This is a genomic window from Aquimarina macrocephali, assembly GCF_051627225.1.
Lineage (GTDB): Bacteria > Bacteroidota > Bacteroidia > Flavobacteriales > Flavobacteriaceae > Aquimarina > Aquimarina macrocephali.
The window spans coordinates 460,915-518,585 of the sequence record NZ_CP151795.1 but is presented as its reverse complement, the minus strand read 5'-3'; the positions used below and the strand labels follow the sequence as shown (position 1 = coordinate 518,585).

Genomic DNA, 57,671 nt, shown 5'->3' with positions numbered 1-57,671 from the left:
CTATATTCTCAAATGTAGTATATGTCTTATCCTTAGTGTTAAATTTCAGCAACTTACCAAGTCTGTTAACTAGCCATATTTCATCAAAGTTACCAAGCACCATAGATTTAACAGCATGAATTTCGTCTTTGTAGTTTTTGTTTTTTTGCGAATAATTAATAAATGTAGAATGACTGATATCAGAATGATGTTCATCGCATTGAAATAATCCACCATTATAAAGCCCTAACCAAATTATACCATTTCTATCTTCTAATATACTTTCTGTGTTAGCACCTTTTAGTCCTTTAGAATTATTATCAAAAACAGCTAAAAGCTTTAAGTTAGAAGAGTAGATATTAATTGAAAGGTTTGATCCTACCCAAATACGTCCTTTAGAATCAGAAAATACGGTTCTTATATCTGTCGCTTCCTGTTTATTAGAATTATAAACACTTATCTTTTGAAAAGTATTTTTACTTGTATTGTGATACCATAGACCATTCTTATAGGTTCCAAACCAGATATTTGATAGGTTATCTTCTGTTATGGATTGAATGTATAACCCTCTATTTAGAGAAATATCATTAAAGTATCGCTTTTCTTTTGTAGTTCCATCAGTAGTATAGGTCACCTTTGTTAACCCAGATCCATCTGTCCCGATCCATAAAACATCTTTAGAACTTTTTAAAATGCTTAAAACTCTAAGAGGTGTATTATTATCAGAACCTTCGTGGTATTTAATGTTGTTATTTCTGTTAGGAAGAATATTAAGTTTACCATAGTTTGTAGTAATCCATATATTTTTGTGGTTATCTTCATTGATGTTAAGAACAGTATTGCTACTTAAAGAAAATTCATTAGAATATTGCCGTGTAAACAAATCAACTTCTCCGGTATTTATATTTATTTTGTATAATCCACCTCCGTCTGTTCCTCCCCACATATATCCATCCTTACTGCAAAATAACGATAAGAACATTTCTTTATTAATATTAAACCTCTCTTCTTCAAAAAAAGAATCCTGAATAAACTGTTTACTAATAGGGTCATAGACAAATAACCCATACGTTTCGGTTCCTACCCAAAGCTTATTATTGATATCTGCTGCAAGGATGACATTGCCGGGATAGTTTGTAAATGGCCCTATTAATTCGGTGGTCTGTTCTGATTTTAGAGAATAACTATAAATTGTACCATTTTTAGTACTAACATATACTTCTGAAGAATTTAATACATCAATATCCATGATGTTTCTGATCTCGGATCCCTTGTTTGAAATTGTAGCGATAAAGTTCATTTTAGAGTCGATATATTGGTAAATATTACCAAGTTTAGATGCCATCCAAATACTTTTCTTATTTGCTACAATTGAGCTTACGACATCATTTTCGGGCAGCAAAAGAGTCATATCTTCAAATTGATTAGCAATCGCTACATATTTTGATATTAATCCAAATTGAGAGGTTATCCATATATTTTTGTTGTGATCAACAAGCATATTGTTTATAAAATCATTATGCTGAATATTGGGGAAAATTATCTTGTTTTTAATTAGTTTATAATCATAGCCATTATAAACTAATATCCCATCGGTACATAACATCCAAATATTGCCAAATGAATCCTGTACAGTTTTAGATGGGATAACAGATTTGTTGTCATTTACAGGGGAGAGATGTCTAAAACTTGTATGATTTTGACCATGCAAGAAAGAGAAACACCACATAAAAATACTTAACAAAAAATAGATCCTTAATCTAAACATAAAATTCTCAATTTTTAGCAAAATATCGTTTAGTATACTACTACAATTATTTAATACTATGGTTCCTATAATTGTACTAATATGAAAATTGTGTATATGAAGTGCTATCAATACAATCACATTTTTATACTGTAATACTATTTTTTTAACAAGTGAAGTTGGTTATCATTTAAAATAATGTTAAAGGTATTAATAAAAATTACTAAGAAGAACTTTTAGGGACTAGAAGAACACCCTGTAAAGTAGTCTAATTCGTCAAAAAGGAGGATAAAATAGGCATTGATATAATTCAGACCTAAATAGTACTCCTAAATGCTTAAAATATCATCTTCAATAAGAAAAGTATCCGTCATATTTGAATTCTCATAGTTTAACATATAAATAACTTAAATGAATTCTAGACGAAATTTTGTTAAAAAAACAGCACTTGCCAGTGCAGGTGTATCACTACTTTCTAATTTGTCTTTTGGAGCGATGACTAACCTAACTGATAAGAAGCTTAGACTAGCTTTTATTGGAGTTGGGTTAAGAGGAATGAATCATTTTAAGAATGCTCTTAATAGAAAAGATGTAGATATAACTGCTATCTGTGATATAGATCCTGAGCGAATAAAAATAGCTTTAAAGAAAATAGATGAAGCTAATTTTTCAAAACCAAAAGTTTTTGGAAACAGTGATCACGACTATAGAAATTTACTAGAATTAAATGACGTCGATGCAGTAATAATATCTACCCCATGGTTGTGGCACACTAAAATGGCTGTAGACGCTATGAAAGCTGGAAAATATACTGGTTTAGAGGTTTCTGCTGCCAATACTATTGAAGAATGTTGGGATTTGGTAAATACACATGAAGCAACAGGGTCTCATCTAATGATCTTAGAAAATGTAAACTATCGTAGAGATGTTCTTGCCGTTCTGAATATGGTAAAACAAAATGTCTTTGGAGAATTGGTTCACTTTAGATGTGGCTATCAACATGATCTTCGTTTTGTGAAATTAAATGATGGTAAATCTGCTTATGGTAAAGGTGTTGAATTTGGAGAAAAAGGAATATCAGAATCCAAATGGAGAACCCAACATTCTGTACTAAGAAATGGTGATGTGTATCCAACTCATGGTGCCGGTCCAATTGCTACAATGTGTGATGTTAATAGAGGTAATCGTTTTACTTCATTAAGTTCTAATGCAACAAAAGCTATTGGCTTACATAATTACATAGTAAAGCACGGAGGAAAAGAGCATCCAAATACGAAAGTAAAATTTAAGCAAGGAGATGTTATCACTACTACAATCGAAACCGCTAAAGGAGAAACGATCATTGTAACACATGATTGTAATTTACCAAGACCTTATTCATTAGGGTTTAGAGTGCAAGGAGCCAATGGGTTATGGGAGGTTGATGGTAATCGAATGTATATCGAAGGACAATCAAAACCACATCAATGGGATGAGGCAGATCAATGGCTCAAAAAATATGATCACCCTTTATGGCAAAAGCATGGTGAATTAGCTAACGGTACAGGACACGGAGGAATGGATTTCTTTGTTCTAAACGCGTTTGTAGAATCTGCAAAAGAAAATATTGCTCCACCACTTGATGTTTATGACGCAGCCGCTTGGAGTGCAATTACACCGCTGTCAGAATTATCTATTGAAAACAATGGAGAACCACAAGACTTTCCTGATTTTACAAGAGGTATGTGGGTAAAACGTAAACCTTATAATTGGATAAAAAGTAAGTATTAAATCACTAAATCATAATATATGGAAAAATTAAAAATTATTCTATTAGTCGTCATATGTACTCTCACAAGTAGCATATTAGCTCAAGAAAAAACAATAACAGGAACAATTTATGACACATCGGGTAGACCTATCGTTGGAGCCTCTGTCCTAATCAAAAACACCACAAAAGGAACGTCATCGGATTTTGATGGAAATTATACCATAGAAGCTAACGAAAAAGATGTTCTTGAAATATCTTATGTAGGATTTATTTCACAAGAAATAGTGGTAAATGAGCAAACAAAAATAAATGCTACCCTACAAGAAGATGTTAGTCAATTAGAAGAAATTATTGTTGTGGCCTATGGCACACAAAAGAGAGGAACAATTACCTCATCGATAGTGAATATCAAATCTGAAGAACTAAAAGATATTACAACTCCTGATGTGACAACTATGTTACAAGGAAAAGTTGCAGGGGTACGTTTGGGAGCTTCTAGTGGTAGTCCGGGATCCGTACCAAATATATTAATACGAGGTTCTTCATCTTTAGGAGGTAGAGTAACCCCATTATGGGTGATTGATGGTGTAATACAACATAGTATACCTATAGTTAATCCAAATGATGTTCAATCTGTATCGGTACTAAAAGATGCTTCTGCGACGTCACTTTATGGATCTCGTGGAGCAAATGGTGTAGTCATCGTTACTACAAAACGAGGAACTTCAGGTAAGTCAGAAATTAGTGTAAGCTCAAAAGTGGCTATAAATACATTTAATACCGGGAAATTTGAGGTTATGGACTCACGACAATTATATGAGTATCATACACAATTCGCAAATTCTCAACCCTGGTTTGCACCAGAATTATTAGATCGAAATTATGATTGGATCGAAAACGGAACTCAAGATGGTTTTGTTAAGGATGTAAACGTATCATTTACCTCCGGAACCGAAAAACTAAGACTATACATCAATGGAGGTTACTATAATGAAACAGGAACCTTACGGGGTAATGAATTAGATAGGTATACGTATCGAATGAATTTGGATTATGACATTACAAAACGTTTAAAACTAAGCCCTAAATTATCGCTTAGTTTTGACAACAGAGATAAAATTGCAGAGGCTCCCTTGTATGAATTGTATTTAAACTTGCCCTGGGATAATCCTTTTGATGCAGAAGGTAAACCAATTAATGCACAAGAAGATTCTAATTGGTTAGGTAGAGACCAAAGAAATTATTTATATGATCAGCAATGGAACTACTCTTCAGATAATACATTTAACCTAAGTTCAAACTTTGATTTTGAATATCAAGTTGTACCCAACTTGGTTTTTAAGTCAGTAAATAATTTTACATACTACCGCTATAAATCAAAAATATACACAGACCCCAGATCAATTTCAGGATTGGCCACAGGTGGTAGTATAAATGATAGAATAGACGAGAGGTTTACCAAATTAACAACTCAGATATTACAATACTCAAATATATTCGGAGAACATTCTGTAACTGCTTTAGGAGGATATGAGTACAACAACTACGTGTATGAAAATGTAGACGTTACCGGTAATGGTATTGTTGCAGGAACAGAAGTTTTAAATGTTGCGAGTGAAACCGGAGAGATAAGTGGATTCAAGAATGATTATGCATTACAATCATTTTTTCTCTCTGCAAATTATGGGTTTAGCAATCGATATTATGCAAAAGCTTCTATACGTAGAGATGGAGCTTCAAATTTTGGATTAGATGACCAATACGGTAATTTCTTCTCACTAGGAGTAGGATGGAACATACATAATGAAGCGTTTTTTAATAGTAAGGCTATTAATGAGCTTAAATTACGCGCGAGTTATGGATCTGTAGGAAACAGACCATCATCTTTATACCCATACCAAGGAACATATAGATTAAATACACAATATATTGGGACTCCGGGAGCAGTATTAGATCAATTAGGAAACCCGGATTTAAGTTGGGAAAAATCGTATGAAGCGAATATTGCTATTGACACAAGATTGTTTGATAGGGTAAGCGCAACGTTTGAATATTACAACAAAGACACGTCTGATCTGTTGTACTTCGTGAATTTACCTGATGTTACTGGATATAGCGGGTTTTGGGAGAATGTAGGAGGACTTACCAATACAGGATATGAAGCTGCAATTTCGGTCGATGTTATACAAAGTGAAAATTTTGAATGGAATTTAGGGTTTAATATAGGGTTTAATAAAAATGAAATTACAGAGTTGTTTGATGGACAAACAGAAATCCCTAGAGGATCAAAAATATTTAAAATCGGAGAAGACTCTAGTTCATGGTATATAAGAAAATGGTTAGGTGTTGATCCAGACAATGGAAATCCGCTATGGGAAGTCGTTGACCCTGATACTGGAGCACGAACAGAAACCAGTAATTGGAATGATGCTACTCTACAAGTTGTTGATTCATCCTCACCAGATTTTATAGGAGGATTTGATTCTAGACTAAGCTATAAAAATATATCACTTTCTGCCAATTTTAATTTCTCTAAAGGAGGAAAACTATATAATGGTGCCAGAGAATTGTTTGACTCAGACGGATTCTATACTACTTTCAACCAGCAAGTATTAGCCGATGACTGGAACAGATGGGAAAAGCCAGGAGATATAGCAACGCATCCCTTAGTTGTTGAAGGCGGTAACAATAACTCTAATAAGCGTTCATCTCGTTATTTAGAAGATGCCAGCTATTTAAGAATGACAAATGTTACACTATCATATAATTTGCCACAGAATATCTTAAGTAAAATAGGAATAAGCAACTTTAATGTATATGTAGCCGGAGACAATTTGTTAACATTTACAAAGTACAGTGGTGTTGATCCGGCAGTTACAGGTAATCCAAATGACCCCAATAATATTGGTTTATCAGGAAGCCCTGGATTAACGTATCCGATACCAAAACGCTATGTATTAGGTGTTAACGTGTCATTTTAAAAAACATTTAAAAATAATAGTATGAAAAAATTAATAATACTACTGCCAGTTATTGCATTTATACTGCATTCCTGTGAATTAGAAAAGAACCCTTATGAGCAGATTTCAGTAGATGAATTATTTTCAGATCCAGAATCGATTGAAACAGCTACAATTGGTAATTATGCCTTGTTAAAAGGTGATAAAGGTTTTGATGGTTGGGTAGATGATCTACATAGAATATCAGAATATGCAGGAGATAATGTAAGCCTTAGTGGAGGTACAACTGATCATTTATTCTTTTTATATAATTATCAATCTATAAAAACCAATTCTAGAGTAGAACGATTTTGGCGTAATTCTTATAAAATAGCAGTAGGATGTAACGTAATTATTGAAAAAATTATAGAAGGAGAATCCCCTGAAACGGATCAATTATTAGGAGAGAATTATTACCTAAGAGCACTTACATATTTCCAAATGGGAAATGTATTTGGAAGACCTTATAATCAAGGTGCTTCGAATTTATCTGTACCATTAAAATTAACATCAAATATTACAGATAGACCAGACAGACATACAGTAGAGCAAGTGTATGCTCAAGTCATAAAGGATTTAGAAAAAGCAGAATCTTTAATGACAGTAAACAAAGGAGCATCTTTTGCTTCAAAAGAAGCCGCACAAGCATTATTATCCAGAGTATATTTATATAAAGAAGATAATATAAGAGCAGAAGAATATGCTGATAAGGTTATTGCATCTGGAAATTATGCTTTACTCTCAACAGATCAGTTTTCTAAAATGAATACATTAATACCTGATCAAAATCAGGAGGCTATTTTTGCTGTAACATTAAGTTCTGCTACAGATCTTTTAGGAGGCTCAGATGACTGGTTTACCATAGGATCTTTTTATGCCAATGTCCAAGGTAAAGGTTGGGGAGAGATGTATGCTTCGAGAACATATTTGGACTTAATCGATAAAAACCCTAACGATGCAAGAAAATCATTTATAGAGCCACAGCCAGAAAAAGATGGTGATCAAAACGAAGTTCCTGCTGTGTATTGGGTAAACGATGAGTATAAATATGAATTTAGAAATACAACCGAAAGCGGAGGAATAACCACGTTTGAAGATAATGGAAACACATACACTGTAGAGTCTGAAATTGTAGATGGTAAAACCATATATTATTTTAATGGTACCGGTGGTAGGCAGGATGTTATTAAAGGGGTTGATCTTAAAAAACGTAATGGTCACCCAAAATTCTATATTCTAAAAGCATCATTGCAAGAAAATGACATACACCTTTGGTCTCCAATGGTATCTCGTCTATCAGAAATGTATTTAAACAAAGCAGAATCCTTAGCAAAAAGAGGTATGGATCAGTTAGCCTTGGATAATATAAACATTATTAGAGAGAGAGCAGATATCGCTACATATACATTAGCTAATATCCCAGCAGGAAAAACCATATTAGATGTTGTTTTAGAAGAACGTAGGTTAGAATTAGCTTATGAAGGGCATAGAAGGTATGATGTCTATAGAAATGGTCGTACAATGAATAGAAAATATCCAGGGACGCATTTAAATGGAACAAATGCTTTTCTGGAAATACCATCTACACACCCAAGAATTGTAGAATTTATCCCAGAACAACAGATCATTTTACAGCCATCACTAATTCAAAATGATTAATATTTAATAGCATAGACTTCTTATGAGGTCTATGCTGTTTTACTAGTTAAAATACCCTTATATCATAAACATGCGGATTTATATATATAAAACTTGGATTGTATTTTTTGTGTTTACCTTCTTGTGTTCTTGTAAGAATCCGATAGATAAACTATCATCAGAGAAATTATTTACAAAAATACCAACAGAAATTACAGGAGTAACTTTCGAGAATAAAATATTAGAATCCGAACAACTACATTATTATAAATATTTATATATCTATATCGGTGGTGGAGTAGCCGCTGCCGATTTCAATAATGATGGATTAGAAGACCTTTTCTTTACCTCTAATATCTATCATAATAAACTTTTTTTAAACAAAGGGAATTTTCAATTTGAAGATATTACTATAAAATCCGGGATAAAAAAAAGAGCTGGTTTTGATACGGGAGTATCTGTAGTTGATATCAATAATGATGGCTTTTTAGATATCTACATCAATAGAGCAGGTTGGTACGAAGGAGACCAGAAACTTGCCAATATGCTATACATAAACAATGGAGATCTCACTTTTACAGAACAAGCAAAACGTCATGGTTTAGCAGATACTAATCGGTCGATCGCATCTACATTTTTTGATTATGATAAGGACGGAGATTTAGATGTTTATATTGCTAATGCTCCAGCCGAGTTTGATTTATCAGGTAAGATAGTAGAGGTGAAGAAAATTCAGAATAGCAAAAAAACACAAGCTTTTAGAAGTAGTGATAAGTTATATAATAATGACGGAAAAGGAAACTTTACAGATGTTTCGGTACAAGCAGGAATTTTACCAGATATAGGTTTTGGACTTAATGCACAGGTAGGAGATCTTAATAATGATGGTTGGCAGGATATTTATGTGTCTAATGATTTTATAGGACCTGATTTTGCGTACATAAATAATAAAAACGGAACCTTCTCTGATAAAAAGAACTCACTTTTTAAGCACATTTCATACTATAGTATGGGAAGTGATATTGGAGATATTAATAACGATGGGTTTAATGATTTAATGGTTTTAGATATGAGCCCAGAAGATCATGTTCGATCCAAAACAACCATGTCTATGATGTCTATTGATCGATTTAATGAAATGGTTAAAAATGATCATCATCATCAGTATATGCATAATGTAATGCAGTTAAATAACAGAAATGGCACCTTTAGTGAGGTTGCACATATGTCTGGTCTTGCTCAAACAGACTGGAGTTGGTCTGTTCTTTTTGCAGATTTTGATTTGGATGGGTTAAATGATATTTATGTCACCAATGGTATTTATAGAGATGTTGTTGATCGTGATATGAATATTGAAATTAACAATACTATCAACGATAAAAGAAATACCCTAAAAGAGAAAGACTTTTACGAATTCACCCAAAAATTACCCCAACAAAAACTAACTAATTACTTATTTAAAAATCAAGGAAATCTAAAATTTGATAATATAACTGCAGATTGGTCAGATGAAAAGCCGACATTTTCAAACGGTGCCGTATATGTTGATTTAGACAATGATGGAGATTTGGATATTGTTACTAATAATTTAGATGAAAATGCAACGATACTAAGAAATAACGCTAGAAGAATTAATAATAATAATTTTTTGCAATTTACTTTTAAAGGATTGAAAGAGAATGTGTTCGGAGTTGGGACAACTGTAAAAATATACCAGAATGATGGAGAAATATTAACTCGACAACTCATAAACTCCAGAGGATATCTTTCTTCCATGTCAAATACATTACATTTTGGGTTAGGAAAAGATGCTGTAGTTCCCAAAATTGAGATCATTTGGTCTGACGGGAATAGGCAACATCTTACTAATATAAAAACAAACCAATTATTAAGTATTGATTATACGAATAGTGTTAAAACAGTAAAACCAAGTAGTAATACAGCGTCTAATACGATTTTTGCAGAAACTTTATTAGATGTTATACATACCGAAATTCCTTTCAATGATTTTGATAAGCAATTATTGTTACCACATAAACTATCACAAACAGGACCTGCAATAGCAAAAACAGACCTTAATAATGATGGGTTAGAAGATCTTTTTATAGGAGGGGCTCATAATCAAACTGCACAGTTATTAATTGCTTCACAAGATGGAAATTTCAAAAAGATACCTGTACAGGATTTTATAAAAGATAGCTTATATGAAGATGTAAGTGCATGTTTTTTTGATGCAGATAATGATGGGGATAAAGATTTATATGTAGCAAGTGGAAGCTATGAGTTTGATCCAGATTCACCGCTATTACAAGATAGATTGTATATTAATGAAGGGGGGTATAATTTTAATCGATCAGAATCGAAATTACCTGCTATTACTACTGCAGGTTCTATTGTAAAAGCTTCAGATTTTGACCAGGATGGAGATATGGATCTATTTATAGGGAGTCGTGTAATTCCAGGAAAATACCCGTATGCACCAACAAGCTACTTGTTAATTAATGAGGGTGGAAATTTTATAGATAAAACAGATGATTTGGCACCAGAACTAAAAAAGATTGGTATGGTGACTAGTGCAGAATGGAATGACATAGATAATGACAATGATTTGGATCTTATCATGACAGGAGAATGGATGGGTATTGAAGTTTTTATTAATGATAACGGAGCGCTTTCTAAAAAAGAAATGTATAACAATCTATCATCAACCAAGGGTTGGTGGAATAAGATTTTGGTAGTCGATATCGATAATGATGGAGACAAGGATATAATAGCAGGAAATTTAGGATTAAACTTCAAACATGATGCATCAAAAGAAAAACCGTTTCATGTGTATACACATGATTTTGATAATAATGGTACAGAAGATATTATGTTGGCCAAGTATTATAAATCTAAGCAAGTTCCTGTGAGAGGAAAACATTGTACAGCAGAACAAATACCATACTTAAAAGAAAGGGTAAAAACGTATAGTGATTTTGCTAATAGTGATATTCAGGAAATAATAGGAGAAACTTTTCAATCGGCTATTCATTATCAAGTTACAGAATTCAGGTCTGGTGTTTTTATGAATAACAGCACTGGTTTTGAATTTACCCCATTTCCGTTAGAAGCTCAAATGAGCCCGATTAATAGTATTCTTTATGAAGATTTTGATGGCGATCAGATTAAAGACTTGCTCATGGCAGGAAATAATTATCATACAGAGGTAGAAACAACTCGTGCAGATGCAGGGATAGGCGTTTATCTAAAAGGAATTTCAAAAGGAGAATTTAAGCCTGTAAAAAATACTGAAACTGGATTTTATGCAGATAAAGACGTGAGAAATATGTTGCTGATAACCACTCGAAAAAAGAAAGCTGTTATTGTAATAAATAATAATAGTAAGCATCAATTATATGAAATTAACTAAATAAAGATGGTGAATATAAAACAATGAAGAATTATAAAAAATCAATTGATAAAATCGTACTCTTATTGGTGAGTACTTGCATACTGGCTTGTAGTTCAGATAAAAAACCTCTTGACGCCAGAAGTAATGATAAGTTAGACCTATCCATAACTATCCCTCCAGGAGGTAATAGTTGGGCAATAAATAGTACAGAACAAGATGCCGTTTTAATTCATGATTCAGGTATTCATAATTGGACATCATTAGATGATGTTATTCGCATTTATTTTCATACCAAGTTAACCGGTGAATTACACCTGGGTTTAAATATTAAATCAGAAACAGGGCCATCAACTATTCGAGTAACAGTAGGAGATAAAACAAAAGAAGTAGTTATTGATAATGCGTCCTATAAAAATGTTGAAATAGGGATGTTTGATATACCTAAATCAGGGTACAACTTTATTGAAATTCAAGGACTTCAAAAAGCAGGTGAATACATAGGTGATATCAACAAAATTCTTATTGGCGGGCCAGCTACTGCTAGTGGTGTTTCTTTTGTGCCAGAAGACTTTAGTTTTCATTTTGGAAGAAGAGGCCCTTCTGTTCATTTAACTTATAAAATGCCTGAGAATAAAGAAATAATGTACTTCTATAATGAGATTACAGTACCTAAGGGAGAAGATGTGGTTGGATCTTATTTTATGGCGAATGGTTTTGGTGAAGGATATTTCGGAATACAAGTTAATTCGGATACCGAAAGAAGAATATTATTTTCTGTATGGAGCCCCTACGTTACCGATGATCCAAGTACAATTCCTGATGACTATAAAGTAATCCTTTTAAGTAAAGGAGAAGGAGTAACAGGTGGAAATTTTGGAGGAGAAGGTTCTGGAGGACAGAGTTATAAGGTGTTTGATTGGAAATCAGAAAACACATATAAATTTTTATTAAAAGGAGAGCCTTCGGTTAACAACAGTACAGATTACACAGCATATTTCTATGCGCCAGAAGAAAATGAGTGGAAATTAATCGCAAGTTTTAGAAGACCGCATACAAATACATATCTAAAAAGATTTCATTCATTTCTAGAAAATTTCAGCACACATACAGGTTTTGTTTCAAGAAAAGGTAGATATACTAATCAATGGGTATATGACACACAAGGTCAATGGCACGAATTAGTTAATGCTAAATTTACTGCAGATGCTACGGCCAGAAACGAGGCTAGACTTGATTATGCAGGTGGTGTAGAAGGAAATTCATTTTACATGAAAAACTGCGGATTCTTTGATGAAAATACAACTATGAATACCGAGTTTTCCCGAACAGCAAATGGTGTAAAACCAAATATAGATTTTTCGCTTTTGCCAAATTCAGGGTCTCTACAAAAAGTAAATACAATGCATAAAAAAAATGAATAATAAGAATACAGATTATAAAAGCTTAGAAGTTTTGTTAGATGGTTACAAATATGAAAGAAAATAGTACAAAGCATATAGCATCACTTTATCCAGAACGAAAATTTTAATATAGTTTGTTTAATTAGTTAGTTTAAAAAGCCTTTGATGATTAAATATTATTCAGAGGCTTTATTTTGCTATAGCAGATAAAATATACGGAATATAATAGCATGATTTTGAACAAAGTTAACAGAAAAAGTAAATTGATTTCATTTGCTCCAGGGAGAACATGTCTTTTTGGAGACCATCAAGATTATTTAGGTCTGCCGGTTATAGCATGTGCTATAAACAGGCATATTAAATTAACAGCTTTAAAAAATGAAGAAAAAACCTTTAATATCAATAAACCAGATATTGGTAAAAAAAGAAGTATTGGTATTTATGATGAAATTGGGAGTGTAGAAAAAGGAGATCATTTACGATCAGCACTTAAAGTATTAAGAAGATATGGTTGTATTCCTAATATTGGATATGATATTACCATTTCTGGAAATCTACCAATAAATGCTGGTACTTCTAGCTCTTCTGCAGTAGTAGTGTCATGGGTTCAGTTTTTGTTAGAAGCTTTTGGAGCAGATGATAAAATCACTCCAGAGTTGATTTCACAAATAGCATATGAAGCCGAAGTTTTAGAACACGGAAACCCCGGAGGAAAAATGGATCAATATAGCATTGGCCTGGGAAATATTATGTATTTGGAAACTGGAAAAAATAATTCATATGAATTATTTAATAGTTCAATACCGGGATTAATTATAGGAGAATCTGGTATCCCAAAAGAAACAATAGGTGTTTTAAATGAATTAAAAGAAAACGCTTGGCAAGCTATACATACATTGGCAATGTGCCATGAAGATTTTAATATAGAAACTGTCGAAAAGAAAGATGTAAAAAAATTATCTCACCATCTTCCGGATAGATTAGAACCTTTTTTTTATGCCGCTGTATCAAACCATGATATTACCAAAAGAGCCCTTTCAGAATTTAAAAAAGAGCATTTGGATGTAGAAAAAATAGGTGTATTGATGAATAAACATCACGCTATTCTAAGGGACTTCTTAAAAATAACATTACCCAAAATTGATTGTATGATTGAAGGCGCTTTAAAAGTTGGTGCCTATGGAGCAAAGATTGTAGGCTCGGGTAAAGGAGGTAGTATTGTTGCTATTGCTCCAGAAGGAAAAGAACAACAAGTTATTGATGAAATTATAAAAGCCGGAGGAAAAGATGCTTACCTGGTTAAGGTAGATCCCGGCGCTAGAATACTCTAAAAATAGTAAACAAAAAAACAAACTATCGAATGCATAGAAACTTAATAATTTTGGCTGGTGGCGCTTCATCAAGAATGAAGAAACAATCTTTACACCAAGGCTTAAGTGATGAGGAAATCGAACAAGCAAATAAAAGAAGTAAAGGCCTTATTGGTATTGACCCAAATGGACGCCCTCTTATGGATTATCTGTTATATAATGCAAAACGTGCAGGCTATAAAAAGGTTTATATTATCATAAGTGAACAAGGTGAATTATTCAAAGAATTTTATGGAAATAGTGATAAGGATAATGATTTTCATGGCCTTAGTATATCTTTTGCAATTCAATATATTCCTAAGGGAAGAGTAAAGCCATTTGGAACCGCAGATGCATTATTTCAGGCGGTTGAGCAATATCCCGAATTAAACAGAAGCTATTATACCGTGTGCAACAGTGATAACTTATATTCCTCAGATGCACTATATGCATTAAGAATTACATCAAGTAAAAATGCTTTTATTAGTTATAATAGAGATGCAATGGAGTTTCCTTCAGAACGAATTTCACGTTTCGCACTTGCAAAATTGGATGAGGTAAACCATTTGTTAGACATTATAGAAAAGCCATCTCAAGAAGAGGTGAATAGCTATAAGGACAAAGAAGGTAAATTACGGGTTAGTATGAATGCTTTCAAATTTGATGGTAGTACTATTTATCCCTATCTAAAAAACTGCCCTGTTCACCCCGAAAGAAATGAAAAGGAATTACCAACGGTTCTTTTAAACATGTTAAAAGAACATCCAAATGCGGCTATAGGAATACCTTTTTCAGAACATGTGCCGGATTTAACAGCAAAAGAAGATATAGTTGTAGTAAAAGAATACTTAAGCAAACATTACTCTAAATTAGATTGGGATTAATAAAAAGCTTTAGAGTATTACAACAAATTATGAATTTAAAAAAATATAATGGTATCCCTTAGCACTTTTGATTATGTATTAATAATTACATTTTTTATGATCACCTTATTTATTGGTATATGGGTATCTAAAAAATCGGGAAAGAATTCTTCAGAGTTTTTTTTATCAGGAAGAAATATGCCATGGTGGTTACTGGGGTTATCTATGGTTGCCACGACATTTTCTACCGACACTCCTAATTTGGTGACTGATATAGTAAGAACAAATGGAGTGTCTGGTAATTGGATTTGGTGGGCATTTTTAATCACTGGTTTATTAACTGTATTTGTTTACGCCAAATTATGGAGAAAATCAAATGTAAGTACAGACTTAGAGTTTTATGAATTGCGTTATGGAGGTAAGCCAGCAAGGTTTTTACGAAAATTCAGAGCTATATATCTAGGTGTTATTTTTAATGTTATCACAATGTCTGCGGTAACTTTGGCTGCTATTAAAATAGGAAGTATTATGTTAGGTTTAGAACCCTGGCAAACGGTAATTAGTGCTGGATTGATAACAGTTATATTTAGTGCAATTGGCGGTTTTAAAGGTGTGGTTTATACCGATTTTATACTGTTTTTTGTTGCTATGGGTGGTGCAATTGGTGCTGCATATTATTTGGTTAATTTACCAGAAGTAGGAGGTATAGCAGCTTTAATGACAAATGAAAATGTAGTAGACAAACTTTCGATACTTCCCGATCTTAGTGATAAACGTGCTATAATCACATTACTGATTATACCATTGGCGGTACAGTGGTGGAGTTCCTGGTATCCTGGAGCAGAACCCGGTGGTGGCGGTTATATCGCACAGCGGATGCTGGCAGCCAAAAATGAAAACCATGCAATAGGAGCAACCTTCTTTTTTAATATCATGCATTATGCATTACGCCCCTGGCCCTGGATTATTGTAGCACTGGCATCATTAGTGGTATTTCCGGATCTGGCAAGTATACAAGACGCCTTTCCTAATATTACAAAAGATAAACTTGGTCATGATTTGGCGTATTCTGCAATGCTTACCAAATTACCAAGTGGATTATTGGGTATAGTATTAGCCTCTTTGATAGCTGCATATATGAGCACCATTTCTACACAATTAAATTGGGGATCTTCGTATATTGTTTATGATTTCTACAAACAACAAATTAATCCAAATGCTTCTGAGAAGCGATTGGTGGCTGTAGGTAGAATTGCAACAGTAGTATTAATGATCTTTAGTGCGCTTTTGGCATTACTTTTACAAAATGCTTTACAGTTGTTTGAAGTGTTATTGGTTTTTGGAGCAGGAACAGGCTTAATATTTATTTTACGTTGGTTTTGGTGGCGTATTAATGCCTGGAGCGAAATTACAGCGATGTTTGCTTCTGGAATCATTTCTCTGGTGCTAAAATTAACACCGGCAGGTGTCTACTTCTTTGGTGTCGAAGACGGTATATTTCCGGATTGGTCAGAATTTCCGGCAGTCGTTTTTCTAACCACTATTGCCTGGTTGATAGCTACGTATTTAACTCAGCCAGAAAGTAAAGAAGTATTGTATAATTTTTATAAAAAGACACAACCAGGAGGGCCTGGATGGCACTCGATAATTGATAAAGCAAAAGAAGAAGAAATTACCTTAAAAAATACCTCAAAAAGTTGGAGTGTGCCTGCAGGTATTCTTGCAATGTTACTGGGATGTATGTGCATATATAGCATCATGTTTGCCACAGGATATTGGATATATGGATATACAACTTATGCTCTGCTATTAACGGTACTAGCTATTATTTCTGGATACTTCCTTATAAAAATGTGGAGTAAAATAAAAGCTAATATATTATAAAGTATAATTAAAAAAATATTGAAATAACTAAAGGAAAGATGGATATCAATTATAAACCGGCGGGTCAATTTGAGGAAACACGATTCGAGAAAATACACAACGTAATTTTTAAGAATTCTAATGAAGCTTCTGTAGTAGTGGCTAAAGAAATAGCTAATCTTATAAAAGAAAAATCACAAAAAAATGAACACTGTGTTTTAGGATTAGCAACAGGTTCTTCCCCGATTAAGGTATATGAAGAACTAGTACGAATGCATCATGAAGAAGGCTTGAGCTTTAAAAATGTAATAACCTTCAATTTAGATGAATACTATCCAATGGATATAGAAAATATACAGAGTTATTACTATTTCATGTACGAACACCTCTTTGATCATATTGATATACTTCCCGAGAATGTTCATGTCCCTGATGGAAAAATAAATAGCGAAGACCTCTATCAGTATTGTATTGATTATGAAATGAAAATTAAAGAGGCAGGTGGATTAGATTTTCAGTTATTAGGTATAGGAAGAACAGGTCACATAGGTTTTAATGAACCAGGATCTCATTATAATTCGGGTACACGAATGATAACATTGGATCATATTACCCGTGTAGATGCGACTCCTTCTTTTTTGGGCATAGAAAATGTTCCCAGAAAAGCTATAACTATGGGGATTGCTACCGTAAGAGCAGCAAAGCGTATCGTATTATTAGGGTGGGGGCAGCACAAAGCAGCAATTATCAAAGAAACTATAGAAGGAGATGTTTCTTCTCAAGTACCTGCGACATATCTTCAAAATCACCAAAACACAACTTTTGTGTTGGATACCGAGGCAGGCTCAGAATTAACTAGAAATAAAACACCTTGGTTGGTGAGTTCACTAACATGGACAGAAGTATTAAAGAATAAAGCAATTATCTGGTTATGCGAATTAACCAAAAAGAGTATTTTAAGCTTAACTGATAAGGATTATAACGATAATGGTATGTCTGGATTATTAGTGCAAGAAGGTTCTGCTTATGATTTAAATATTAGAATGTTTAATAAATTACAGCATACTATTACAGGATGGCCTGGAGGTAAACCAGATGCTGATGATAGTAATAGACCAGAGCGAGCAATTCCGACAAAGAAAAGGGTAATCATTTTTAGTCCACATCCAGACGATGATGTGATTTCTATGGGAGGAACTTTTGATAGGCTAATCGAACAAGGTCACGAGGTTCATGTGGTTTATCAAACATCTGGCAATATAGCGGTATCAAACCAGGAAGCTTTAAAATTTGTTGAGGTGAGTCAGAAATTAAATTCAGATTCAACAGTAGCCCAAAAAATTATTAATACGTTGTCTGATAAAAACGAATATATTGTTGATACTATAGAAACAATGAAACTGAAAGGGCTAATCAGAAGAAGTGAATCATTTGCAGCAACACGGTATTTGGGATTAAACGATAGTAATGTTCATTTTTTAGATTTACCATTTTATGAAACTGGTAAAATAAAAAAAGACAAATTATCAGAAGTAGACATTGCCATTATGTGTAAAATAATAAAAGAAATTCAACCGCATCAGATTTATGCAGCAGGGGATTTGGCAGATCCACACGGGACTCATAAAGTATGCTTAGATGCTTTATTTGCAGCTTTAGAGCAATTAAAAGCAGAACCGTATATGAAAGATTGCTGGGTTTGGTTATACCGTGGGGCATGGCACGAATGGGATATTCATGAAATTGAAATGGCTGTGCCCATGAGTCCGGATCAGGTATTAAAAAAACGACATGCTATTTTTTGCCATCAGTCACAAAAAGATGGGGTGATGTTTCAGGGAGAAGACTCAAGAGAATTCTGGATGCGGGCAGAAGAACGAAATAGAGATACTGCGCAGAAATACAATGCCCTGGGATTAGCAGATTATGCTGCTATAGAAGCTTTTGTGAGGTATGATGATTGGGTTTGATCCTAGAGACTCTTTACTATCAGATCTACTGGAGAAGTATTCATAATCTTTTTATACTACTAAATCTGTCATTATAAAATTAAAAAACCCTTTAAAATCAATATTTTAAAGGGTTTTCTTGTGACCTCGACAGGATTGATTATAACTTTTCCTGACAAAGCTCTGCTTGGAGAATCACAAAAAGAATCACCTGGCTTTGTTCCAAAAAAGAAGCGAGCTTCATTTCTGAAACTCGCTTTGTAATTCACATTTCTTGTGATTTATTCGTGACCTCGGCAAGATTCAAACTTGCAACCTCTTGAGCCGTAATCAAGTGCACTATTCAGTTATGCTACGAGGCCTTTTTGCGGGTGCAAATATAGTTGTTTTTTATATTGCTGGCAAAATTTATGTAGACTTTTTCACAGACAGAAAAAAGCTACTCGATATGTTTCAGGTAAACAATACCCAAAAACACGATTCAAGTAGCCTGATAGTATGTGTGTTAAAGAAATGCTATACTAGAAACAAGTTGATTTATTGGCTTTTTCTAGTCATCATTTTTTTAGCCAGATCAGCGCCAATTAATGATTGTAATAAGTTTCCGTTAGCATCTTGTTTACCACCATCCTGTATATAGATCTCTGGTAATTTTAACTCTTTAAGCTCTCTGGCTATATTTACAGAGGTTTTATATTCCCATTCGGCACGTTCCTGGGGAGTAAGACCGGCACTTACCAGTTTAGCATTTTCATAAGATTGTGCATCTGCCATTGTTTTTTGCGTTTTAGCCTTAAACTGTGCAACTTCATAATTCTTACGTTCCTCGATAAGGTTAAACTCTGCTACTTTGGCTTTTGTTTCGGCTTCGATAGTTTTTTGAATTTGCTCTTTTTCTAATCGGGCACGTTCTGTTGCTTTCTCTGCTTCACCTTTTGCCGTTTCTTTCTGTGCACGGTAGAATTGACGCTCTGCTTGTTGTTTTTCTAACTGTGTTTGTGCTACCTCTTCTTTTTGTAATTGTAATCGTTTGTCAAAGGTAGTTTCCCAATCAATTTCTGTAACAACAGCTTGTACAACTGTAAGACCATAAGCTTTTAAAGAATTTCCTTTTTCTCGTACAGGTTCTCCGTTTACGTATTTAATTCTAAAACGTTTCTGTTTCGACTCTTTATTAGTGATAGTTCTTATTATAGTACTATCACCAATGATTTCTCTGTTTTCATTGGCAAAATACTCTTCTAGTACATACATTCCGTTCTCTAACTGATCTTTAAAATATCGGTCAAAATCAGAGGCTTGTCCAGAGATATAATCCTGAGCATCCATTAACTTACACGTATTCTTAATAGATTGATCAATATTTGGGATGATACGTGATCGAATAAGGTTTTTCTCGGTTTTATTACGATCTGCGACAGATAAAAATTGTGTTTCATCTGCAGTGTTGATACTAACGACTACAGAAGTTGCAATTCTGGCTTTTACCGCATCGCTAAATGCCCAGTATTTTGCTACATCCACATTTGCATACTTGCTTTGTTCTCCAAGTTCACCATTATCTTTATTTGGAATTACATATTTGATAGGTAGCTCGAATTGTATTGGGATCAAACGTCCCCACATTTTGGTATTGATACCTTGATGTACTACAGCTTTTTGGCTACCCCATGGATACTGTACAGCGTAGGCAGTACCAGGTTCTGCATAAAAAAACATATTAGAGATCACACTTAGCACAAAACCAAACCCAATCAATTTAAAATTACGTGATTTGGTAAACCAGTTTAGAGCTTTTAAAGTTGAAAAAAAAGGTTTGATAATGAGCATTATGATTCCCGTCAGAATCATTACGATTCCTATAAATGTTAGCATATTAGATGGTTTTAAAAAATGATTAATTGATTTAATTTTTAGTCACTGAAGAAAGTAGTTCTGTTTACATGATTTCTAGATTTTTATAGTTAAAAATAATTGTATTTATACATTGTCTTTTTAATATATCTGAAAGAAAATTAAGCGCAAAATATTTAAGCTGAAATCTGTAAAGGTGATTATGAATTTATAACTAAAAAGATGATAAATGTTTTAGAGTGTAACTGTATTATCTTAATATTGATTTATAAATGTAATCATATGTGTTGATTTGAATTGTAAAATGTAACTTTTGAAGGAGTGTTTTGTGTGACCTTTTCATTTTGTAGGCGATTTTCATCTTTTTTTAGCCTCTTTTTTTTATTTTCATTATTTTCGGCGAATGAACATACAAGATTATATCAGGGATATTGCTGACTTTCCCAAACCGGGAATTTTATTTAAAGACATTACTCCGTTATTAGCAAATCACAAAGCTCTGGTAAGCTGTGCAGATCAATTAGCTGGTTTATGCCCAAGTGATATTAAGATTGATAAGGTGATTGGTATAGAAGCCAGGGGTTTTATTATAGGAACTATGATTGCAGAACGTTTGCAAGCAGGATTTATACCTGTTCGAAAAAAAGGCAAGCTACCCTATGATGTAAAATCAAAGAATTATGGTTTAGAATATGGAGAAGATACATTAGAAATACATATCGATGCTATCAAAGCGGGAGAAAATGTTCTGATTCATGATGATGTGCTGGCTACAGGAGGAACAGCAAAAGCAGTATGTGATTTGGTTAAAGAACTGGGTGGAGTAGTAGTACAATGTAATTTTATTATGGAGCTGGAATTCCTTAACGGAAAAGATAAACTTGATGTTCCTAAATCTGCTCTTTTAAAATATTGAGTCGTCCTAAAATAGGTTGACAGTTTTTTAATAATTTAATTCAAACCATTGAATCTAGCTTCAATGGTTTTTTTGTTGTGTATAAAGTTAGGAGTTTTATAATTAAGACTGAAGTGCGGTCTTTTGTTATTATAGGTGTAAATTGATTCTTTGATGAGTTGCTTTAGTTCTCTACCATTTTCACAAGTATATATTAAAAATTCTCCTTTTAGCGTACCATTAATTCTTTCTGCCAAAGCATTCTGATAACAATCATATCCATCGGTCATTGATGGTATTATATTGTTGAGTTGTAATTCTTTTTGATAAACTATCGAACAATATTGTAATCCTCTATCAGAATGATGGATAAGCTGTTTATTAGTTACTCTATTTTTAGTTGCCATTTTGATTGCCTTTACAACATTTTCTGCACTCATATCATCACTGAGTTGATATCCCATAATCTTTCGGCTATAGGCGTCTGTAACTAGAGATAAATAATGAGTACGTTCTCTGCTTTTGATATAAGTAATATCACTAACAAAAAATTCTTCTGGCCTTGAAGCTTTACTGTCTTTCATCAAATTAGGGTGTTTTCTAAGCCAGTGCTTAGAGTTTGTGGTTTTTGTATAATTTTTCTTTGGTCGTATCAACAGGTGTTCAGATCTTAAGTAATTAAAAAGTGCATCTCTACCCATTTTTATACCTAATTTGGATATCTCTACTTTCAGTAAATAATATAGCTTACGAGTGCCTAATCTTGGCATCTCCATTCTTATAGATCGAACTAATTCTCCTATTTGAACAAGTTCTTCTGCTCTTTTAGCTTTACGTTTTTCTAATTGATAGACAGCTTGTCTTGTGATCCCAAACAATCGACAACAACGCGATAAGCTTAATCGATGGTCTTGTCTGATTCGGTGGATGGTTTGGGAGAAAACTTTTTTCTGATAGAAGTGCCATACTGTTGATCAGAGATATCAATCATAGTGTTAAGAATCTTATTTCTCAACTTCTCATCCGATAATTCTCGCTCTAAACGTTTGATCTTTTGGGCTGGAGTCTCTTTAGATTTTGGCATGTGATAACGAATTGGCTTGCTCCAGTCTAAGGTACCATGTTTTCGTAACCAAACCAAAACAGTACTTCTTCCCTGGATACCATAAGCCTTCTGGGCTTGTTTATAGGTCATCTCGCCTTTTTCTACTTGGGATACCACTCCCAATTTAAAACCTAAATTGTAATCGCGTTGAGTACGCTTCTTGTTAGTGTTTCCTGAATCTTTCATAAATAAGTCAATTTTGTGTCAACTTATTTCAGGACGGGACATATTGATAATAAAAAAAGCCTTCAAAAAGATGAAGGCTTATCTCATTTTTTATAAGAATTTTATTTTTTTGTAGTTGCTATTATAGCACCATCTTTGGCCTTGTCACCATAAATACTAATGGCGGTTTCTGGTTTAAGAAAATCTACTTCTGCTAACTTGTCTGACTTTGCAAGAGTATCCAGAGTGTCAAAATCAACTTCCTTTCCGTCAACAATAATTAATTTTTCGATATCAGGATTGTCAACAAAATTAAATTTTTTGGATTTGAAATTTTGAAAATGTGGCATTTGCTGGCCGTTAAAAAAGAAGTTTCCGTCTTCATCTTCTTCAAGGGTAAAAGATTTCATGATCTGATCTTTTAGCTTATGTGCATCAAAATTACCTTTGAAAAATAAAGAATCATTCTCTTCATCAAAATCAAAAACAAAATTATGTTTCTTCATAATGCTATCCATATCGATTTGCACATGATTAAATCCAGACTGATTTTTCCAGGCAGCAATGTCAAACATACCAGAGTTTGAGATATACAAATTACCATCTTTGTATCCTAATTCTATTTTAGAAATAGGAACCTGAGAAGAAGAAGAGTATTGGCTTTTCGAATTTCCTTTTTTAAGAACTATACTTAGGCTGGTAATCTCTTTTTTATCGTTGAATTCTATTTTTTTGATAAGCAGTTCAATACCATTTTCTAGAAAGAATGCTTTTAAATCCTCTAATTCTTTTTCTGAGGTGTCTTTGTTTATAACCGCAGTTATTTCGTTAGGTTGAATGTTATCAATTATCAAATCCTTAGCAGAATTTGTTGTAAATGAGGTTAGGGAAAGCATACCTAGAATGCTGATTCCCAATATGATACATTTTTTCATACTACATATTTTTGGTTATTTATAGATGTTATTGCTTCTTCTTTAATTACGAAAAAGAGTTACTAGTGTTGCAAAAAGAAGTATATTTTTATAGAAAAAGATGTGCTATAGTATTAACCTAGAGCTTTTTTAGTAACATATAACCGCCAACCAAATATGAGGAGTTGTAATTTGGATGCTTTAGCAAGATCCAAACGTTTTTTGGTAAAACTCGGTAGAATTACTTTATTAAGTTTGGCGATAAACGAAAAGAAATGTTTTTGCATGGTCAAAAATACAAAAAACTCACTTGAAGGAAGTGAGTTTTTTAAAGATTTATATCTGGATTGAGTTACTTCTTTTTAGTAGTAATTTCAATCACTCCATTTTTTGCCTTATCACCATATTTTTTTATAGCTGTTTTTCCTTTATAGACATTCATCTGTTCTATGGTATCAGAATCTAATTTTTCCATTTCTTTTTTGGTCGTTTTTTTCCCATCTATATAAATTAATGGCTCACCGTCTCTATCACCAGTAATGTAAGCAAAAGTTTTGTTGTCATTGGTGTGTATCTCATAAATATCTTTGTGATCTCCATCACTAAAAATGAACTCATTTTTCTTATCTCCGGAATGGATTTTCATTGTTTTCCCTTTTTTGTGATTACCATCCTTATCAATAAACCATACGTGACTTGAGCTATTTCCAGATTGGCCTATTTCGATTTTACCGGTTTCACTATCGTATATAATTGCAAAAGAATTAATAGGAGTGTCATTTGATATAGCATAGTTGGTTGTTCCTTTTTTAGAAGAGATATCAACTTTAATGCTCGTAATTTCATTAGCATCATTTCGTTTGATGCCAGAGAATTTAACCTCAAGACTGTAGTCATCTTTTAAAGTGTTTTTTACTTTATTAAGGTCTTCTTTTGAAGAGCTTTTGTCGACTATAAATTCAATAATTTTTTTTCCTTTTTCCTGAAAGAAGATATTATCAGAAGCTTTTTGATTAATTTTTGTATCCTGTTTGATTTTAATAACTTCCTGGGTATTAAAACTCCATAAAAATAGACTTAACAAAGGAAGAATAACGGTGACCTTCCATAACTTCTTACTTTGAGAACTTTGTTTGTTTAGCATAACAATTCGTTTTTTGATTAATGATTGATAAAAATTATTAGTAATGGTAGAGTAATTATTTGATGATACTTTTAGTAAAGTTAATTGATACTCTTTTCTGGATGTCATTTGGTTTATAGCCTCCCGATCAGCGATAAACTCAAGATTTTGTTCCAGATTTTTTTTGTATAACCAGGCAAAAGGATTTACCCATTGAAATATGAGAAGAAGATTCATTAGTATTAAATCTAGAGTATGTAATTGCTGAACATGTATTTTTTCATGTTTTAGAATCATATCTAATTCTTCTCGAGAATGTAATACCGGATTGTATACGATCGTATTAAAAAAAGAAAAAGGAGTAATGTCTTGAGTAACTTCAATAAAGTTGAAGCCATCTTCTTTCCTGCTTTGATGATGAGTTAGTAATTTTTTTAAGGATAACAATTGAAGGCAAAAACGAGATAAAAATATAAGAGCTCCCAAACCATAAAGAACAGATCCAATTACCCACCAGTTAATAGTCTCGGGAATTATATTTTTTGAAGGAGATTGATTTGTTTCTGTTATGTAAAAAGTTGGGTTTTCAATAAACTTAATAGTTGTAAACTCTATAAATGGCAATAGTAAAGAAGTGATAATACCGACCAACAAAAAGTGCCTGTTTATAGTAAAGAAGGTATCTTTTCTAAGCAATAAAAAATAAACTCCGTAAAATAACGAAAGTAAAATACTGGCTTTTAAAAGATAAATTAAGAAGGTTTCCATAGCTTATTTTTCTTGTTCTATTACTTTTAAAATTTCTCTTAATTCATCTGCAGTTATCTTTTCTTCTTTGGCAAAAAAAGAAACCATATTTTTATAAGAATCGTTAAAATATTGTTTCATAGCTGTACTTACAAAATTGCTGCGATATTCTTCTTTTGTAATAATAGGGAAGTACTGATGTGTTTTTCCATAAGCTTGATGACCTACATACTTTTTATCCTCGAGATTACGTATGATTGTAGATACAGTGTTATAATGTACAGCATTGTTTAGTTCGGCCTGAACCTCTTTTGCAAAAGCTTTTTTTAGCTTCCATAATGTCTGCATGATTTCTTCTTCTTTATTAGTAAGTTTTTCCATAAGAGAGTATTAATAATAATCAAATGTATAACTATGATTCTAGTTTAACAACTATTTTTGTAGTTATTTAACTATTTATATAGTTATTAAGAAAAAAAGAGATGATGCTTTTATGCTTGTGAAGTACTGTAATCCCTTTTTGATCGACTTTTTGTTTTATGTAAACTACTGTTTTACAGTATCTAAAATGAGGGATAACATTATTTTTTGATCGAAAAAATTTGTTTCCCGTAAATAAAAAGTTAAATTTATCACAATAAATTAATACAAACTTAACACATTTTAGAATGAAAAAAATTAATTTTTTATTTGCGGCTACTGCAATAGTCGCTTCGGTAACCTTTGTGTCTTGCGAAAAAGATCAGGTAAATAGTCCAACAGAAGAAACCTCTTTAGAAGTTGAAAAAGATGTTTTAAACAAAATCACAGCATTACATTTTAATCCAAATGGAGTAGAGAAGGTAATGGTAAGTGATATTGATGGCACAAAAAAAGCAGCGTATCTTATTGAAGGTGATGTACTGTTATCAAAATCCCAAATAATGGATATGGGACTTCATGGGGGAATTCAAAACAAGCAGTACAGAACTAATAATTTGGTAACAGCAACTAATGTTATTCGTGTAGTGGGATATACGGGTAACAATCAATATGGATTAAGTTCTACTGCCCAGACAGGTCTGCAATATGCTGTTAACAATTATAATAATGAAAATCTTAGTATTAGATTTGTATTGTCTTTTGGGACATCCTGGGGAGCTAACGATATCTTAGTATATGTAGATAATAGCATAAATACAGATCCAAACAGATCAGCAGGTATTGCAGGTTTTCCTAGTAATGGATACCCTTTTACAAGAGTTAGAATTAATAACGGAGCTAATTTAACACAAACAAATCAGCAACTAGAGCATTTATTAGCTCACGAAATTGGCCACTGTGTTGGGTTTAGACATACAGATTGGGATACCAGAAAAACATGTAATGAAAATAGTAATGAAGGAGTAGGTAATGATGGTCTTGTATATATCCCGGGAACAGCTGGTCCTGGAGGAGATGCTAATTCTATCATGAATGCTTGCTATCCTGCAAATACTGATGGAGAATGGAGTAACCTAGATAGAGTAGCATTAAACTACCTTTACTAGTCCGGTATTGATAATAAATTAAATATATAAACATTGATAAAAGACTGTCTTATGGCAGTCTTTTATTGTTTTATAGTAAACAGAGATATCACCTGAAGATTTCTAGATGTGTTTAAGAAGTTTGCGTTTTTTATCTCTGGAGATGGATAGTATTTTCCCATCACTCATTACAATATGTCCACCATCATCATTACTTAATAATTTTAAATAATTAAGATTTATTAAGTTGGACTTATGAATTCTATAAAAGTTTATGGAATTTAATTTTTCTTCAAAAAACTTCAGATTTTTAGAAACTACAATTTGGGGTTGATCGTGTAAGACAATAGAAGTATAATTACCCTCTGCGATACAATACATAATATCTTTGGTTTTAATGATGTGAGATCCTTTGGTGTCTGATAATACAATCTGTGGAGAATCCCGCAAAGAATATATATCTGCTCTTTTGTGTTCTGACTCCCGTTCTTTTTCAATTTGACCTTTTGCCTTAATAACAGCCTCTTTTAATTTAACTGGGTCTACAGGCTTTAAAAGATAGTCGACTGCATCATATTTATACCCTTTTAAAGCATATTGATCATGCGCAGAAATAAAAATAATTTTAAAATCTGATAATTCTATGTTAGAAATAAGATCAAAAATAGTGGTATTTCTTAGTTGAATATCTAAAAAAATAAGATCCGGGTTATGAGTACTTAATAATTTTTTTAAAGAGGCCAAATTCTCTCCCTCTCCAATTATTTTTATTTCCGGGCAATAGTTATGCAATAAAACTTTTAAACTATTTCTTGCCATTTTTTCATCATCAATGATAATAGATGTTAGTGGGGTTCTAGTATTCATTAACTTATGATTGGAAGGTTAATAATAATTTTTGTTCCGTTAGGTTGATTTTGATCATCAAAAAGATCTTTTATTTGTAAAGAAGTTTTCTGATATCCAATCTTTCGAAGTATACTTATTCTTTCTGTTGTATTTTTAGAAGCAATAGAAAGGTGTTTTCTTTTTTCGATTTTTTTTAATTCTTCAGATTTTCTTCTTCCAATACCATTATCCTCAATGATACATTGTATTATGTTGTTTTTTTTCTGAAAAGATAACTTTAATTTTTTAATTTTTTTGCACTCTAATCCGTGTATAACAGCATTTTCTATATGAGGTTGAATAATCATAGAAGGAATTCTTGGGTTTAATTTTATTAGATCTTCGTCAATTATTTTTTCTAATTCGAATTGATTATCAAATCTTTTATTTTCTAATTCAACATAGGTTTCTATAATCTCTAATTCGTCATTAAAGTTAATGTAAAGACTCTCAGAGTTAGATAATACTTTTCGTATTAATTGAGAAAGTTGTCTCATGTGCTCACTAGCCTCGAACTTGTTTTTTTGTAGTATAAAACTTTGGAGAGTATTAAATGAATTAAACAAAAAATGAGGGTTCATTATTGATTTTAAAGATTTTAATCTCGTTAGACTTATCTCTTCATTTAAGTATGATATTTTTAACCTGCTTTTTTGATGAATTGCTAAAAATATTAGAATGATAAAAAGACTTGTTACACCAACTCCTAGAGTAATAAGCTTAGTATTGTGTGCCTCCTTGTTAGTAACTAAGTTTTCTTCTTTTAGTTTGGTAATTATTATATTTTTTTTGTGCAAAACGGGATTAAACTGCGATTTTGCAATTTCTCTTTTTAATCTAATTTGATCGAACTTTTCTAAATATTTTTCTTTTGCCCTTAGGTATTTGATGGCTTGTTTTAGGTCTCCTTTGATTTCGTGAATTTCTGATAAACTATTAAGGTTTTTGAGGTTTGATGGCGGGCTTTCATTGTGTATAGTATCCAGAGATTTTTTATAATAATAAATAGCAGTATTATATTTTTTAAGTTTGTAGTTAAGTTCTCCTAAAGTATTATAGAAATAAGAAGGAAGAGTATTATCTGTACTTTTTTTGTCTTTATTTAAATCGATATGATTTGTTATAAGCTCAGAAGCTTTGTCCAGTTCATTTTGTTTAATATGTCCATATGCCAGATTGTTTACTGCAGCTATAAAATGGGATTTTCTGTGGGGATACTCTTTTAATATATTAAAAGCCTTTTTTCCGTAATAAATCATAGAATCGTGATCTTTTACATCCTCAAATGATGAAGACATATTTAAAAAAGAAGTACCCTCCCTAAAACTATTTGTAGAATCAATATAGGATAACGACTTTTTAAAATTTTCTCTAGAAAGATTTGCTTCTAATATCTCATGAAGTAAAATCCCTTTGTTTGTGTAAATGCGCCATTTTAAACCTCTTTTTTCATTGCTAGAAGATAATTCTTCAGCTTTGTTATAATATGCTAAAGATTCTAAATAAAGATTCTTTCTTCTGTATTGTATTCCAACCAAAATATATGCCTCTATTAGACATTCAAGATTATTGATGTCTTCACAGTAACTGATTAAATCAAATAAGACATCGGTATAAGTGCCCTTCCTGTCTTTGCGAGTATGTTTTGTTATAAGGCGCAAGCTTTTTTTTGCAATACTATCTTTATTGGTTGTCGTTTTTAAGAGTGCTAATTTTTTGTGTAAAGTGGTTAATGTAGAATCCTGATCTGTTTTTTGTGTAGTATTACTGGTGTTTTGTCCCAGAGAAAGAACAACCCATAACATAAATATTGGGAGAGAAAATAATCTAATCTTTTCTGGGTTCATTATTTTGATAATTTGATATGCAAAACTACAAAACATGAATTTAATATCAATTTAATGTTAATTCTGATATCTATTTTGAGGGTTTGTTGTTAAATAGTGTCGATTTGTGTAATGAAAATGACAGTTCATGTATTAAAGATCAATTTTTAGAAGCGTTGATCCTACATTTGACTTATGATAACTATATATAGATTTGACCTTAGTTTTTGGATGAATTTATGTTTTGCTACATGCTATGGTATATAGATATATTTTAATGTCACTATAAATAATAATTTAGGGAACGGGTCAAGAGGATGTGAAGATTTTCATAGTAATAGAAGGTCATATAACTTGATGCAGATCATAATTGTACTAACAGTAGGCAGAGTGTCAACAATCAGAACAGTTATGTGTTCATGAGGTAAGGTGGTGTTGGGGTAGACACTTATTGGAAGACTAAAATCATGGATAAAAAACTTTAAATGAAGGATATAGAATAGTTTATATGCTCGTAATACCAATTGCAGGATGTGACATTGGTTCTACAATAAATGAATGTTGCTCAAATGGTACAATGGTTAGTGGAGTATTATGATAGAGTAGTATTAAATTATCTGTATTAATAGCATTCTGTTTTTAATATGTATAGTTTGATTTTAAAAAGCAGGGTATGTTTTTTGAGTTTAGGTTAATACCCTGCTTTTTTTAAATAGATATGTAAGAAATAATAGAATTTCTTTTTACCCCTGGTACTTTTGGTAATTTATATAAAATAGCATCCTAAAATATGGATGCTGTTTTTTTGAAAAAAGTTTTTATATAATAGTATATTCGCAGACAAAATTAGAATTTATGGTTGCCAGTATATTGTACGTTATTATAGGACTTATACTTCTTGTGGTGGGAGGAGAATTTTTGGTAAGATCCTCTGTTGCCTTGTCTTTTAGACTTAAATTGTCTCGTATGGTTATTGGGTTAACTGTAGTTTCTTTTGCTACCTCTGCTCCAGAATTGCTAGTGAGTATTCAAGCAGCAATGGATGGATTGTCAGATATATCTTTAGGTAATGTAGTAGGGTCAAACATAGCCAATATTGGTTTGGTATTGGGTATTACTGCAATAATAAGTCCTTTGGCTATTGATAAGGACTTTTATAAATTTAATTGGCCGGTAATGGTACTGTTATCGTTTGTTTTATATCTCTTTTTAGAAAATGATGCAATTTTAACTCAGTTTGAAGGACTTGTATTGTTATTGTCTCTAATAGTATACCTGTTCATATTGATTCGAAGAGCTAGAAAATCTTCTGATGCAACGGCAGAAGAAGTAGATGATTCTCTTCAGAAAACATCTAATTTTAAAATTATAATTTGGCTACTCATAGGTGGGGTTGCATTATATTTTGGTTCAGAATTATTGGTGAGTGGAGCAGAAACTATTGCCAAAAGAATGGGAGTTAGTGAAGGCGTAATAGCAGTCACTCTTATTGCAGTGGGAACTAGTGTGCCAGAGTTAGCTGCTTCTGTTATTGCAGCGTTAAAACAGGAGAAAGCAATCTCACTCGGTAATCTTATAGGATCCAATATTTTCAATATAGCTTCGGTATTAGGGATAACTTCATTAATTCAGCCTATAGCCGTAAAAGATGGAACACTAATGAGTGTAAATATTTATTGGATGCTTGGTTTTGCCATGATTTTACTTCCATTGGCTTTTGTGCCTAAAAAGATGACCCTGGGACGCCCAAAAGGGCTATTGATTTTTGGAGCATATTGTATTTTTATTGCCATGGTTTTTATAAAATAAAACACGCACATAGATTGATGTTATACATGTTTACTTGTTAAGAAAGAAGATAAATAATAATAGTATTACCATCTATCATTGCATATTTACCATTCATCATAATTTGAACTATCATCTGTAGATGTTCATATATTTTTGATTGTAAATCAAAAAGAAACTAATTATGATGTCATTAGTTAAATGGATAATCGGATTATTAATAGCTTTTCTTTCCCAGATAATAAATGCACAGGAAATTACCGGGATTTGGAATGGAGCAATTAAAGTTCAGGGAACCGAGCTTCCTATGGTTTTTAAGATTAAAAAAGAAGGAGATGTGTATGTGTCTACCTTAAAAAGTCCAAAACAATCAGATCAAGAGATTCCGGCAGATAAAACAACATTTGTAGATCAAAAACTCATTATCGAAGCTAGCGCATTTAAGGTTGTCTACGAAGGGGTGTTAGAAAATCAGGAAATAAAAGGAGTCTTTGATCAGGCAGGGAATAAATTCCCTTTAGACCTAAAGAAAGGTGATGTTGTAGCTAAAGATAGGCCACAAGACCCTAAAAAACCATATCCCTACAGGTCGGTTGATGTTATTTTTAAGAATATAGAGGCTGGTGGTATTAAACTAGCGGGAACGCTAACTTTACCAAAAGATAAAAAAAAACCGCCAGTTGTTGTTTTAATTTCGGGATCTGGACCTCAGAACAGAAATGAGGAAATTAAGGCAGCTAATCATAGACCTTTTTTAGTACTTTCAGACTTCTTAACTCGTCAGGGAATTGCAGTATTGCGATATGATGAAAGAGGTGTGGCAAAAAGTGAAGGTGTTTTTAAAGGAGCAACTTCTGTCGATTTTGCGTCTGATGTAGAAGCTGCAATTAGATTTCTTAGAACCAGAGATGATGTTGATGTAAATAAGATTGGTCTTGTAGGTCATAGTGAAGGAGGTTTTATTGCGCCAATGGTAGCTTCTAAAAATATAGGGGTGTCGTTTGTCGTGCTTTTGGCAGGAACTGGTGTTGACGGCAAAGACGTGTTATTATCACAAATGAAACTTAGTGCCGAATTAGAAGGTATTTCTCCAGAAATAATACAAATCAATAACAAATTTACCGAGATTGTACTAACATCAATTCAAAAAGAAAAGGATATAGAGGTGATGAAGGCTTTGTCTAGAGAAAAGATGACTGCATATCACAATACTTTAGACGATAGCATGAAGAATGCTTATCCTTTGGCAATGTTAGAGCAACAACTTTTCGAATTCATTAAAGATCCCTGGATGCGTTATTTTGTTAGAACAGATCCAAAGCAGTTTTTATCAAATGTAAAAACTCCTATATTAGCGATTAACGGTAGTAAAGATTGCCAGGTAATAACTGGACTTAACTTGTCCAGAATTGAAGCTATCCTGAAAAAATCGGGAAATAAGGATGTAACGATACATGAGATTGAAGGTTTGAATCATTTATTTCAGACGGCAAAAACAGGTTCAGAATCTGAGTATCCCAATATTGAAGAAACTTTTGCTCCAGAAGCAATGAAAATGATTAGTGAATGGATTCTGAAGCGATTTTAATTTTTTAAAGTTAGATAACCCCTGGTTTTTATGCAATTATGATAAACTATATTACAGTTTGAATACATCAAAAATTTCAAAAAAGAACTGGTTTTGGATTTTACAACTTTTAGGTTGGGGGATTCCTGGTTGTCTTATTATGTATACAAAGTTTAACTATGAAAAAACATTATCTCAAACCTATATTGTTTCTGAAGCAATCTTATTTACCGGTGCAGGAATATTGTTCTCTTCGTTGCTATGGTTGTTAATAAGAAATAAAATTCTCATAGAAATTATAAGTGTTAGAGTAATTGTTAGAATACTTCTGATCTACATGCTTATATGTTTGTCAATGACAATATTTGTAGAAGCTTTGGTTTATTTATTATATGTAAATATCGAAAACAAAGAATTAGATAGATCTTTAAATGATTATATTCTCAATTTTATCAATATCTCTGTGATTCTATTTTTTTGGCTGATTCTTTATTTCTCAATAAATTCAATTCTAAGAGCTCAAAAAGGAAAAGTAGAAGGCTTGCAATTAAAGAGTACATTAAGAGAATCCCAACTTAATACGCTTAAAGGTCAAATTAACCCTCATTTTATGTTCAATAGCCTTAATAATATTAGGGCGTTAATGCTAGAAGATGTGCATAAATCCCGAGAAATGATTACTAAATTATCAGAATTATTAAGGTATTCATTAAATAGTAACAAAGTAGATAAAATAACTCTTGAAGAAGAAATTGAGATCGTTAATAATTATATCGAATTGTCAAAGATTCAATTAGAAAAGCGATTGCGGTATCATGAAGAAATTGAGGAAGGTATATTAGATATAGAGATTCCTCCTATGTTGATTCAGATGTTAGTAGAAAATGCTATAAAACACGGGGTTTCTAATCAAATTGGAGGAGGGGTAGTGTCTTTAAAAATAAGGACAGAAAATAATAACTTGCAAATTGAGGTACATAATACAGGAGAGCTAAAAGAAAGTGGGTCTACTACAAGAATTGGGCTTCAAAATATATCAGAAAGACTACGGTTGTTGTATGGTGCAACATCTTTTTTTGAATTGAAAGAAGAAGGTAATGAAGTAGTTGCCAGAATAAAAATACCATTAGATGAGTAATACTGCTGTTATTGTCGAAGATTCACGTTTAGCACGTAATGAATTAAAAGAGTTGCTTAAAAAGTATCCTTTTGTAGAGGTCATTGGCGAAGCCGAAAATGTGGATCAAGGGTATGAACTTATAACAAGTACAAATCCAGATATTTTATTCCTGGATATTAATATGCCAGAAAAAAATGGTTTTGACTTATTAGAAATGCTAGATCAGGTACCTCTGGTTGTTTTTACAACTGCTTATGATGAATATGCAATTAAGTCGTTTGAGTATAATGCGTTTGATTATTTGTTGAAACCAATTAATGAAGAAAGGTTTTCTAGGACGATAGAAAAAATACAAAAAACTATAGAAGAAAGGAAAGCTTCAGAATCAAAAGAAAAGCTATCAGAAACCAGTCAAATTTTTATTAAAGAAGGAGAAAAATGTTGGTTGGTAACTATATCAGAGATAAAACTTTTTGAAGTAGTCGGGAATTATACGAGGGTGTACGTTGATCAAGAAGCTCCATTAATTTATAAATCTCTAAACCAAATAGAGCAAAAACTTCCTGCAAAAACTTTTTTCAGAGCCAACAGACAACAAATCATTAATCTTAACTTTATAGAAAAGGTTGTTCCTTGGTTTAATGGTAAGTTAAAAGTTAATATGGGTTCAGATTTAGAAATAGAAATATCCAGAAGACAATCTATCAAATTTAGAGAGCAATTAGGATTGTAATTTATATAAATGCAATAAAAAAACACCTTTAGGAAATTTCTAAAGGTGTTTTTGGTGGTTAATCAACTTAGTTAGTTAAATTACATACAATAAATTGTTATACCATTACAGCTGCAAGATCTGCTGTTTTAACAGTGGTTACAATTCTAGCAGCAATTTTATATGGATCACCGTTAGAAGCAGGTCGACGATCTTCTAGCCAACCTTTCCATCCTTTTTCTACGGTAATAATAGGAATTCTTATAGATGCTCCTCTGTCTGATATTCCATAAGAGAATTCATGTATAGACTGTGTTTCATGTTCACCTGTTAATCGTTGGTCGTTAAACTCACCGTACACAGCAATATGTTCTTTGGTAAGAGGTCTGAATGCTTCACAAATAGTTTCATAAACTTCTTTAGAACCACAAGTTCTTAATACTTCGTTAGAAAAGTTTGCATGCATACCAGAACCATTCCAATCCCCTTTAATAGGTTTAGGGTGATATTCTATATAATATCCGTAATGCTCAGTAAGACGATCTAATAAATATCGAGCTATCCATATTTCATCTCCGGCTTTTTTAGCTCCTTTAGCAAACAGTTGAAATTCCCATTGCCCACTGGCAACTTCCTGGTTGATTCCTTCAAAGTTAAGTCCGGCAGCAATACACAAATCAGCATGTTCTTCAACAAAATCTCTTCCATGTGTGTTTCTACCTCCTACAGAGCAGTAATACATACCTTGTGGACCTGGGTAACCGCCAACAGGAAATCCTAATGGCAATTGTGTTTTAGAATCCATAATAAAGTATTCTTGCTCAAAACCAAACCAAAAATCATTATCATCATCATCGATTGTTGCTCTTGCGTTAGATTCGTGTTGTGTTCCATCAGAATTTAAAACTTCTGTCATTACCAGATATCCATTTTTTCTTGCAGGATCAGGATATATAGCAACAGGTTTTAATAAACAATCAGAAGAACCACCTACTGCTTGTCTTGTAGAACTACCATCAAAAGACCACATTGGGCAATCTTCTAGCTTTCCGCTAAAGTTTTCTTCAATTTTTGTTTTACTTCTTAAGTTAGCAGTTGGTTTATAACCATCTAGCCAAATGTATTCTAATTTAGCTTTACTCATAATTAATACTTTATAAATTGAATTGTTACAAGGGGTAAAATTAATTTATATTTTGGTATTACCAAAAAATTAGGGGGTATATAATTATATTTGTACTAATTTTTATTGATACCCTATTTTTTTAGGGGGTGTTTTTAATAATTATTAATTTTGAAAGAAAATATTTTTTATATTATCAATAGAAACTTCTTATATCTTTGTATAAAACTCACTTAATTATGTCAACACTCAGATTTCAAGCACTAAAAGAAACGTTACATCGTAAACCTGTTATAGTTACAGAAACAGAACGTCGATCTGTATTATTTGGTAACAATGTATTTAATCAAACAACAATGCTGCAGTATCTTACCAAAGATGCGTATAGTAGTGTAATGGATGCCATAGAGCATGGTTCTAAAATTGATCGCAAGATTGCTGATCAGATTTCATCGGCGATGAAAGAATGGGCACTTTCTAAAGGTGTGACACATTATACACATTGGTTTCAGCCATTAACAGGGGCTACGGCAGAAAAACATGATGCCTTTTTTGAAACCACAGGTAATGGGCAAGCAATCGAAAAATTTGGAGGGGGGCAATTGGTACAACAAGAACCAGACGCATCTTCTTTCCCTAATGGAGGTATTCGTAATACTTTTGAAGCTAGAGGATATACAGCGTGGGATCCTACTTCTCCTGCTTTTATTTATGGTACCACATTATGTATTCCAACTGTTTTTGTTGCCTATACAGGGGAGGCACTTGATTATAAAACGCCATTATTAAGAGCTTTACAAGCCGTGGATAATGCCGCAACAGGAGTTGCTAAATATTTTGACAAGAATGTAAAGAAAGTTAATGCTTCTTTGGGTTGGGAACAAGAGTATTTTTTGATTGATAGTGCATTGGCATTCTCCAGACCCGATATCGTTATGACGGGTAGAACACTACTTGGTCACTCTTCTGCAAAGGGACAACAATTAGACGATCACTATTTTGGAAGCATCCCTATCAGAGCTTTGGATTATATGAGGGATTTAGAAACAGAATGTATGCTGCTTGGTATTCCTGTTAAAACACGGCACAATGAGGTAGCTCCTAATCAATTTGAGTTAGCTCCTATATATGAAGAAACGAACCTGGCTGTTGATCATAACTCTTTATTAATGGATGTTATGGATAAAGTGGCAGCGAGACATGACTTAAAAGTGTTATTACATGAGAAGCCGTTTGCAGGAGTAAATGGTTCGGGAAAGCATAATAATTGGTCTTTAGCAACAAATACTGGTGTAAATTTATTAGGCCCAGGAAAAACGCCGATGAGTAACCTTCAATTTTTGACTTTTTTCATCAATACTATTAAAGCTATTAATGAAAATGAGGAATTAATGAGAGCAGGTATAGCTTCGGCTAGTAATGATCACCGCCTTGGAGCTAATGAGGCGCCACCAGCTATTATGTCTGTATTTATAGGAGAACAATTAACAGCTGTGCTTAAAGAATTAGAAGGAGTTACCAATGGGAAATTATCTCCACAAGAAAAAACAGATCTTAAATTAAACGTCGTAGGAAAAATACCAGAGATTTTATTAGACAATACAGACCGTAATAGAACCTCTCCTTTTGCTTTTACTGGAAATAAATTTGAATTTAGAGCTGTAGGATCCAAAGCAAATTGTGCAAATCCAATGACAATTCTTAATACTATTGTGGCTAAACAGCTAGTAGATTTTAAGAAAGAAGTTGATACATTAATTGATAAAAAAGAACTCAAAAAAGACGAAGCGATATTTAATGTGCTAAGAGAGTATATAAAACAATCTAAAAATATACTTTTTGAAGGAAATGGGTATGGCGATGAATGGGAAAAAGAAGCTAAGAAGAGAGGGTTAAGTAACAATAAAACTACTCCAGAAGCATTAAAAGCTAAGGTTTCTAAGAAAAACCTGAAGCTTTTTGAAGAAATGGGTGTTATGAATAAGGTCGAAGCCGAAGCTCGTTATGAAATTGAAGTCGAAGAATATGTGTTAAGAATTCAGATAGAAGGTAGAGTTTTGGGAGATATTGCTCGAAACCATGTGATTCCTACTGCAATACGATATCAAAATATGCTAATAAATAATGTGTCTGGACTAAAAGAGCTATATGATAAAGATTTCAAAAAGTATGCTAAGGAGCAAATGGAAATCATAGAAGAGATTTCGGGGCATATTGGAAAAATTAATACCAAGGTTAATGAAATGACCGAAGCACGTAAAAAAGCAAATAAACTTGAAGATCTAGAGAAAAAAGCTTCTAGTTATTGCGATAAAGTAAAACCTCTATTTGATGAAATCAGATATAGTTGTGATAAATTAGAATTACTTGTAGATGATGAATTGTGGCCATTAACAAAATATAGAGAACTGCTCTTTACAAGATAGGTAAGAATTAACCTACGATTTTTTTTTCAAGTAAATTTTAGTGAAAAAATGATATTTGATAAACCCTTTAAAAACCATAGAAATCTATTTTTCTATGGTTTTTTTACATGTATTTCATCGAATAGTTGGGGAATTGATAATAATAGCTTTAATATTTTCCTAAATTTGATAATATCAAAATGGTCGTCATACTTTTGATTATACCCCCCAAGTCCCAAAATATATTTGTTTTACTGAATAATAGTGGAGATTAGATTTTTCTGATCTTTATTGTTCTTGTGCTGTAAAATTTTAAAGGAAGTAACTCAATTTAATCACTTTTAATATATATTACGTATGAAAAAATTAGTTTTTAGCTTAGCAGCTTTATTAAGCGCTACGGCAATGATCGCACAGTCAAACAATAGTAATGTTACTCAAACCGGGGACGATAATATTGCTAATATTTCTCAGGTAGGGGCAACTAATTCTTCTTTAACAACTCAAGAAGGAAAGGCTAATAATGCAGAGGCCATCCAAGGTACTGCCGCATTTAATTCAAGTAACGGAGTTGTAGAACAATCTCAAACAGGAGATAAGAACTCGGCTTTCGCTCATCACGAGGAAGCTGATAATCAGGTGTATCAAGTACAGGTAGGTAATGGTAATTCTGCTAGAGCTACTCAAAACTTAGCATTTGAAGGAGGAGGCAATGTAGCTAATCAACTTCAAGAAGGAGATAGAAACGAAGCTACAGTATCTCAGGAAGGATTAACTAATACTGCTATTCAGGTTCAATTTGGAGATGGCAATTCAGGATCTTCAAGTCAAGAAGGAATAGATAACTTTAGTGAACTTAATCAAGAAGGAAACTTTAACGTAGCATCTATCACACAAGTAGGACAGAACAATCTTTCTTCACAGTCACAAATAGGAGACGCTAATATCGCTACTGCAGGACAGTGGGGGAATAATAACTCTGTGAGTCAAGACCAAGAAGGTGGAGGTAACACTGCAAATTCTGTTCAAGGTAGTACTCTTTTTGATTCTAGAGGAGGAAGAGTAGAGCAAGTACAAGCAGGTGATGAAAATAATGCGTTTGCTAATCACGAAGAAGATAATAATACTATTCTTCAAAGTCAGACAGGAGACTCTAATGATGCAAGTGCAGAGCAAAACTTAGGATCTTTTGGAGGAGACAACTTAGCTACTCAAGTACAAGAAGGTAATAGTAATGCAGCTACAGCATCTCAAAACGGAAGTACTAATATTTCTGATCAATCACAATCTGGTGATGAAAATGTTGCTTCAACAACACAATCAGGAGCAAATAATACAGCTATCCAAAGTCAAACAGGAGTTGGTAACAATGCAACTTCTATACAAGGAGGGACATTCTTTACTTCTAGAGGTGGTCTTGTAGATCAATTCCAATCTGGTAATGGTAACGAAGCATTTGCTAGACACGAAGAGGATAATAACGTTGTAGTACAAACTCAATTAGGAGATAGAAATAATGCTTCTGCTACTCAGAACCTTATAAACTTTGGAGGAGAAAATACTACAAGACAACTTCAATTAGGAAATGGTAACGTTGCTGAAGCTTCTCAGGAAGGAAGTTCAGAATTTAATTTAGCTGGAGAAAATAACCTTGTTAGCCAAATTCAGTTTGGTGATGAAAACAAGGCTACATCAATTCAAAATGGAGCAAGCAATACAAGTGATATTTTCCAATTTGGAAATATGAATATTGCTGAAGATACTCAGGTTGGAACAGGTAACAATACTTTTGTAACTCAGTTAGGAGATATGAACACTAGTGTGATTCTTCAAACTGGAGTAAACAACGGAGCTACAGTAACTCAAAATGGTTCAAATTAATTAGATTTGACTAAACTTTAATATCATTATAAGAGTTATACTCAAATTGAGTATAACTCTTATCTTGGTTTTTTTAAATTCTGAAAAAGATGAACAAAACCATTCTTATACAGACATTGGTGTTTTTTACTTTCTTTACTTTTTCTAATGGATATAGTCAAGATATAAAGGATGAAAGCCAACTTTTGATTACTGATCAAGATAAATTTATTGCCCTGTCTCAGGTTAATGATGTGCTATCAGTAGGAGCAGAATCGTCATCGCTTTCTAATGGAGTGAATGCGGTTTTTATTCAACAAATAGGAACAAGTAATGTTGTACTTTCTTCTATTTTTGCAGAATCGTCAGATATTAAAATAATACAGAAAGGAGATCAAAACCTAGTAGAAATAAAGGAATCTGCCAGAGAAATAGAGAAATCAATTATACAAACAGGAAATAACAATTCTGTGACTGATTTTTCTTTTAATCCTGATATATCAACCAATTTAGAACTCATACAAGAAGGTAATAATTTGATTTTTGAACGATTTGGGAGTAATGAACTGTCAAAGAATTTAAAATTTAAAATGTCTGGTGATGCCAGAACTATAATTGTTAGAAGTTTTTAATAACAGATACATAAAAGTATGAAGTTTAAACTTGTCATACTTGCGACTTTGTTTTTTCAGGTTTCATTTGCCCAGTTTACAAATACTGATGTAGTAGCCAAAATTAAAACAGTGACTATTGATAATGCAATTTCTGTGGTTGCTACTGCTACTAATACTACAGAAGTATATAAAAGTTTACAATATACTATTACTGTCTTTAGAACAGATGCAGATAATAATGTATCTAAAAATGATCAGGAAGGAAGGTTTACTTTAGAGGCAAATGAAAGTAAAGAGCTTTCACGAGGATCAATTAGTGTAGAGGAGAGTGATAAAATAGTATTGCTTTTGTTGATCTATGAAGAAGATAAGATTATAGGTAAAGATAGGCTCGCTTTTAATGAAAAAGTTAATCAGGAGTCTGAAACAACAGAAGATGATATTTCATCTGATGATGGAATTGAATTAAAAGGAATAGTAATAGAGGAGACTAAAACCAAACCTGGAAGAGACTTTTATGAGTTTTTCTATGCTTCATATGCATTAAACCAAATAAATGGTAATAAGGTTGTTGGAGTATATGAGAAATTAAGCTTTGGTCGTAGCACTATTATTCAGGTGAAAATAGTAGATAACGTTATTCATGAATTTATAGGAAAACCAGATTTGGAATATTTAGAACAAATGTCGAAAATTGCAATTCGAAAAGTATATAAATATTTTAAGGATTTAAAAAAACAGAAGAACGATATTTTTCAGTATTAAAACAGTTAAGGTGAAACGAATATTAAGAAATTTTAAAACCCTTCCATAAAGGAAATATTTTAAAATCCTTAATGAGAGAACATAGTGGTTACACAGATGTTCTTCATCTTAATAAAGCTTTATAGATAATTACTAAAATTTAAACATGTGAAATCAATTTTAATAACGCTTTTTCTTGTTTTCTCGATATGTAGCTTTTCTTTTGGGCAAGACTTGGTATATAAGCCTGTAAACCCTGCTTTTGGAGGAGATACCTTTAATTATCAATGGCTCCTTAGTTCTGCCGAAGCTCAGAATAAATTTACAGACCCTACTGATTCAAGAGATCAAAGATCGGATGTAGAAAGATTTACAGAAAATCTGAATAACCAGTTATTAAGTCAAATATCAAGAACACTATTTACCGAACAATTTGGAGAAGGAGGTCTTACCGAAGGGACGTATAATTTTGGATCATTATTCATAGAAATCTTTCCTTCCGGAGAAGGGTTAGTAATCAATATTTTAGATACAAGCACTGGAGATCAATCCCAAGTAATAATTCCTAATTAATTTTTAATGTATCATAAGTTTTATAAAGTAATCGCAGTAATTTCTTGCGCATTTTTATTACACGGATGTGGGACGTATTTTAATCAACCCATAACTATCGAAAATGCCAGAATAGGAGAAGATACAGAAGTTACAAAAACATTAAGGGATTTTCCGCCACCGGTAGAACCTGTTGTTGTCGGGGTGTATAAATTTAGAGATCAGACGGGGCAATATAAACCCACAGAGAATGGAAGTACTTTTAGTACAGCTGTTACTCAGGGAGCAACAACAATTTTGATCAAAGCACTCGAAGATTCTAAGTGGTTTGTGCCTATCGAAAGAGAAAACCTAAGCAACTTGCTTAACGAACGTAATATTATACGTTCTACAAGAAAAGAATATAGAAAAACCAAAAATACCAACGAACCACAATTGCCACCATTATTATATGCGGGAATTATCCTCGAAGGTGGTATTGTCTCTTATGATTCTAATATCATTACAGGTGGATTGGGAGCAAGGTATTTTGGTGTAGGAGCTTCTACTCAATATAGACAAGACAGAATTACAATATACTTAAGAGCCGTTTCTACTTCTAGTGGTAAAATCTTAAAAACAGTATATGTGTCTAAAACTATTTTATCACAAGCATTAGACGCAAATTTCTTTAGATATATAAAATTTAAGAGACTGCTTGAAGCCGAAACTGGTTTTACCAAGAATGAACCCGCTCAAATGGCAGTGTCAGAGGCAATAGAGAAAGCAGTAGAATCTTTAATTGTAGAAGGAATTGAAGATAAATTATGGGCTGTTAATGCAGAGTCAGAAGCTGTAAATACATTAATAGAAAAATACAAAGCAGAAAAATATGAAGCCCAAAATACTGCCTTGTATGATCGATACTTTAAAGAAAGAAGAGCCAAGATCTCTGCATTTTTAAAAGGAGGAACCGCTTTAGTTAGTGGGGATTATAATAATCCAGAGCTTACCTATTCTGCAAAGATTGGAGCTCGATGGTATTTTAATCCATACCTTAATGTTAATGTGAGTATTAATAAATTTGAACTCACTAATCAAAACTCATTCTCTAAGGGATTTAATGCTTTTGATCTTAATACAGAATTAAATCTTTTACCCTTTGATAAATTATCACCCTTCTTATTTGGAGGAGTCGGAATTGTGAATGATGATGATTTTGATACTACATTGTTTAAGTTTCAATATGGTGGTGGTGTAGAATATTTAATTTCTGATAAAATAGGTATTTCTGTTGGAGCTACTCATAATCTGGTCCTTAGTGACGAATTGGATGGTGTAGTTCAAGGAAAACGAGATGATCAATATTTTAATTTTTCTTTTGGACTTAATTGGTATTTTGGAAACCCTGTGAAGGCGAATAAAAAATCAAGATTAAAGAAACAAGAGAAAAATGTAGAACTGCGTGAGTTAAGAAAAAGAAATAGAAAAATTAGAAAAGAAGGTATAATCCTAGAAGATAAAAACAAATAGGTTGTGAGAAAAATTATCATAAGAATAGTAAGTGTTTTTGTAATTATAGCTGCAGCTTCTTGTAGTGAGGATACTATTGATTCTGAAGGTTTAGGATCTGTTAAAGGAAAAGTAGTTAAAAAAGGAACTAACGAACCTTTAGAAAATGTAAAAATATCAACGAATCCTGCCTCGAGTACTGTTTTTACAGATAAAGAAGGTGTCTATCATTTAAAAAATGTGCCCTCGGGAGATTATTCTCTTTCGGGTCAACGAGAAGGATTGTTAGCGGTTTTTGAAGCAATTATTGTGTTAGCAGATAAAGAGCTTGAAATAGTTCTTGAAATGGATATAGCAACAGCTACCAACCGCCCACCGGAAGCAGCAATTTTAGCAACACCTGCAGATAATGCAGTTGATCTTCCGTTAGAAGTTAAATTGGTATGGAGCGCCAAGGATCCTGATAAAGATAAACTTACCTACAAGGTGAGTTTAAGGAACGAAGAAAATTCTAATGTAGAAGTTTTTGAAAATATTACAGATACAACATATACCGTATCCGGACTTTCTTTTAGTACGAAGTATTTCTGGCAAGTAAGTTCTAGTGATGATATCAATGACCCGGTTAATAGTAAAACATTTGCTTTTACGACCGCTGGACCACCAAACAATAGAATTGTATATACAAAATTGGTTGAGGGTAACAGTGTTATTTATTCTGCAGATGAGAGTGGAGGAACAGAAATAGCACTCACTTCTGTTTCAAAAAATAGTTTTAGACCTAGAAGAAATGCTACGACCAAAAAAATTGCTTTTTTACAATCGGTCGGCTCTCAGACTCATTTGTTTACAATGAACCAGGATGGTTCACAAATAAAACAAATTACTTCTTCGGTTGGAGTGTCTGGGTTTAACCTTGAAGAGGTAGACTTTTCATGGGATGCCAACGGTGCAAAATTGTTATTTCCTAATCAGAATAAATTATATTCTATAAATATAGATGGAAGCGGCTTGAGTCTAATATATCAAACCACTGGTGATTTGATTACCGAAGTAGATAAAAATGAAAATACAGGCATAACCGCCATAAAAACGAATAATTTAGATGGGTACTCAGTACAAATTTTTACCATTGATGGGGCTGGAGTGGTACAAAATACTGTGCTTACAGGCCAAAATGGTGCTGCAGGTAGTATCAATTTATCTGTAGATGGTACTAAACTATTATACAGTAGAGATATGTCTGGAGCAGAAAACCCAAATTATCGTCAATTAGATTCTCGTGTGTTTATCTATGACCTTGGTACTATGGTAAGTACAGATTTGTCTACGGATAAAACAGCAGGAACTAATGATCTGGATGCTCGATTTTCACCAAACGAAGCCAGTATAATTTTTGTAAACACTTCGAATGATGGTATTTCTGAAAAAAATATCCTGACCGTACCTATAGCAGATTTAGATGGAAGGATAACAATATTACAAAAAGCAGCAATGCCCGATTGGGAATAGCTTATTTATAATTTTTGACTTGCGAATTATGATGCTTGTATGATGTTGAGTTTAGTAATTTAGACTTTATAATTCGTGCATCGTAATTCGCAATTCGTAATTAATTAAATTATCTTTGCGCTTTAATTTCTAATATAATGAGTCAAGAAGTAAGTAAACGTTATGCGCAACGTGGAGTTTCTGCGTCCAAAGAAGATGTGCATAGTGCAATTAAAAATATTGATAAAGGACTTTTTCCAAAGGCATTTTGCAAAATTGTACCAGATCATTTAACCGGTGATCAAGAATATTGTTTGATTATGCATGCCGATGGAGCAGGAACCAAATCTTCTCTGGCATATATGTATTGGAAAGAAACCGGAGACGTATCTGTATGGAAAGGAATTGCTCAAGATGCACTAATCATGAATATCGATGATTTATTATGTGTGGGAGCAACTGATAATATAATGTTGTCTTCTACTATCGGAAGAAATAAAAACCTGATCCCAGGCGAAGTGATATCTGCAATCATTAACGGAACCGAAGAATTACTTAAAGAACTTAAAGGTTTTGGAGTTGAAATCCATTCTACAGGTGGAGAAACTGCCGACGTTGGAGATCTGGTACGAACGATTATTGTAGATTCTACAGTAACTGCTCGTATGAAACGTAAAGATGTAGTTGATAATGCAAATATAAAGGCAGGTGATGTAATTGTAGGGTTGGCTTCTTTTGGGCAGGCAAGCTATGAAAAAGAATATAATGGTGGTATGGGAAGCAATGGCTTAACATCTGCTCGCCATGATGTGTTTAGTAAAACTCTTGCAGAAAAATACCCGGAAAGCTTTGATCCCTCTGTACCTTCAGACTTGGTGTACTCTGGTAAAACGAATTTAACCGATGCTGTTGAAAATGCACCGATCGATGCCGGTAAATTAGTGTTGTCACCTACCAGAACATACGCTCCTATTATTAAAAAAATATTAGCAAATTTCGATAAAGAAACCATTCACGGAATGGTGCATTGCAGTGGTGGTGCTCAAACTAAGATTCTACATTTTGTAGATAATCTGCATATCGTAAAAGATAACTTATTTGATGTCCCTCCGCTATTTAAATTGATTCAGGAAAATTCTGGGACAGATTGGAAAGAAATGTACCAGGTATTTAATATGGGACATCGTATGGAGCTCTATGTTTCTCCAGAAATAGCAGAAGAAATCATATCGATTTCAAAAAGTTTTAACGTAGATGCCAAAATAGTTGGCCGTGTCGAGGCTTCTGAAGAGAAAAAACTTACCATCAAAAGTGAGTTTGGAACTTATATCTATTAGATTGTTATAATTAAAATATACTAATAATGTTTTACCTATGATAGAGATTTCAAAAATCGAAGAGAAAGAGATAATGGAAGGTTTCAAAGGTAAATTTATTCATGCCGAACATTCAACTCTCGCCTTTTGGGAAATAAAGAAAGGAGCAGTTTTACCTTTACATTCTCATGTTCATGAACAGACAACACAGGTTTTAGAAGGTAAATTAGAGTTAACAATCGGTGAGGAAACAAATATCTATGAAAAAGGGTTTGTTGCCGTAATACCCCCGAACGTAGCTCATAGTGGAACGGCATTGACAGATTGCAGAGTCTTAGACACTTTTAGTCCGGTAAGAGAAGATTATAAAAATTTTGTTTGAGGATAGAATTCCTAAATGATACTTTCGATTGAATTTATGCAGAGCGATCATAATGCCCGAGATGGCTTCTATAAATAATATTTCAAATACGTTTATTGCTAATACTATAAATTATGTCATTAAGAAAGAGTTGTTAATTCTGTGTATTTTTTTCGCAATACCTCCAATTTTGGATGAATATATTTTCTGCAAAAAGGCTTTTCGGGATTACGCGAATAATAATCGAGAAGCTCAACCCTTGAAGATTTAAATTCCCGAAATGCTAAAACCTGGGTAATAATCTCATTGTCAAAATCTTTTTGAAGTGTATTAAGAATAATTTGTATGATTTGCTTATCATATTCTTCAAAATAGTATACCGCACTTCTGTATTTTTCTCTAAAGCTATGATTAGATGTGCTTTTGTGAGTGTGTAGATGAATTTCGATAAGATCTTTAAGTAGAATTATTTCTGGATCAAAATACACAAGTATCGCTTCAGAAAAATAAGAATTTTCTTTACAGCCTTTAATATATCCTTGCTCAACTTTCACCACTCCTTTTAAAGATTGAAAAACTGCTTCGGTGCACCAATGACATCCACCACCTAATCCTATTTTTTGAAAATTTGTAATCACTTTATAAAAGTCGTAAAAATATTCTAACTCATACATTAAAAACTATTACCGTATATCTTTCAATAGAAAAATACTATACAGTAGCACATTAGGACCAGTTTTATGATCCAATAAGATTTCAAAATTTGAATGTGTTTCTTTTTAAAGATATATGTAAATTGGTCGAGGATAATTATCGATCTTATTTTTGAAATTACTCTAAATTTCAGGTAAGAAATGATATTACACATAATTTATATGTCAGATATTACTAAGTTTTATAGCTTGGCACATATATGTATCGCCTTAATAGGAGGGATATTGTTGTTGGCTATATGGTATAATATAAGGAAACGTTTCAGACAGTTTTTAGAAGAAGATGATTCTCAAAAAAGAATAGATAAAGGTTTGTTATATCTAAGTCTGGCCCTTTTTGTGTGGGTGTTTTCTGGAGGGTGGATTTATATGGGTAATCTGTTCTTATTTACAGATACTATTATCTATGATATAGGATATAGTTTTTTCTCGGTGCTGAATACTCTGGTTTTAATTATGGCGCTGTTTTATTTTGATTTTGCACCTCAGTTTTTGTCAAAAAATAAAAGAAATACCCTTATTCTTATTGGTATTGCAGTGGTAGTGTCTATTGTAACTTTTGTTTTGATTCAAACATTTAAAGATACGCCTGTAGTAAATGGAATACGAATTAGTAGTGTCCCGGATTTGATGTTTTCTTGTCTACTTACTTGGTTGCTTATTGTTTCGTTCTATAGGACATTTATGAATCGAGGATTAAAATTAGTAGCAGTAATTTCGGTAGTGGCCTTTTTCTTAATGCTAGTATCACAAATGCCAGATGTTTTTGTGGTAATGAGCAATGAATTGTATGGGCATTTGATAAAGATTATTGCTAAAACAACATTTATTTCAGTTTTCCTGGTATTAGCAACAAGTTGGGTCATTCAATTGGCATTGACACCTAAGCCTAGCGAAATGACAATTAAATTTATGGATTGGTCATTAGTGAAAATAACAATTCCGTCTAAAGAAATTTATGATAAAACCATAGATTTTGGTTCCAAAACAACGCAATACAAAAACTTATTAAAATTTGCCATAAAACGAAAATATGAGGCAGGAGATGGGCAGTATTTATTAGTAAATTCTGGGGGAGAAATAAAGAGTCAAACCTATTTAAGCAGAATTATAGAAAATATCAATACAATACTTCAGTTACAGCCTATATCACAATTGGAAAGAAAAGATTTGTTCACATTTATGGGGCAGGGAAAATACAGACTTCGAGTTATTCCAGAAAATATTAATATTGATCAAACACTACTAGAAGAGTTCAATAAAACTTCATAAAACATAAATTGTGATTATTTGTAACTACTTGTAAGAGAATAACAATTTAATATAAATTACTATTTTTTAGAACTTTCCTTTTAGTTAATCATAAAGTATTGATGCTTTGTGTTTAGAATAATTTTAAACACATAACATGAATTCAGATCAAACTGAAGTAAGTAGGCAGGAAGTATTCGGACACCCCAAAGGATTATTGTATCTGTTTTTTGCAGAATTATGGGAACGATTCTCTTTTTACGGTATGAAAGCACTTTTGGTGCTATATATGACCAAACATCTTTTATATTCTGACGATAAATCATTTGGAGTAATGGCTGCATATATGTCATTAGTATATGTCACCCCTATGATTGGTGGTATTATAGCAGATAGGTATATTGGATATAGAAAATCCATCATACTTGGAGGAGTTTTGATGGCAGCAGGACATTTTTTTCTAACTATAGAGACCCCTGTATTTTTCTACGGTTCACTGGCCTTAATAATCGTTGGGAATGGTTTCTTTAAACCCAATATTTCAACAATGGTGGGTACATTGTATAAAGAAGGAGATGGGAGAAGAGATTCTGGATTTACGATTTTTTATCTGGGAATTAATTTGGGAGGAGCAATAGCTCCTTTAATGTGTGCCTGGCTTGCCGAATTATATGGATGGCATTATGGGTTTTTATTAGCAGGAATAGGAATGTTGGTTGGGCTTGTAGTTTTTAAACGAGGAACACAACTAGCTGTTTTCGGAGATAAGGGACTAGTGCCCGATATCAAGAATTATGAAAAGAAAATATATGGGCTTAACAAAGGAGACCGAATATGGTTTTTGGCGTGGTTATCGGTTCCTGTATTTGCGTTAATTGTAAGATTTAATGAATTTGAGCATTACCTGGTCTGGATTGCGACTTTCTTTTTGATAGGATATATATCCTATATTTTAACAAAAGTATCAATCAAAGAACGAAAAAGATTATTGGTTGCAGTATATTTTACAAGTCTGTATGCTTTGTTTGCAGCAGTATTTGAACAGGCCGGTAGCTCACTTACATTATTTGCAGACAGAAATGTAAATCTTGTTGGTATTAATGCAGCGCAAACTAATAGTATTAACTCTACCTGGATAGTAGTATTAGCAATCCCTTTTGCACTACTATGGACATTTTTGAGTAAGAAAAAAGCAAACCCTAATTCGGCTATCAAATTTGGTTTAGGAATGCTATTTCTGGGATTAGGGTTTCTAATTTTTGGAATGTCTGCTCAAGAAGTTGATGAATACGCAAGAACACCAATGTTTTATTTGATTTTTGGATACCTTGTCCTAACCGTCGGAGAATTATTCTTATCCCCAATTGGACTTTCTAAAATAACCGAATTATCACCAGTAAAATATGTTACCTTCATTATGGGGGTTTGGTTTTCGGCAAATTTCTATGGACATTTTTTTGCAGGAAAAATAGCAAAACTTACCACTGTAAAAGAGGGAGAAGCCAGTATTTTTTCAGAAGGCCTCTCGGGAACCATAAGTGAGACTATTACAGGATTATCTAATACATTGGTAGAGGGTAATAATACAGAAGCTTTTCAGCAATTATATTCTTATGTGTCTGTATATGCCAATTTTGGTGTTATTACAATGGGAATAGGAGTGGTAGCAATTATGATCTCACCACTTATTAAAAAATTAATGGTAGGTATACACTAATACATAAACCGGATTAAAGTTGAATTTTTAAAATAAAACTCGCAGAAGTTGTTGTGTTGAAAATACAAAGGCCTTCAGGATCATGATCCTGAAGGCCTGTTTCATTATAGAAACATAAGTAATTATGATTTAAATTTGGTGGTGATTTTTGTTTCGGTCTCTGTATCATCTTCTTTTGCATCTACAAGTTCAATGATGTGATCATCATCAAATTTTCCATCTTTTTTCAGAATAAACACAGGAACAGGAAGTAAAGAAGCCATTATAATAAGTAAGACCAAGGCTAAGCGCCTCAACGTTTTTTTGAACTTTTTCATTTCTGGGAATTAATAATACCTATTCGTTTCTTTTTGTAAGAAATAAACAAGTTGTTAGTAGATTATTTGTAAACCGTATAGGTGATAGGTGGATAAGATGTTATCCTATAAAATTGAAATGAAAAACATCTTCTTTATCGTTGTAAGAAGAATTGTATTGAGTGTTGATTATTTTATGTTTGTGAAACAAACGAATAAAAAAAGATTGATTTTTTTTAATAACCCTGTTAAGCTTAGTGTGGTTTATTGATAAGAGAGTCAGGTATTTGTATTCGATATATGGAGAATCACTGCTTTTTTCTGGATCAATAACATTGCTAAAAAAAATAATGTTTTGAGGCGAAGCAGACCCTTCTGGTGAAACCAGTAATTCAATAGTTTCTTTAAAATCAACAGGCTGGGTATAATTAGAATACCCTCCAATATGTGTTAAAAGAATAAATACCCCTAACCATTTAAGAGTAAGAAAACTTAAATATGTACCTGTGCGATTTTGCATATCAATACAAATTTACGATTTTTTAACCAGGATAAGATGATATGATATTACAATGATGATTATATATAGTTGTCAATATAGGACAATACTATAACCTGCTATATTTCATAAATTTGTACTGTGAATAAGAAAGATGAATATGTAAAGAGGATGCAAAGCACAGCCTTGTATCTTCGAGAGAATTTCAATAAAAATTTTGAGATTAAAAAACTCGAAGAGGTCTCTAATTTCTCATATCGAAACTTACAACGCATCTTTAAAGGATACTATAAAGAAACTATTGGAGCCTATATTACCAGGCTTAAAATAGAAAGTGGAGCAAAAATGCTTTTATATCAAAACCAGACAATATCACAAATTGCAATAGAAGTGGGGTATTCTGATTTACAGGCGTTTAGTAAAGTTTTTAAAAAGCACTTTGGAATTTCTCCACAGGAGTATAAAAGCAAAAAAGAAGACATCCTAACGTCGATAGTAAAGAATACTAAAGTAGCAATGAGTTTTTATGAAGAGAGAATAATCAACTTGTCAGAACAAAAGGTTTTTTATAAAACGATCATGGCAGACTATTATAGTGATAAAATTGAAAATGTTTGGGATGAATTACATGATGAAGCTATAAGGTTAGAGGTGAATATATCTGAATCAGAAACTATTGGGATTATTTGGGACGAACCATTAATATCAGAAGCAATTCGATGTAATTATGATGCTTGCTTTACATTACCTCAAGACTGTGATTTTAAGAATAAATTTAGTATAAAAGTTTTGCCAGAACAAACATATGCAGTTTTTACACATTATGGATCTTATGCCTCACTGCAAAAGACTTATGATAAGATTTTTGGAAATTGGATATTAAGTACAAAGTATGAAGTGTCTGAATCCCCTTTTTTAGAATTGTATAAAATAAATAGCATGCATAGCGATGATCCCAAGGATTATGTAACAGAAATATATATCCCCGTAAAATGATAATACCAAATATTAAAAGCAATCAAATGAAACTTATAACCTTTATTATAACATTAATGGTAAGTGCAAATTCTTGTAATAAAGATGATAATTCTATGTCAAATCAAAAGCAGGAAATTACAGTCGCCTATATCAACGGAACTATTTTTACTGTAAACCCGGAACAGGTATGGGCAGAGGCTATAATTGTTGAAGGAAATAAGATAATCTATGTGGGAAATACTGATAAAGCTTTAGCACAGATAAGTAAAGATACAGAAGTAATAGACCTTAAAAGAGCTACAGTAATACCAGGAATACATGATGTACATATGCATCCATTAGAAGCTTCATCAGAAAATTTTAAGTTTATTTTAAAAGAAGGTAATGATCCCGAAAATTATGCGTCCGCAATTCGTAAAGCATTACTTGATTTTCCTGATGAAGAATGGCTTTTGGGCTGGGGAGTAGATTTGTATACTCTTCTTGAAGCCAAACGTTCTCCTATAGATATTTTGGATGATATAAGTAGCACCAGGCCTATTGCAATTATGGAGCGTACTTCTCATTCTATTTGGGTAAATTCTAAAGCATTAGAAATAGCAGGAATAGATATTAATTCAGAAAACCCAACAGGAGGAATTTATATGAGAGACGAAAATGATAAGCTTAATGGAATTCTGATAGATAATGCAGGAAATCTTATTTTAGATATGGCCCTGACTCCTACAAGTCAAACTAAAGAAAATGATTATAACGGTTTAGTAAATTTTGCATTACCAGAGTTAGCTAAAAATGGAATAACCTCTATTTGCGATGCACGAACCTATTGGAAAAGAGATCATCATACCATATGGAAACGAGTAGAAAAAGAAGGAAAACTTTCTGCTCGAGTTAATTTAGGACTATGGGGATACCCTATGCAGGATGATGAGTCACAAATATCATCACTAAAATCATTATATGAAAATGATAGTAATAGTCTTTTAAAAATAAACCAAATCAAGCTATACAGTGATGGAATAGTTCATAATACAACGGCGGCAATGCAAGAAGAGTACCGAATAGATCTTTTTCAGGAATCGAAGAATAACGGGTTGAGTTATTTTACTCAAAACCGAATAACAAGTTATATTCAGCAATTAGAAAATGTAGGGTTTGATTTTCATATTCATGCTATTGGAAATAGGGGAGTCAAGGAATCTTTAAATGCAATAGAAACAGCAAGTAATGGTTCAGGAAGACATAGAATTACACATGTTGAAATAGTAACCCCATCAGATTTAACACGTTTTTCTCAATTAAATGTAACAGCAGATTGTCAGGTTGCAGGTGATTTTACACAACCAGATCAATGGGATGAGAATGTAGAACTTATAGGAAAGGAGAGTTCGCAAAATCTGATTCCTATAAAGAGTTTAAAAGAAGCCGATGCCAGAATTACATTAAGTAGTGATTGGGATGTGAGTAGTATAAACCCATTTGTAGGAATGCAAAATGCGGTAACCCGTTTTCCGCAAAATATAACCATAGAAGAAGCTGTAAAAGCATATACCTTTAATGGGGCTTATGTTATGCGACAGGAGACAGAAGTAGGGTCTATTGAAGTAGGAAAGAAAGCGGATTTTGTAGTGCTAAATCAGAATATTTTTTCTGTAGATCCTAATAGAATTGCTACTACCAAAGTGGATATGACTGTATTTGATGGAGAGGTAATTTTTGAAAGAAAATAAAAAACCAGGAATCATGGGTGTTGTCGGCTCAAACAACTTCAAATTAAGTTTGTATATAAAATTGATTTGTAATCTTATCATGCTGTATGAGCTTTTGACAAAAAAGCTTACTTTTGTAAATTCTACAGATTAGGAAGAATACACTATGATTGATAAATTAAATATTGTAAAGCAACGATTTGATGAAGTGAGTGATTTAATCATTCAACCAGATATTATTGCAGATCAAAAAAAATACGTACAGCTTAATAAAGAATACAAAGATCTTAGGGCCCTTATGGATGAAAGAGAGCGATATATAGAGCTCACTGACAATCAAAAGGAAGCCGAGGAAATTATTGCTGATGGCAGTGATGCAGAGATGGTAGAAATGGCCAAAATGCAGTTAGAAGAAGCTAAAGAAGAATTACCTGGTTTGGAAGAAAAAATTCGTTTTATGCTTGTGCCAAAAGATCCAGAAGATGCTAAGAACTGTGTGGTAGAAATTCGCGCAGGAACGGGAGGGGATGAAGCGAGTATTTTTGCAGGAGATTTATTTAGAATGTATACTAAATATTGTGAAGGTAGGGGATGGAGTACTAGTGTGGTTGACCTTAATGAAGGAACCAGTGGTGGTTACAAAGAAATTATTTTTGAAGTCAATGGTGAAGATGTTTATGGGGTATTAAAGTTTGAAGCAGGTGTGCATCGTGTACAACGGGTTCCCCAGACCGAAACACAAGGTCGAGTACATACCAGTGCTGCAACCGTAATGGTTCTGCCTGAAGCTGAAGAATTTGATATCGAGTTGGATATGCAAGAAGTACGTATTGAACGTACTACTTCTACAGGACCAGGAGGACAGTCTGTGAATACGACGTATTCGGCAATTAAATTACATCATGAGCCTACAGGAATGATTGTAAGTTGCCAGGATCAGAAATCATCACATAAAAACCTCGAAAAAGCATTAAAAGTATTGCGTTCTCGATTGTATGATATGGAATTGGAGAAGAAGCAAGCTGCTGATTCTGAGAAACGAAAAAGTATGGTGTCATCTGGAGATCGTTCTGCAAAAATTAGAACTTATAACTATCCACAAGGAAGAGTTACTGATCACCGTATTGGTCTAACACTATATGATTTAGGTAATATTATAGATGGAGATATTCAGAAAATCATCGATGAACTTCAGTTGGTAGCGAATACAGAAAAACTAAAAGAATCTAACGAGATTTTTTAAAAATAAAATTGAATGTATAAAAAAAGCCGATGTATTTTACATCGGCTTTTTTTATGTTATTGTCCCGTCCTGAAATAAGTTGACACAAAATTGACTTATTTATGAAAGATTCAGGAAACACTAACAAGAAGCGTACTCAACGCGATTACAATTTAGGTTTTAAATTGGGAGTGGTATCCCAAGTAGAAAAAGGCGAGATGACCTATAAACAAGCCCAGAAGGCTTATGGTATCCAGGGAAGAAGTACTGTTTTGGTTTGGTTACGAAAACATGGTACCTTAGACTGGAGCAAGCCAATTCGTTATCACATGCCAAAATCTAAAGAGACTCCAGTCCAAAAGATCAAACGTTTAGAGCGAGAATTATCGGATGAGAAGTTGAGAAATAAGATTCTTAACACTATGATTGATATCTCTGATCAACAGTATGGCACTTCTATCAGAAAAAAGTTTTCTCCCAAACCATCCACCGAATCAGACAAGACCATCGATTAAGCTTATCGCGTTGTTGTCGATTGTTTGGGATCACAAGACAAGCTGTCTATCAATTAGAAAAACGTAAAGCTAAAAGAGCAGAAGAACTTGTTCAAATAGGAGAATTAGTTCGATCTATAAGAATGGAGATGCCAAGATTAGGCACTCGTAAGCTATATTATTTACTGAAAGTAGAGATATCCAAATTAGGTATAAAAATGGGTAGAGATGCACTTTTTAATTACTTAAGATCTGAACACCTGTTGATACGACCAAAGAAAAATTATACAAAAACCACAAACTCTAAGCACTGGCTTAGAAAACACCCTAATTTGATGAAAGACAGTAAAGCTTCAAGGCCAGAAGAATTTTTTGTTAGTGATATTACTTATATCAAAAGCAGAGAACGTACTCATTATTTATCTCTAGTTACAGACGCCTATAGCCGAAAGATTATGGGATATCAACTCAGTGATGATATGAGTGCAGAAAATGTTGTAAAGGCAATCAAAATGGCAACTAAAAATAGAGTAACTAATAAACAGCTTATCCATCATTCTGATAGAGGATTACAATATTGTTCGATAGTTTATCAAAAAGAATTACAACTCAACAATATAATACCATCAATGACCGATGGATATGATTGTTATCAGAATGCTTTGGCAGAAAGAATTAATGGTACGCTAAAAGGAGAATTTTTAATATATACTTGTGAAAATGGTAGAGAACTAAAGCAACTCATCAAAGAATCAATTTACACCTATAATAACAAAAGACCGCACTTCAGTCTTAATTATAAAACTCCTAACTTTATACACAACAAAAAAACCATTGAAGCTAGATTCAATGGTTTGAATTAAATTATTAAAAAACTGTCAACCTATTTTAGGACGACTCATATTTCATCTGTTTAATTAATTCCGGTTCTATTTCTTGATCGTATTACAAAATACAAACCAACAATAATAAAAGGAATGCTTAACCATTGACCTGTTGATAGTAGACCTAAAGCGTTTTCAAAACCTCCTTGGCTTGATTTAACGTATTCTACAATAAAGCGTACTGTAAATATTAGAATTAAATACATTCCGAAAAGAAACCCACTATTATTTCGTTTATCTGTTTTCCAGTAGATCAACCATAAGATAATGGATACAAATATATATCCAAAAGCTTCATATAATTGAGCCGGATGACGATATGGAATAGCTTCTAGTAGATTAGAGAATTTAGGGTTTTCTACGATTGCAGAATACGCTTTATTAACGCTATCCATTCCCGTCTCTTTCAAAGCTTCTCTTTTGCTTAAACCATCGCGTATAAACTTTACTCCAAAAAAAGAATCGCCAGATTCTTTTCCAATAATCTCAGAGTTAAAAAAATTACCTAATCGAACAAAAATACCTCCAAATGCAGCCGGAATAGTAACTCTGTCTAGAACCCAAAGCGGATGTTTATGTAGGATTTTTTTAGAATAATAATACATTGCAATTATAAAAGCAATAGCGGCTCCATGACTCGCTAATCCTTGAAAACCTATAAATTCAAATGCCGGCTTAAACCTGAAAGGCAAAAGAATTTCTAAAAGATTGTTCTTGTAATAATCCCAGTCATAAAAAAACACATGTCCTAATCGGGCACCTAATAATGTACCAATAACAGCATATATAAATACAGAATCTAGCTTTT

The 57,671-nt window shown here is 32.8% G+C and carries 43 protein-coding genes and 1 tRNA gene (2 of these 44 only partly in view); 30 read left to right on the top strand and 14 right to left on the bottom strand.

Annotated elements, in window-relative coordinates; translation table 11 throughout:
- Nucleotides 1-1,747, bottom strand: the 5' end (the start) of a protein-coding gene (locus AAFU52_RS02265; protein ID WP_438425117.1) for an ATP-binding protein. Its footprint begins 2,348 nt before the window's first position; the window shows 1,747 of its 4,095 coding nt (coding positions 1-1,747); its start codon is at nt 1,745-1,747; its stop codon lies off the left edge, out of view.
- Between the two features lie 390 nt (nt 1,748-2,137).
- On the opposite strand from AAFU52_RS02265, the gene AAFU52_RS02260 reads away from it, so the two are divergent.
- The 9 genes from AAFU52_RS02260 (at nt 2,138) to nagB (ending at nt 18,952) form a co-directional block, all read left to right on the top strand.
- On the top strand, nt 2,138-3,496 hold the full coding sequence (locus tag AAFU52_RS02260) for a Gfo/Idh/MocA family protein (RefSeq protein WP_438425116.1): 1,359 nt from the start codon (nt 2,138-2,140) through the stop codon (nt 3,494-3,496).
- An 18-nt stretch (nt 3,497-3,514) separates the two neighbouring features.
- Entirely contained in the window at nt 3,515-6,457 is a 2,943-nt protein-coding gene (locus tag AAFU52_RS02255) for a SusC/RagA family TonB-linked outer membrane protein (protein ID WP_438425111.1), read from the top strand.
- A 21-nt stretch (nt 6,458-6,478) separates the two neighbouring features.
- Nucleotides 6,479-8,134, top strand: coding sequence for a RagB/SusD family nutrient uptake outer membrane protein (locus AAFU52_RS02250; RefSeq protein ID WP_438425108.1), 1,656 nt, complete (start codon nt 6,479-6,481; stop codon nt 8,132-8,134).
- Nucleotides 8,135-8,204: 70 nt separating this feature from the next.
- Nucleotides 8,205-11,525, top strand: a complete 3,321-nt coding sequence (locus tag AAFU52_RS02245) for a VCBS repeat-containing protein (protein ID WP_438425107.1) — start codon at nt 8,205-8,207, stop codon at nt 11,523-11,525.
- 23 nt (nt 11,526-11,548) lie between these two features.
- Complete coding sequence (locus AAFU52_RS02240) at nt 11,549-12,928, top strand: DUF3472 domain-containing protein (RefSeq protein ID WP_438425105.1); 1,380 nt, start codon at nt 11,549-11,551, stop codon at nt 12,926-12,928.
- 209 nt (nt 12,929-13,137) lie between these two features.
- Nucleotides 13,138-14,238 carry a GHMP family kinase ATP-binding protein gene (locus AAFU52_RS02235; RefSeq protein ID WP_438425103.1) on the top strand — a complete coding sequence of 367 codons (1,101 nt, stop codon included), beginning with the start codon at nt 13,138-13,140 and terminating at the stop codon, nt 14,236-14,238.
- A gap of 29 nt (nt 14,239-14,267) precedes the next feature.
- Nucleotides 14,268-15,140 (top strand): sugar phosphate nucleotidyltransferase, encoded by an 873-nt coding sequence (locus tag AAFU52_RS02230; protein ID WP_438425101.1) that lies wholly within the window; start codon nt 14,268-14,270, stop codon nt 15,138-15,140.
- Nucleotides 15,141-15,188: 48 nt separating this feature from the next.
- Nucleotides 15,189-17,003 (top strand): sodium:solute symporter family protein, encoded by a 1,815-nt coding sequence (locus AAFU52_RS02225; RefSeq protein ID WP_438425099.1) that lies wholly within the window; start codon nt 15,189-15,191, stop codon nt 17,001-17,003.
- A 38-nt stretch (nt 17,004-17,041) separates the two neighbouring features.
- Nucleotides 17,042-18,952 (top strand): glucosamine-6-phosphate deaminase, encoded by a 1,911-nt coding sequence (gene nagB / locus AAFU52_RS02220; protein WP_438425097.1) that lies wholly within the window; start codon nt 17,042-17,044, stop codon nt 18,950-18,952.
- Between the two features lie 267 nt (nt 18,953-19,219).
- Here the strand turns inward: nagB and AAFU52_RS02215 are convergent.
- Both AAFU52_RS02215 and AAFU52_RS02210 read right to left on the bottom strand, forming a co-directional pair.
- A tRNA-Arg gene (locus AAFU52_RS02215) sits at nt 19,220-19,293 on the bottom strand.
- 175 nt (nt 19,294-19,468) lie between these two features.
- The gene (locus tag AAFU52_RS02210; RefSeq protein WP_438425094.1) at nt 19,469-20,806 is read right to left on the bottom strand and encodes a hypothetical protein; all 1,338 of its coding nucleotides are present in this window, start codon (nt 20,804-20,806) and stop codon (nt 19,469-19,471) included.
- A gap of 382 nt (nt 20,807-21,188) precedes the next feature.
- On the opposite strand from AAFU52_RS02210, the gene AAFU52_RS02205 reads away from it, so the two are divergent.
- The gene (locus tag AAFU52_RS02205) at nt 21,189-21,701 is read left to right on the top strand and encodes an adenine phosphoribosyltransferase (RefSeq protein WP_024770819.1); all 513 of its coding nucleotides are present in this window, start codon (nt 21,189-21,191) and stop codon (nt 21,699-21,701) included.
- 35 nt (nt 21,702-21,736) lie between these two features.
- Here AAFU52_RS02205 and AAFU52_RS02200 read toward each other — a convergent pair.
- The 4 genes from AAFU52_RS02200 to AAFU52_RS02185 all read right to left on the bottom strand — a co-directional run bounded on the left by AAFU52_RS02200 (nt 21,737) and on the right by AAFU52_RS02185 (nt 26,115).
- Nucleotides 21,737-22,971, bottom strand: a protein-coding gene (locus tag AAFU52_RS02200; protein ID WP_438422755.1) for an IS3 family transposase whose coding sequence is annotated in 2 segments (ribosomal slippage) — nt 21,737-22,635 and nt 22,635-22,971 — 1,236 coding nt in all. Because the reading frame shifts where the segments join, the coding sequence is not laid out codon by codon here.
- A gap of 101 nt (nt 22,972-23,072) precedes the next feature.
- A complete protein-coding gene (locus AAFU52_RS02195) occupies nt 23,073-23,885 on the bottom strand; it encodes a hypothetical protein (protein ID WP_438425092.1) in 813 nt (270 codons plus the stop codon).
- 331 nt (nt 23,886-24,216) lie between these two features.
- On the bottom strand, nt 24,217-25,755 hold the full coding sequence (locus tag AAFU52_RS02190; protein ID WP_438425090.1) for a M56 family metallopeptidase: 1,539 nt from the start codon (nt 25,753-25,755) through the stop codon (nt 24,217-24,219).
- A 3-nt stretch (nt 25,756-25,758) separates the two neighbouring features.
- Complete coding sequence (locus AAFU52_RS02185; protein WP_024770815.1) at nt 25,759-26,115, bottom strand: BlaI/MecI/CopY family transcriptional regulator; 357 nt, start codon at nt 26,113-26,115, stop codon at nt 25,759-25,761.
- Between the two features lie 287 nt (nt 26,116-26,402).
- On the opposite strand from AAFU52_RS02185, the gene AAFU52_RS02180 reads away from it, so the two are divergent.
- Nucleotides 26,403-27,263, top strand: a complete 861-nt coding sequence (locus AAFU52_RS02180; RefSeq protein WP_024770814.1) for a M57 family metalloprotease — start codon at nt 26,403-26,405, stop codon at nt 27,261-27,263.
- 102 nt (nt 27,264-27,365) lie between these two features.
- Here AAFU52_RS02180 and AAFU52_RS02175 read toward each other — a convergent pair whose 3' ends face one another.
- Together AAFU52_RS02175 and AAFU52_RS02170 are read right to left on the bottom strand one after the other, a co-directional pair.
- Entirely contained in the window at nt 27,366-28,109 is a 744-nt protein-coding gene (locus AAFU52_RS02175) for a LytR/AlgR family response regulator transcription factor (protein ID WP_024770813.1), read from the bottom strand.
- A complete protein-coding gene (locus AAFU52_RS02170; protein WP_438425085.1) occupies nt 28,109-29,977 on the bottom strand; it encodes a tetratricopeptide repeat-containing sensor histidine kinase in 1,869 nt (622 codons plus the stop codon). Before AAFU52_RS02170 ends, AAFU52_RS02175 begins: the two co-directional genes overlap by 1 nt.
- Nucleotides 29,978-30,811: 834 nt before the next feature.
- Between AAFU52_RS02170 and AAFU52_RS02165 the strand changes: the two genes are divergently transcribed.
- The 4 genes from AAFU52_RS02165 to AAFU52_RS02150 all read left to right on the top strand — a co-directional run bounded on the left by AAFU52_RS02165 (nt 30,812) and on the right by AAFU52_RS02150 (nt 35,164).
- Nucleotides 30,812-31,765 (top strand): calcium/sodium antiporter, encoded by a 954-nt coding sequence (locus AAFU52_RS02165; RefSeq protein WP_024770811.1) that lies wholly within the window; start codon nt 30,812-30,814, stop codon nt 31,763-31,765.
- A 163-nt stretch (nt 31,766-31,928) separates the two neighbouring features.
- Nucleotides 31,929-33,332, top strand: a complete 1,404-nt coding sequence (locus AAFU52_RS02160; RefSeq protein ID WP_438425083.1) for an alpha/beta hydrolase family protein — start codon at nt 31,929-31,931, stop codon at nt 33,330-33,332.
- 58 nt (nt 33,333-33,390) lie between these two features.
- Nucleotides 33,391-34,449, top strand: a complete 1,059-nt coding sequence (locus tag AAFU52_RS02155) for a sensor histidine kinase (RefSeq protein ID WP_024770809.1) — start codon at nt 33,391-33,393, stop codon at nt 34,447-34,449.
- A complete protein-coding gene (locus AAFU52_RS02150) occupies nt 34,442-35,164 on the top strand; it encodes a LytR/AlgR family response regulator transcription factor (protein ID WP_024770808.1) in 723 nt (240 codons plus the stop codon). Before AAFU52_RS02155 ends, AAFU52_RS02150 begins: the two co-directional genes overlap by 8 nt.
- 97 nt (nt 35,165-35,261) lie before the next feature.
- On the opposite strand, the gene AAFU52_RS02145 is transcribed toward AAFU52_RS02150, so the two are convergent.
- The gene (locus AAFU52_RS02145; RefSeq protein WP_024770807.1) at nt 35,262-36,287 is read right to left on the bottom strand and encodes a glutamine synthetase beta-grasp domain-containing protein; all 1,026 of its coding nucleotides are present in this window, start codon (nt 36,285-36,287) and stop codon (nt 35,262-35,264) included.
- 218 nt (nt 36,288-36,505) lie between these two features.
- Between AAFU52_RS02145 and AAFU52_RS02140 the strand changes: the two genes are divergently transcribed.
- The 9 genes from AAFU52_RS02140 to AAFU52_RS02100 all read left to right on the top strand — a co-directional run bounded on the left by AAFU52_RS02140 (nt 36,506) and on the right by AAFU52_RS02100 (nt 47,121).
- Complete coding sequence (locus AAFU52_RS02140) at nt 36,506-38,692, top strand: glutamine synthetase III family protein (protein ID WP_024770806.1); 2,187 nt, start codon at nt 36,506-36,508, stop codon at nt 38,690-38,692.
- Between the two features lie 336 nt (nt 38,693-39,028).
- Entirely contained in the window at nt 39,029-40,552 is a 1,524-nt protein-coding gene (locus AAFU52_RS02135; protein WP_438425080.1) for a hypothetical protein, read from the top strand.
- A gap of 89 nt (nt 40,553-40,641) precedes the next feature.
- Entirely contained in the window at nt 40,642-41,163 is a 522-nt protein-coding gene (locus AAFU52_RS02130) for a hypothetical protein (protein ID WP_438425077.1), read from the top strand.
- Between the two features lie 18 nt (nt 41,164-41,181).
- Nucleotides 41,182-41,910, top strand: coding sequence for a CsgE family curli-type amyloid fiber assembly protein (locus AAFU52_RS02125; RefSeq protein WP_438425075.1), 729 nt, complete (start codon nt 41,182-41,184; stop codon nt 41,908-41,910).
- A gap of 147 nt (nt 41,911-42,057) precedes the next feature.
- Nucleotides 42,058-42,462, top strand: a complete 405-nt coding sequence (locus AAFU52_RS02120; protein WP_025666674.1) for a curli production assembly/transport component CsgF — start codon at nt 42,058-42,060, stop codon at nt 42,460-42,462.
- 6 nt (nt 42,463-42,468) lie between these two features.
- Nucleotides 42,469-43,953: a CsgG/HfaB family protein gene (locus tag AAFU52_RS02115; RefSeq protein ID WP_438425073.1), complete on the top strand. Its 1,485-nt coding sequence runs from the start codon at nt 42,469-42,471 to the stop codon at nt 43,951-43,953.
- 3 nt (nt 43,954-43,956) lie between these two features.
- On the top strand, nt 43,957-45,444 hold the full coding sequence (locus AAFU52_RS02110; RefSeq protein WP_438425071.1) for a carboxypeptidase regulatory-like domain-containing protein: 1,488 nt from the start codon (nt 43,957-43,959) through the stop codon (nt 45,442-45,444).
- 137 nt (nt 45,445-45,581) lie between these two features.
- Nucleotides 45,582-46,760 carry an AIR synthase related protein gene (locus tag AAFU52_RS02105; RefSeq protein WP_438425069.1) on the top strand — a complete coding sequence of 393 codons (1,179 nt, stop codon included), beginning with the start codon at nt 45,582-45,584 and terminating at the stop codon, nt 46,758-46,760.
- 37 nt (nt 46,761-46,797) lie between these two features.
- Nucleotides 46,798-47,121 (top strand): cupin domain-containing protein, encoded by a 324-nt coding sequence (locus AAFU52_RS02100; protein ID WP_438425068.1) that lies wholly within the window; start codon nt 46,798-46,800, stop codon nt 47,119-47,121.
- 119 nt (nt 47,122-47,240) lie between these two features.
- Here the strand turns inward: AAFU52_RS02100 and AAFU52_RS02095 are convergent, their stop codons facing one another.
- Complete coding sequence (locus tag AAFU52_RS02095; RefSeq protein WP_438425065.1) at nt 47,241-47,774, bottom strand: peptide-methionine (S)-S-oxide reductase; 534 nt, start codon at nt 47,772-47,774, stop codon at nt 47,241-47,243.
- A gap of 201 nt (nt 47,775-47,975) precedes the next feature.
- Here AAFU52_RS02095 and AAFU52_RS02090 point away from each other — a divergent pair, with 201 nt between their 5' ends.
- On the top strand, nt 47,976-49,085 hold the full coding sequence (locus tag AAFU52_RS02090; RefSeq protein ID WP_438425062.1) for a hypothetical protein: 1,110 nt from the start codon (nt 47,976-47,978) through the stop codon (nt 49,083-49,085).
- A gap of 136 nt (nt 49,086-49,221) precedes the next feature.
- Complete coding sequence (locus AAFU52_RS02085) at nt 49,222-50,781, top strand: peptide MFS transporter (protein WP_438425060.1); 1,560 nt, start codon at nt 49,222-49,224, stop codon at nt 50,779-50,781.
- Nucleotides 50,782-50,903: 122 nt separating this feature from the next.
- Here the strand turns inward: AAFU52_RS02085 and AAFU52_RS02080 are convergent, their stop codons facing one another.
- On the bottom strand, nt 50,904-51,098 hold the full coding sequence (locus tag AAFU52_RS02080; RefSeq protein WP_152538566.1) for a hypothetical protein: 195 nt from the start codon (nt 51,096-51,098) through the stop codon (nt 50,904-50,906).
- 100 nt (nt 51,099-51,198) lie between these two features.
- Nucleotides 51,199-51,597, bottom strand: a complete 399-nt coding sequence (locus AAFU52_RS02075) for a hypothetical protein (RefSeq protein WP_024770794.1) — start codon at nt 51,595-51,597, stop codon at nt 51,199-51,201.
- A gap of 120 nt (nt 51,598-51,717) precedes the next feature.
- Here AAFU52_RS02075 and AAFU52_RS02070 point away from each other — a divergent pair, with 120 nt between their 5' ends.
- The 4 genes from AAFU52_RS02070 to AAFU52_RS02055 all read left to right on the top strand — a co-directional run bounded on the left by AAFU52_RS02070 (nt 51,718) and on the right by AAFU52_RS02055 (nt 56,842).
- A complete protein-coding gene (locus AAFU52_RS02070; protein WP_438425057.1) occupies nt 51,718-52,572 on the top strand; it encodes an AraC family transcriptional regulator in 855 nt (284 codons plus the stop codon).
- 26 nt (nt 52,573-52,598) lie between these two features.
- Nucleotides 52,599-54,284, top strand: a complete 1,686-nt coding sequence (locus tag AAFU52_RS02065) for an amidohydrolase (RefSeq protein ID WP_438425055.1) — start codon at nt 52,599-52,601, stop codon at nt 54,282-54,284.
- A 145-nt stretch (nt 54,285-54,429) separates the two neighbouring features.
- A complete protein-coding gene (gene prfA / locus AAFU52_RS02060; RefSeq protein ID WP_024770791.1) occupies nt 54,430-55,506 on the top strand; it encodes a peptide chain release factor 1 in 1,077 nt (358 codons plus the stop codon).
- A 101-nt stretch (nt 55,507-55,607) separates the two neighbouring features.
- Nucleotides 55,608-56,842, top strand: a protein-coding gene (locus AAFU52_RS02055) for an IS3 family transposase (RefSeq protein ID WP_438425053.1) whose coding sequence is annotated in 2 segments (ribosomal slippage) — nt 55,608-55,944 and nt 55,944-56,842 — 1,236 coding nt in all. Because the reading frame shifts where the segments join, the coding sequence is not laid out codon by codon here.
- 50 nt (nt 56,843-56,892) lie between these two features.
- On the opposite strand, the gene lgt is transcribed toward AAFU52_RS02055, so the two are convergent.
- Nucleotides 56,893-57,671: the 3' portion of a prolipoprotein diacylglyceryl transferase gene (lgt, locus tag AAFU52_RS02050; protein ID WP_024770790.1), read on the bottom strand. The gene runs 151 nt beyond the window's last position; only the last 779 of its 930 coding nucleotides appear in the window; the start codon falls outside the window, past its right edge; it ends in the stop codon at nt 56,893-56,895.

What these genes read in the sequence shown, in the direction of transcription:
- AAFU52_RS02260 (WP_438425116.1), top strand. Translation starts at nt 2,138, where the DNA reads ATGAATTCTAGACGAAATTTTGTTAAAAAAACAGCACTTGCCAGTGCA.
- AAFU52_RS02255 (WP_438425111.1), top strand. Translation starts at nt 3,515, where the DNA reads ATGGAAAAATTAAAAATTATTCTATTAGTCGTCATATGTACTCTCACA.
- AAFU52_RS02250 (WP_438425108.1), top strand. Translation starts at nt 6,479, where the DNA reads ATGAAAAAATTAATAATACTACTGCCAGTTATTGCATTTATACTGCAT.
- AAFU52_RS02245 (WP_438425107.1), top strand. Translation starts at nt 8,205, where the DNA reads ATGCGGATTTATATATATAAAACTTGGATTGTATTTTTTGTGTTTACC.
- AAFU52_RS02240 (WP_438425105.1), top strand. Translation starts at nt 11,549, where the DNA reads ATGAAGAATTATAAAAAATCAATTGATAAAATCGTACTCTTATTGGTG.
- AAFU52_RS02235 (WP_438425103.1), top strand. Translation starts at nt 13,138, where the DNA reads ATGATTTTGAACAAAGTTAACAGAAAAAGTAAATTGATTTCATTTGCT.
- AAFU52_RS02230 (WP_438425101.1), top strand. Translation starts at nt 14,268, where the DNA reads ATGCATAGAAACTTAATAATTTTGGCTGGTGGCGCTTCATCAAGAATG.
- AAFU52_RS02225 (WP_438425099.1), top strand. Translation starts at nt 15,189, where the DNA reads ATGGTATCCCTTAGCACTTTTGATTATGTATTAATAATTACATTTTTT.
- nagB (WP_438425097.1), top strand. Translation starts at nt 17,042, where the DNA reads ATGGATATCAATTATAAACCGGCGGGTCAATTTGAGGAAACACGATTC.
- AAFU52_RS02210 (WP_438425094.1), bottom strand. Translation starts at nt 20,806, where the DNA reads ATGCTAACATTTATAGGAATCGTAATGATTCTGACGGGAATCATAATG.
- AAFU52_RS02205 (WP_024770819.1), top strand. Translation starts at nt 21,189, where the DNA reads ATGAACATACAAGATTATATCAGGGATATTGCTGACTTTCCCAAACCG.
- AAFU52_RS02195 (WP_438425092.1), bottom strand. Translation starts at nt 23,885, where the DNA reads ATGAAAAAATGTATCATATTGGGAATCAGCATTCTAGGTATGCTTTCC.
- AAFU52_RS02190 (WP_438425090.1), bottom strand. Translation starts at nt 25,755, where the DNA reads ATGGAAACCTTCTTAATTTATCTTTTAAAAGCCAGTATTTTACTTTCG.
- AAFU52_RS02185 (WP_024770815.1), bottom strand. Translation starts at nt 26,115, where the DNA reads ATGGAAAAACTTACTAATAAAGAAGAAGAAATCATGCAGACATTATGG.
- AAFU52_RS02180 (WP_024770814.1), top strand. Translation starts at nt 26,403, where the DNA reads ATGAAAAAAATTAATTTTTTATTTGCGGCTACTGCAATAGTCGCTTCG.
- AAFU52_RS02175 (WP_024770813.1), bottom strand. Translation starts at nt 28,109, where the DNA reads ATGAATACTAGAACCCCACTAACATCTATTATCATTGATGATGAAAAA.
- AAFU52_RS02170 (WP_438425085.1), bottom strand. Translation starts at nt 29,977, where the DNA reads ATGAACCCAGAAAAGATTAGATTATTTTCTCTCCCAATATTTATGTTA.
- AAFU52_RS02165 (WP_024770811.1), top strand. Translation starts at nt 30,812, where the DNA reads ATGGTTGCCAGTATATTGTACGTTATTATAGGACTTATACTTCTTGTG.
- AAFU52_RS02160 (WP_438425083.1), top strand. Translation starts at nt 31,929, where the DNA reads ATGATGTCATTAGTTAAATGGATAATCGGATTATTAATAGCTTTTCTT.
- AAFU52_RS02150 (WP_024770808.1), top strand. Translation starts at nt 34,442, where the DNA reads ATGAGTAATACTGCTGTTATTGTCGAAGATTCACGTTTAGCACGTAAT.
- AAFU52_RS02145 (WP_024770807.1), bottom strand. Translation starts at nt 36,287, where the DNA reads ATGAGTAAAGCTAAATTAGAATACATTTGGCTAGATGGTTATAAACCA.
- AAFU52_RS02140 (WP_024770806.1), top strand. Translation starts at nt 36,506, where the DNA reads ATGTCAACACTCAGATTTCAAGCACTAAAAGAAACGTTACATCGTAAA.
- AAFU52_RS02135 (WP_438425080.1), top strand. Translation starts at nt 39,029, where the DNA reads ATGAAAAAATTAGTTTTTAGCTTAGCAGCTTTATTAAGCGCTACGGCA.
- AAFU52_RS02130 (WP_438425077.1), top strand. Translation starts at nt 40,642, where the DNA reads ATGAACAAAACCATTCTTATACAGACATTGGTGTTTTTTACTTTCTTT.
- AAFU52_RS02125 (WP_438425075.1), top strand. Translation starts at nt 41,182, where the DNA reads ATGAAGTTTAAACTTGTCATACTTGCGACTTTGTTTTTTCAGGTTTCA.
- AAFU52_RS02115 (WP_438425073.1), top strand. Translation starts at nt 42,469, where the DNA reads ATGTATCATAAGTTTTATAAAGTAATCGCAGTAATTTCTTGCGCATTT.
- AAFU52_RS02105 (WP_438425069.1), top strand. Translation starts at nt 45,582, where the DNA reads ATGAGTCAAGAAGTAAGTAAACGTTATGCGCAACGTGGAGTTTCTGCG.
- AAFU52_RS02100 (WP_438425068.1), top strand. Translation starts at nt 46,798, where the DNA reads ATGATAGAGATTTCAAAAATCGAAGAGAAAGAGATAATGGAAGGTTTC.
- AAFU52_RS02095 (WP_438425065.1), bottom strand. Translation starts at nt 47,774, where the DNA reads ATGTATGAGTTAGAATATTTTTACGACTTTTATAAAGTGATTACAAAT.
- AAFU52_RS02090 (WP_438425062.1), top strand. Translation starts at nt 47,976, where the DNA reads ATGTCAGATATTACTAAGTTTTATAGCTTGGCACATATATGTATCGCC.
- AAFU52_RS02085 (WP_438425060.1), top strand. Translation starts at nt 49,222, where the DNA reads ATGAATTCAGATCAAACTGAAGTAAGTAGGCAGGAAGTATTCGGACAC.
- AAFU52_RS02080 (WP_152538566.1), bottom strand. Translation starts at nt 51,098, where the DNA reads ATGAAAAAGTTCAAAAAAACGTTGAGGCGCTTAGCCTTGGTCTTACTT.
- AAFU52_RS02075 (WP_024770794.1), bottom strand. Translation starts at nt 51,597, where the DNA reads ATGCAAAATCGCACAGGTACATATTTAAGTTTTCTTACTCTTAAATGG.
- AAFU52_RS02065 (WP_438425055.1), top strand. Translation starts at nt 52,599, where the DNA reads ATGAAACTTATAACCTTTATTATAACATTAATGGTAAGTGCAAATTCT.
- prfA (WP_024770791.1), top strand. Translation starts at nt 54,430, where the DNA reads ATGATTGATAAATTAAATATTGTAAAGCAACGATTTGATGAAGTGAGT.